The organism is Pseudomonas sp. GW821-FHT02C04 (assembly GCF_059421845.1).
This window is the reverse complement of record NZ_JBWKVT010000004.1, coordinates 489,882-547,552: the sequence shown is the minus strand read 5'-3', so window position 1 is coordinate 547,552 and position 57,671 is coordinate 489,882. Positions and strand designations below refer to the sequence as shown.

The following is a 57,671-nucleotide window of genomic DNA, read 5'->3' as shown; positions in this document are numbered from 1 at the left end:
GGCCGGGCAAACCGCATGTGACTGGGTTGCCCCGGCAGTTGCAGACCATCCTCCCAACCCGACGTCAGGCCGATTCGATACTGCAGGCGCACTTCCGCAGGATCGGCGTGACGGCCCATGCTGCGCGCCGCGAGTTTTTCCACCTCACCCAGGCGAAACAGCTGTCGCGACAGATCGAGCAAGGCACGCCCTTTCGCCGCAAGACCTGGCTGCAGGTGTCGCAAGGCGTTGTACTCATACACTTTGACCTCGATTTCGCTGAGCGCCAGAGTTCGCCCGTCGACGCAGGTCGTGTGCGTGGTCGCCATGGAAAACAGCGTATCGCGCAGCTCCTGGCTGCCATCGGCCGCCTCGACGATTTCCCAGACCCGTCGAGTCAGGTCGGCGCGAAACACCCGGAATTCTTCGGTGTCCGGCATCCGCGACAGCAGATGGAAGAAAGCCGCTTTGTCGGGTTCGGCGGCCAACCGTTGCCACATGGCCCGATAACGTGTGGCGTCCTCTGGCGGAATGTTTTCAATCCACGGCGTCGCTTGCTGGTCGAGAACCGTTTCGGCGAGTGGTGGAATGACCTCATCCGACTCGAGATCGCTTTCGGTCCCCACACCCTCGGCATCGCTTTCAGTGGTGCTGTCCAGATCGTCGATCATCCGGTCGATATCCGAATATGTCATGCCCAGCGCATCACGACGCCCATTCGCATCAGCGTATTCGCGCAGCCGAACGAGGCTTTGCTGCGACAGTTCGTAGTTCTCCGAAAGATTGCTGCCGGCAATCAGCGCAGCATGGCTGCCGTCATACAGCTGCTGAGGAATTGACGATATTTCGTTGTTGCTCAAATCGATCGCCTGCAAGTGCGGGGCTTGCAATACCCCTTCCGGCCAGGCCGTGAGCAGGTTGTCGCGCAGATCCAGCCGCTCCAGTCGCCCGAGGCGAGCGACACTGAACGTACGCAGGCTGTTATGGCTCAGATCCAGCCATTGCAACTGGGTCAAACCTTCAAGCGTTTGAGACAGCGCCGAGGAATCCGCAAGGCCGGTAAACGACAGTTCCAGTCGCGCCAGCCGATGCATTTGCCCGACAGGCTCGGGGATAGCCGGCAAGTGGTTGCCGCTGAGATTGAGTCGGCGCACCTGCGTGAATGCCCTGAGGAACGCATTGGAGCCGTCGGTGGAAAGCTTGACCCCCGCCAGGTTCAGGGTGCTCACCGCCGGAAACACGTCCGTCAGTTCAGGCAGATTGCCTACTTGCAGGCCGTCGAGGTTCAGCTCGCGATCAACGACGCCATTCCAGTCGATCGTACCGTCCCGCCAGCATTCGATGATGCGCCGCGCGGCGATCTGGCGAGTGCGCGACGACACGGTCCAATCCATACCACGGGTTTCATGAGTGAACAGCCAATCGTTGAGGCGCCGCGTCAGCGACTCGAATGTCTGTTCCCATGCGTCGATTCGCGTACTGATCTGCACCTCGGTCAGCCCCGCGCCCAGCATCCGTTCGATGGCCTGTTGTGCCCGAGTGTTGTCGTACTGCGAGTGCAGGCGGCGCAAGCGCGCGCCCCATCCGGCCGGGCCTTCAACTGCAGCCACCCGTGGCGGCAATGGCAACAGGCGCCGCGCGATGACCGAACCACTTTCGGTGGGCGGTGTACGGTGCCACGGTTCCTCCAGCGCAAAACGCTGCAACGATCCGGGGGCCAGGCCTCGGGTGCCTTCGATCCTCTGCCGCGCAGTGGCGAGCGCGGCTTTGGCTTGCGGGTTCAACGGGGTGCCGGTCAGGCTGGTATCCAATAACAATGCATCACGCGCCAGCAGCGCATCCGGCAGCGAGGTCAACTGGCTGTCGCTGAGGTCCAGCCAGGTCAGTTCCGGAAGATCCTCGGCACCGGCCGGCCATTCGCGCAGGGCCGTCGAACTCAGGTCCAGCGCCATCAAGCGATTCATGCCGCGCACGTCGACACGCTCCAAAGGATTGTCGTGCAGGTTCAGGGTTTCGAGCGCCGGCAGGTCGCCCGGTTCCAGCGGCAGTTCAGTCAAGCCACAATGGCTCAGGTCGAGGGTATCGACTCCGCGGAAGGTACGAATGAAACCGCGCAACTGCTCGACCGGGGCCTGCAACCCGGCCAGGTGCAGGCTTCTGACGTGGCTGAAACCTTCAGCCGACAAGACCGGCAGACTGTCCACGGGAGAACCCAGAATATCCAGCACCGAGGGATCGGTGGGCAGACTGACATACAGGTTGAAAAACACGCTTTCGGTACGTGCGCCGTATCGCTGGAACAAACCACTGCGCCAATTGTTCCGCAAGGCTTCGGCGACGGCCGAGCGTGCGGCGCCACCATTGGCAATGGTCGGTTCGGAACCGACCCACTCCGCCAGCCGGTTGAGTTCGCTGAACTGTTCACTCAGGGCTTCGATGGCGGCGAGCCGGCTCCCGGCATCTGTCCATTGCGCCTTGAAACCATTGCTCAAGACATCGAACAGACTGGGCTCCATACCGACAAAACGCTTGAGCTCACCGCGACAGTAGTCGGCAACCATTTCGTCCAGATCGATCAGATGCCGAGGCTGACTGCGGACGAATTCGTAGATCGGCTTGAACACCCGGCGCGGGAACTTCGACCAGTCCAGTGACAGGCCGGACAGCAGTCGCTGGTGGCCTTCATAGATTTCCATCGGCAAGGTATTGATCGCAGTCGATCGCAGGTTCAGGCGTTCCAGTCGCGGCAAATCCAGAACGCCGCGCGGCCATTGATGCATTTGCGGGCTACCGATTTCGAGTCTGCGCAGCTGACGCATGCCGCTGACATCAAGCTGCACCGGCACCACTGGGTTGGCGCCGCTGCCGGTACAGTGCAGCTCCAGCTCCTCGAGCCGGGTCAGTTCCCTGATCCTCGACGCCACGGCGCCCGTGAGGGGTGTGGCCAGTTTCAGCCGGGTCATGTGTCGCAGTGTCTTCAAGGTCGAGAAGACCTTGTCGAATTCCGCGATGCCAGTGCTCATCACCAGCTTTTCAACATTGGGGAACGCTGCAAGCGTGTCACCGACCACCGGGGCGCGCAGTGTCAGTTCGCGGACGTGAGAGAAATCCGCCGTCAATGGCGGCAGCGGCGCGTCACTGATCAGCGTCAGGCGGGCCGCTTGCGGATTGTGTTCGGCCAACGGTGCATTGCGCCAACAGTCCTTGATGTTTTGCACCACGCTGACGAATTCGTCTCGGGCAGTGCGCCAATGCAGATTCTGCGACATCAGCCATTGATCGAGTGTCGTTTCCAGCTCCCGCCACTCGCTCAGCCGGTTGTTGAGCAAATGAAAGATCTGCTGGTCGGTCTTGCCCAGACGCCATTGTTCAAGAATGAAGCCGCGTGCCTGGGCATCCGTCAACGCCGGGTAGACGCTCTGGACATGGCCGGTCAACGCCGGATTCGGCCCCGGCCCGTCTCCACTGGCGGGATAGCCGAGCAGTTTGGGGGCAATGCGTTGCGGCGGTCTGAACCAGGTTTTTTCTGCGGCACCTGCACGCAGAATCTGTGCAGACTGACTGCGCTCGGTGAGCGCTCGATCAAAGATCGCACCTTGCAAATCGGCGCTCTGCCAGACACTCGGTAGCCCCAGCGCATGACGAGCCTGATCGGGCAAGGCATGCATCAACGAGGCGAAAAAATTGTCGCCTTTGTGGGGAATGCTGTTGAGCGGTTCGCCACGCTCATTCACCGCTTGATAGGCATCACCGTACTTGACCAGATACTTGTGGGTGGAAGCCGTTTCGCTGCCGATGGCGTCCAGCATTGGCCCACTGATACTGCCTTCGCGGATTTCCAGGCGCACGTCATCGGACCAGCCGGGCAGCCGGCCCAACGTCTGCAACGCGAGATGGCGGCTGTCGGGTGAGGCCATGGTTTCACTGCGTAACCCGGCCAGAGCCCGGGTCAAGCGCCCTGCCTGGCCATACCAGCGAGCCAGTTCCTGCAAATGCAGCGGGACCTTCGCTGCGCTGTCCAGCCGTGCCAGTTCCCCGGCATCGGCTTGTCCCAACGCTGTCGCGGCCGCACGGTCGGTCAGGCCGGGAATGACGCGTTGCAGCTTTGCCACCCGGTGTTCGACGGGGGCGGTTCCCTTGAGCAGGCTGTCGAACAACGCGGGTTGTTGCGTGCTGGCGAAGTCGGCAATCTGTCTGGAGAGCTCCTGTGCCCTCGCGGTTCGGACGCGTGCAGGCTCGCCCCCCAACAGACGAACCGTCTCCGCTTCATCAAGCATCGCGAGTATCCGCGTCGGCAACGCACCGTTCAGCACGTCGGCCCGGCTGATCCGGATCGGCGCCTTGCCGCCGCGTTTCGCGCCGTAGCCGAGTGCGCGTCCCGAGAGGTCAGGGCTGTCGTAGATCTGCAACCTGCGCCCGAACGGCCAGCGTGGCATGTCGGGAAGCATCGGCAACAGGTGCATGAATCGAGTGTCGATCGCCTGCGTGCCTGCGGCCTGTTCGACGATCAATCCGGCCTCCCGCTCGACGTTGAACAGCTGCATGGCGTCCACCAGCTCCGGCGGCGGCAAAGCATTGTCCAGATGCATCTTGCGCAGTGCGTTATCGCTCACACCGGCGACATCGGCCAGCGTCAGCAACTGTGCGTCAGCGAAGGGCACGGTGCTGTGGCCGATGCGCCGCAACAGCGTCAATCGATCCCAGTCCTGCGGGCGTTCCAGGGTATGCCGCCATGCGCCGGCGCCGTTGTGCGCCAGGGGCGGCTGATAGGCCTGCGGATCGCTCGGATGCCGGATGCGCCAGGCCTTGATCGACTCGTCGTAAGTCTGCTGGTAGGTCTTGCCGTCGAGCCGGATGCAGGTTTTTTCTCCGGCCTCGTACTGCCCCAGCGCATTCGGCATCGCGTGCGGATCCAGCGTGACCGGACTCTCGTAGCCACTCAGGTCAGGTTTCCACAAACGGGTCGTGCCGTCGGGCAATTGCACCTGATGCAGGTTCTCGATGACGGGTGTCGATCTGGCAGCGGTCAGCCGAGCAAGCCCCTTGCCGGCCCCCGCCATCAAGGCAATCAACGCGAGGTTTTGCGCGACATCGATCAGATGAGCCTTGGCAGCCTTGCGATCACCTTCGCTCCACTCGATGGCACCTTCAAAGGTTTCTTCGAACAGTTGCCCGGCCATCACCACCATCATCACTTCACCGAGCACCGGCACGAACATCGAGACGCCCATCAGCACCAGCATGCCGATGTTCAACAATGTCGCGAGCTTCTCCGAGCGCACTTTGGCGTCGACGTCCGCTGTGGGCACGGCATGGCTGCGGGTATCGGCGATCAACCGATCACGATGCTGCTCGAATTGGTAATTCCACAGATCGACATTGTCCGACCAGATCCCGCCCCCCTTGCGGGACAGGTCAACCGGGTTCAGATACGGCTCAGCATTCGGCACCTGTTCGATCGGCGGTGCGGGTGGCAATTCGCGGATCCCTGTCAGCGCCGCGTTGATCGGGTTGAGCGCCTTGAAAAACTCGTTGAGCAGCGGCTCGTAGGGCGCCAGCCTTTGTGAGAACGTGCGGTTCGGCGTGTCGTCGGTGAACTCGCCGAAGTAGCGCGGTCGGTCGGCATACGCGACGAACTGGCTGAAAAACCGCTGGTAGCTATTGGGTTCTGCAGGATGAGCCTGAGTAGCATCGGGTGCGGTGAACCGCTGCTTGAACATCGCTGCGATTTCCCGACCCTTGTAGCGTTTGAGCGGATGGTAGGGATCACCCGGGATATACAGGATAGAGTCGTCGCTGTAGCGGTACTTCTCGCAGATCGTGAACATCACGCAACCGGTCATGCGCCGGCCCATCAGGCCCAGCTCGCGAAACCATATCTGCCGGCGGCCCTGACGCGGTGCCAGTTCACCGTTGAGGATCGAGCGAATCGAGGTGTAGTCCTCGCGTCCGATATCACCTTTGACCAACGCCAGTTCGGCTGCCGCACGCAGCGCGGCTTTATGCGCGTCGATGAATTTGTCGCGCAGCACATGTTCGGCCACCGCGTCCTTGGGGCGCAGGAAATCCTTGAGGTAAGCCTGGTATTTCGCCCCGATGTCCAGCGAACGACACAGGCCGGTGAATTGCTCGACCGTCAGGGGCGTGCTCAGCGGCGCAAGCGTGCCGGGTGTCGAGGTTTCCCCGCGAAATCCCGAGGTTTCATGAAAGGCGCCACTTTTGCATTCACGGGCTTCGAAATTGTGCAGGGCCGCTTGCAGCAAAGGCAGCTTCAGGACTTCGAAGAAATCGATGTCGATGGCAAAAATCCCCATCTCCACCGGTTTGTTCAGCAGCAGCCAGGTCTTGTTGACGTCCAGCGTCACGTTGAAGCGGTCCTTGAGGGCCTTGGTCAGCAATGGCGCGGCGAAGCTGTCGATGTCCTGGAAGCCCGACATGACCTTGTCCAGGCGAGCCTGGGCAGCGAGGCTGGCAGTCACGGCGTCGCCCACCGCCTTGCGTTGATCGCGCGAGGCGCGCCTGTACCAGTCGGGTGTGGCGTTATCGGCACTTTTCAGCCCTTCACGCTGCTGAACCGGTGCGTTGATCAACCAGTCGGGGCTGGCCTGCTGAAGGAAACCGGCGTGCAGACTTTGCGTCACGACCGGCACCGGCGACGGTGCAGCATTATCTGGCGAAGGCGAGGTGACAGGGATTTCGGACATGATTTCGCTCCTTGAAATGGAGCGAAAGCAGACCATGGCGAACCTCCGTGGCTGCGGTACATATGTCTCGCAGTACGGCGTCTTGTCAGCGGAAATGTCAGGCTCGAGCGGCGCTATCTTTCCCGCGCAAAGGGACTAATATTCGAACGCCCCGCCTTGAATTTCCAGGAACCCGGACATGCGTTTATCCGAATTCATCAGGCAACACGCGGATCACATCGTCGAGGAGTGGGAGCAGTTCGCCCGGACCATCACCCCGGCAGCCGACACCATGGATCGGGTAGCGCTGCGCGATCATGCCCGAGCGATTCTGCTGGCCGCCGCGCGCGACATGGAAACCGCACAGACCGCGAGCGAGCAGCTCGCCAAGGCCAAGGGTGAAGGCCCGGAGAAAACCCCAAGTCTGGACGAGGCCGGCGCCAGCCATGGCGAGTTGCGCCATACCGTCGGGTTTGACCTGGTGCAGATGACTTCGGAATTCCGGCATTTGCGCGCCTGTGTGATCCGCCTGTGGGTCAATTCGCTGCAATCGCCGGACATGGCGTACTTTCAGGACATGATCCGCTTCAACGAAGCCATCGATGAAGCCCTCGCCGAATCGACGGCGGCCTACGCCGAGCAGGTCAACCGTTCGCGCGACATTTTCCTCGCCATCCTCGGTCACGACCTGCGCGCACCGCTGCAAGCGGTCAGCATGTCGACCGAAGTGCTGATGCGCAAAACCGTCCTGGAAGGCGATGCGCTGACCTGTGCGCTGAACATCAAACACGGGGCGCGGCACATGGCGGCGATGGTCAGCGATCTGCTGGAACTGGTGCGCAGTCGTCTGGGCAAGAGCCTGCCGATCAACCCGGTGGCGATGGATCTGGCCGATGCTGCCCGCGCAGCCATCGCCGAAGCCTGCGCCGGCAATCCGGAATGCGATCCGACCTTGATCGTCAACGGCGATACCCGTGGTTTCTGGGATGTCGGACGGATCGATCAACTGTTGCAGAACCTGATCGGCAACGCCTTGCAGCACGGATCCGATCCCCGCGAGGTGAGCGTTGATCTGCGTGGCGACGCCGACAACGTACACCTGAGCGTGCATAACGACGGCGTGCCGATTCCGGAAGACGCGATTGGCACGATTTTCGATCCGTTGGTGCGCAGCGCCGACGAAGAACTCGGGCAGCCGTCGACCAGCCTTGGCCTGGGGCTGTTCATCATCAAGGAGGTGGTGATCGCCCACGGCGGGACGATCGAAGTCAGCTCAAGCGAAGCCGAAGGAACGCAGTTCAGCGTGGTACTGCCGAAACAGGCCTGAATCGCTACTCGACCACCAGCCGCGCCAGACGCTGGCGGAGCATCTGGTTCTCGGCGCGCAGTTCCTTCACTTCTTCCAGCAGGTCCAGCGCCAGGGCGACGCCTTCCCACTCCAGCTCCAGATCGCGCCGCAGCTTGGCGGCGCGTTTGGCCAGGGCAAGTTCGTAATCGGTGAAACGCCATTCCCGGGGCTGCGCGCCCTGAGGTTCGAGGATGCCGTGTTCGACGATTTCGATCACGTAGACGTCCGACAGGTCGGCCGCCTCACAGAATTCTGCCATGTCCAGTTGAACGATCAGGGGGCTGCTCATGATGGGCTACTCCGTCGCCGGGTTCAGAAGTTCTCTCGCGGGTTGAAGGCGGCTTTCTTCGCCAGTTCCTGCCACAGCGCCTTGACGTCATCGCCCGCAGCCTTCGGCATCACGGCCTTGAGCTGGACGAACAGATAACCGCGCTCGCCGGCCTTGTTCTGCAGACCATGGCCCTTGGCGCGCATGCGCTGGCCGTTCTGGCTGCCGGCCGGCACCTTGAGGTTGATCTTGCCGGTCAGGGTAGGCACGGCCACTTCGGCGCCCAGCGCCAGCTCCCAAGGAGCGAGCGGCAAGGTGATGATCAGGTTTTCGCCTTCAACGTCGAATTTCGGGTGCGGCGCGAAACGGATGGTCAGGTACAGATCGCCATTGGCGCCGCCACCGATGCCCGGTGCACCCTGGCCCTTGAGGCGGATGCGCTCGCCGTCGGTCACGCCCGCCGGGATCTTCACGTTCAGGCTCTTGCTGGTGTTGCTGACGTGCTGGCCGGAACCGTTGTACTGCGGCACCTGGAAGCTGATTTTTTTCGATTCGTTCGAAAGCGTCTCTTCGAGAAAGATCGGCAGTTCCAGTTCCACGTCTTGCCCTCTGCGCCCCGCACTGCGGGATTGCCGGCCTTCGCCGCCACCGAAACCGGGGCCGCGATTGCCGAAGATCGAACTGAAGAAGTCCGAGAAGTCCCCGGTGTCGCCACCACCGCCACCGAAGCCGCCACGGCTCTGCCAGCCCGGTGGGCCCTGGAACGGTTGACCGTGCTGGCCATAGCGGCGCAGGTCGTCGTATTCGGCGCGCTTGTCGGCACTTTTCAGCGCTTCATAGGCTTCCGAGGCGTCCTTGAACTTGGCCTCGGCGTCTTTTTCCTTGCTGACATCGGGGTGGTATTTGCGCGCAAGCTTGCGATAGGCAGCCTTGATTGCCTTGTCGTCAGCCGTCGGCTCCACGCCGAGTATCTTGTAATAGTCTTTGAAGTCCATTGAAGGAGTCACCATCCGTTATCGGTTTCGCGCCGCCGTCAGCATGCGCCGATTCGCGCGTGCCAGGTTGACCGATCTCAAACTTGTGACCGGGTGGCGCAGCAGAAGTTTATCGGCAGTGGACGGCGGTTCTTGCGACCGCCGGTATGTCTGCCGGCCCATGCCAGCAAGTTTGGGGCAAAGCTCGGGCTTTCAAGGCAGTTTAGTAGCGAAATAGCAGATGACCGGCCTTCGAATCTGTCGCGCACTGGCATACACTGCGCGGCCGTTTTTTTGACCGGAACCGAAAGACATGAAAGACGCCTCTCCAGCCCGTGCCTGCGGCATCGACTTTGGCACGTCCAACTCCACCGTCGGCTGGCTGCGCCCCGGCATGGAAACGATGATCGCGCTGGAAGACGACAAGATCACCCTGCCGTCGGTGGTCTTCTTCAACATCGAGGAGCGCCGCCCGGTTTACGGTCGCCTGGCGCTGCACGAATACCTGGAAGGCTACGAAGGCCGGCTGATGCGCTCACTCAAGAGCCTGCTCGGTTCCAAGCTGATCAAGCACGACACCAGCGTCCTCGGCACGGCGATGCCGTTCAAGGACTTGCTCGGGCTGTTCATCGGCCAGCTCAAGAGCCGTGCGGAAACTGCTGCCGGTCGTGAGTTCGAGCAGGTGGTGCTGGGCCGTCCGGTGTTCTTCGTCGACGACGATCCGCTGGCCGACCAGGAAGCCGAAGACACCCTGGTGGAGGTGGCGCGCAAGCTCGGTTTCAAGGATGTGTCGTTCCAGTACGAGCCGATCGCTGCGGCCTTCGACTACGAGTCGACCATCGAAAAGGAAGAGCTGGTACTGATCGTCGACATCGGCGGTGGTACATCGGACTTCTCGCTGGTGCGCCTGTCGCCCGAGCGTCGGGGCATGGATAACCGTCACGACGACATCCTCGCTACCGGCGGCGTGCACATCGGCGGGACCGATTTCGACAAGCAGTTGAGCCTGCAAGGCCTGATGCCGCTGTTCGGCTACGGCAGCCGCATGAAGAGCGGCGCGTTCATGCCGACCAGTCACCACATGAACCTGGCGACCTGGCACACCATCAACTCGGTGTACTCGCAGAAATCGACCCTGGCCCTGGGCAGCATGCGTTATGACATCGAGGACACCGGCGGCATCGACCGTCTGTTCAAGCTGATCGAACAGCGCGCCGGGCACTGGCTGGCGATGGAAGTGGAAGAAACCAAGATCCAGCTGACCCACAACGACAGCCGCCACGTGCCGCTGGATCGCATCGAGTCAGGCCTGAGCGTGGAACTGACCCGGGCGTTGTTCGAGTCGGCCATCGAGTCGCAGCTCGAGCGCGTGCGCGGCAGCGTCACCCAGTTGCTGGCGGACGCCAATGTGGCGGTGGGTCAGGTCGATACGGTGTTCTTCACTGGTGGTTCGAGCGGTATTCCGGCACTGCGCAACAGCGTCTCGGCGATGCTGCCGAACGCGCGGCATGTGGAAGGCAATATCTTCGGCAGCATCGGCAGCGGCCTGGCGATTGAAGCCATGAAACGCTATGGCTCGGTGAACTGACACCGTACTGATCGTTCCCACGCTCGCGCGGGAACGATCAATCTACCCGCTTAAACCATCCCGCCCAGCTTCAACTCACTCTTCAGATACGCGTAATAGATCGGCCCCGCCACCACCCCCGGCAGGCCGAACGCGGCCTCGAACACCAGCATCGCCAGCAGCAACTCCCAGGACTTGGCACTGATCTGCCCGCCGACGATGCGCGCGTTGAGGAAGTATTCGAGCTTGTGGATAAAGATCAGGTAGCCCAGCGCGGCAATCGCCACCCAGATCGACAACGACAGGCCGACGATGGTGATCAGCGTGTTCGACATCAGGTTGCCGATCACCGGCAGCAAGCCGAGCAGGAACGTCAGCACGATCAGGGTCTTGGTCAGCGGCAGCTTGATCCCGAACAGCGGCAGGATCACCGCCAGGAAGATCCCGGTGAAGAAGGTGTTGAGCAGGGAAATCTTGATCTGCGCAAAAACGATATTGCGAAACGCCTGAACCAGCAGGTGCAGACGATCGAACAATGCGGCCGCCAGCGGCTTGCGCTTGGTGACATCCGGTACACGCTGCAGAGCGATGATCGCACCGAGCACCATGCCGATCAGCAAGGTCACGAACATGTGCGCCGCGTCCTTGCCCACCAGTTGCAGGTCGGACAAGTGCTTGCTCAGCCATTCACCGATGGCCACGCGAAACTCCGCGGCACTGGCCGGCAGATAAGCATCGACAAACGGCGGCAGTTGCCCGCGCGCACGATCGACCACGCCCATGAATTTGTCGAGGGAAGCCCCGGGGTTTTCCGCCTCGTGCAGCAGGAAACTGATGGCTCCGGCAAAGATCAGCGCCAGCACACTCACCACCAGCGTGCCCAGCAACGCCACCGCCAGCCAGCGCGCGCGGCGGCCTTCGATCAGCCGTTGCAGTTGTGGGGTGAGCATGTTGACCAGCTCGAACACCAACAAACCGGCCAACAGACTGGGCAACAGACGCAGCGGCAACACCAGCAGCAAACCGCCGAAAATGATGATGCAACTGACCCAGAACACAACATGACGCTCAGAAAACGTTGGCATACAGCCTCAAAACGAACGGCGTAAAAGGATTGGCAGTCTGCCAGCGATCCAGCGCCGAAGCGAGCGGATGCCCTGCCGCTCGCTGCGATCTGTCGATCTTATTTTTTCTTCAGGCAATCACTCATGAAGGTTTTGCGCGCATCGCCGGTCAGGGCCTTGGTCTTGGCGTCGGCATTACAGGTTTTCATCTTTTCCTGCTGCGGGGTCAGGGTCTTGGCGTCGTTGGCCGCCGGCGCTGCCTTGAGGCAAGTGCTCATGAAGGTCTTGCGCTCATCGCCTTTCAGGCTCTTGGCCGTGGCGTCGGCGTTGCAAGTGGTCATCTTGTTCTGTTGCGCCGTGGCGGCAAAACCCTGGGAGCACAGCAGCAGACCGATCATCAACAAAGGGACACGCAACATCTTCATGGAGTTTTCTCCTTGTTGCCGCATCGATGGAGGCGGCCTCCGGCTGAGTGTAGTCAAAGCTTGTTACACCTTCCTAGTCTCCAGATGGCTACGCCGGTATTGTTCCGGCGTACATCCGGCCTGCCGGGCAAACATGGCGATGAACGCCGAGCCGCTGCTGTAGCCGAGATCGAAGGCGATTTCCTGCACACTGCGCGTACTTTCCAGCGCCTCGATGGCCGCCAGATAGCGCAGTCGCTGGCGCCATTCGCCGAAACTCATCCCCAACTCTCGCACGAATTGCCGGGCCAGGGTGCGCTCGCTGACATGCACCTGCGCCGCCCAGTGCGCCAGCGGTTCATTGTTGCCGGGCTCGGCCTGCAGGGTTTCGAGGATGGTCAGCAACCCGGGACTGCTGGCGTATGGCAGATAACACTGATGAACCGGCGCCTGTCGCAGTTGATCCACCAGCACCTGGGCCAGGCGCTGGTCGGCATCGAACGCGGGGATCTTCACATCCCGGGCGGCGAAGTCCTTGAGGATTGCCTTGAGAATGTCGCTGATCGCCAGGGTGCAAGCCTGCGCCGGTAAATCCGCGCACACCTCGGGCGCCAGGCACACCGCCCGATAATTGACCGGCTGATGACTGTAGAAACTGTGCTCGACCTGCGGTGGCACCCACACCGCGTACTGCGGTGGCGACATGAAGCGGCTGCCGTCGACATCCATGTGCAGCACGCCGTGGGCCGCGTATTCCAGCGTGCCCCACGGATGGCGGTGCGGCGCGGCGTATTCGTGGGCGTTGAAGTCGGCATAGCGGAAATACACCGCCGACGGCAGTTCGCTGAAATCCAGCAGATCGATGTGTTTACTGTTCATGCTGTCCGGAATCAGAGGCAGGTTGTCCGGTTCGCAGTATAGGCCTGCATCCAGACAGGGGATAATCACCGTTCATCAACGTACTGGTTTCTCTTCCCATGCAATACGCGTTTCCCCTGCTGGCGATTTTCATCTGGGCCGGCAACACCGTGATCAACAAGCTTGCCGTCGGTGCGATCTTTCCCGCCGAAATCGGCTTCTACCGCTGGCTGCTGGCCGGTTTGCTGTTTACCCCGTTCATGCTCAGGAAGGTAATCGCGCACTGGCCGCAGATCCGCCCGAACCTGGGCAAGATTTTCATCCTTGGCGTGCTCGGCATGGCGGTCTATCAGAGCCTGGCCTACTTCGCCGCGACCATGACCACCGCCACCAACATGGGCATCATCCTGTCGCTGATGCCGTTGATGTCGCTGGCGATGGCAATCATCAGCCTCGGCCAGCGCCTGACCGCCGGTGCGCTGGTCGGTGCGGTGCTGTCGTTCGCCGGTGTGCTGGTGGTGGTGTCGTCCGGCAGCCTCGGCGCATTGCTGCAACACGGGGTGAACCTCGGTGACGCGATGATGCTGATCGCCACCCTCGCCTACGCGATCTACAGCACCCTGCTGAAAAAATGGCAGCTGCGTTTGCCGCCATTGGTGTTGCTGTACTTGCAGGTGCTGGTAGCGGTGGTGGTGCTGTTTCCGTTGTACGCCGCGTCGCCGAAAACCGGCCTGACCCTACAGAACATTCCGCTGGTGCTCTACGCGTGCCTGCTGGCCTCGATGCTCGCGCCACTGGCGTGGATGCAGGCCGTTCAGCGCCTGGGGCCAAGCCGGACCACGTTGTTCTTCAACCTGCTGCCGTTGATCACCGCGCTGATTGCCGCGGTGGTGCTGAAGGAGCAACTGGCGATGTATCACCTGGTGGGCGGTTTGCTGACCTTGGGCGGGGTGATTCTTTCCGAGCGCTGGACGACCGTCCTCGGCCGCTCCCGCACCCCGAGCGCCGCCTAAACCCCGGCGGCTTTCAACCGCGCCGCGTGCTCGACGAACAGCCGCACCGGGTCCGCACCTTTGCCGACCAGTCCCAGTGACTGGTTGACGATGTCGAAGTGATCCATCGGGTAGTCATCACCGATAACCGTGCCCAGGTGCGAGCTGTAGCGTCCGACCATACCGTCACACTGCCCCGGCTCGCGCACGAAGGTCTTGGCAAACAACCGGCAGCTGCGATTGGTGCCGTCGAACAGGTTGCCGCCGCGGTCGGTCTTGCCCGGCTGCAAGGTGCCGGACCACGAGTAATACCGCACCCCGTTGACCTCTTCCGGCCCCTGCCCGCCCCAGGTTTCCGGCAAGCCCTGTGGATAACGCTGGTTGAACAGCGCCACACCTTCGGTGGTCAGGGAATGGTGCGAGGCGTGGATATCCACCGGCAGTTTCGGCCCGTGGTAACCGGTTTCCATGAGTGCCATCAACCAGCCGACAAAACGCAGCAGTGCCTCAAGAATGCGGCCCCGGGCACTGTCTGCCGGATAGTGTTTCGCCAGATAGTCGGCCAGTTCCGAACCGTGATTGGGTCCGGCCACCGACGTCACCGACGCCACCAGATCCGGGCGCTTCGCCGCCGCGTAACGCGCCGTCAGCGAGCCCTGGCTATGGCCAAACAGATTGACCTTGGCCGCGCCGGTCTCACGCAGAATTTCATCGATGCGCGCCAGCAACTGCTCGCCACGCACTTCGGTGGAATTGAGCGGCGACACCTGCACCGCAATCACCGTCGCACCACCCCGACGCAACGCGGCGATGATCCCGTACCAGTACGGGTACAGCACCAGCCGGATAAACCCGAGCATTCCCGGTACCAGCACCAGTGGATAACGTGTGGCCGAATCCTGCGACATGGGCAGACATCCCTGTGGTCGGTGGGTGGATGCATGACGTGCAAAACGCCCGCCAAGCATCCTCCTCGATGATGACAACTCCACGACCAGCCTACTTCAGCCCCACCACCCCCGCCACAATCAGCCCCACCGACAGCAACTTCATCAACGTCAGGCTCTCGCCCAGCAGCGCGAAACCGAGAAACACCGTGCCGAGCGAGCCGATGGCGGTCCAGATCGGGTAGGCGATGCTCACCGGCAACTCGCGCATCGCCAGGGTCAGGAAGTAAATCCCGCCTACCGCAGCGACCACGGTGATCAGCGACGGCCACAGCCGGGTGAAACCCTCGGCGTACTTCATGCCCATGGCGAAGGTGACTTCGAACCCGGCGGCAATCAGCAGAAACAGCCAGGCCACTTAGAACTCCCGGGCCAGGTCGAGCAAACGCTGCTCGGCCTCGGCCACCGACACCGCGAAGGTGCGTTCGGCGGATTCCTCGCCCTCGGCTGCGACCACCGTGACGTCGTTGATGCCGATGAAACCCAGCGCCGTGCGCAACCATGGATCGGCGTGATTCAGCGCCTCCAGCTCGCCACCCGGGCCGAAACCGAAACCGCCGCGACTGGTGACGATCAGCGCTTTCTTGCCGCGCAACAGCGGCGTGTACTGGGCGATGCCATTGTCCAGGGTGTGATCGAACGTCAGGCCCAGGCGCACGATCTGATCGACCCAGGCCTTGAGGCCGCTGGGCACGTTGAAGTTGTACATCGGCGTGGAAATCAGCAGCAGGTCGTGCTCGAACAACTCGCCCACCAGTTGATCGCTGAGCGCCAGATCGGCCTGCATCGACAGCGGCCGCGCTTCGGGCTCCGGGTAAAACGCCGCCGCGACAAACGCTTCGTTGACCGCTGGGATCAGCGCCCGCCCCACCTCACGACGGGTAACCTGAGCCTGCGGATGACGGACTTGCCAGGCGCTGAGAAAACTTTCCGCCAGGCGCCGCGAATGGGAGCGCTCACCACGTGGGCTGGCATGGATCGCAAGAATCTTGCTCATCTGAATCTCCTTGGGACTAGACTTGAGTGGCTGTGTGACGCCAGATTGCTGCCATTAACTCACCGCCTCAAATGAGCAAAAATCAGTCTGGATGAATTGATTTCATCCATGGAGTTTTCATGTTCGCTTCATTGCCGCTGACCGCCCTGCGCGCGTTCGAATCCGCCTCACGGCTATTGAGCTTCAAGGCTGCCGCTGAAGAACTGGCGGTGACGCCGACGGCGATTTCCCATCAGATCCGCTCGCTGGAGGACTGGCTCGGCGTGGCGCTGTTTGAACGCCTGCCGCGTCAGGTGCGCTTGACCGAGGGTGGCGAGCGGCTGTTCCGCAGCCTGCATGGGGCGTTTCTGGAGGTAGCGCAAAGCGTCGACACGCTGCGCCCGCAGCGCAGCGGCAGCAGCCTGACGCTGTCGACCACCGCAGCGTTCGCCGCGCTGTGGCTGGTACCACGACTGGGGCGGTTTTACGCGAAACACCCGAACATCAACGTGCGTCTGGACACCCATTGCGAAGTGATCGATCTGCATCAGGACGCCAGCGTCGATCTGGTGTTGCGCTACAGCCTCGACGACTACCCGAACCTCCACGGGTTGTGCCTGTTCGATGAATCGTTCGGCGTGTACGGCTCGCCGGAACAGGTGGCACTGGCCGCCCGCCGCACCCCGGCGTTGATCAGCGTGCGTTGGCATAACTCGAAGCTCTACGCCCATGGCTGGGAAGCGTGGTGCGCGCAGTCAGGCGAGCACTGGTTGAATCAGCACCCGGCCGTCCGCGAATACGACGAAGAACATTACGCGCTGCAAGCCGCCATTGCCGGGCAAGGGCTGGTGCTGGCGAGCAATATTCTGGTGTCGGAGAGCGTCGCCAGCGGTCTGCTGGTGCCGTACAAGGGCGAGGTGCAAGTCGATGGCGCCGGTTACAGCGCCCTGTGCGTTCCGGGGCGCGAGCGACATCCCCCGGTGAAAGCGTTTTTTGCCTGGCTGCGCGAAGAGGCGCTGTTGTCGGGACTGTCGCCGCGATCGTAGCCTCGGCCCGAAGCTACGATCATTGGGGGTTTATCGGGTGGGTTTGACGGTCACCGGCGCCTTGCCTGCCTTCATCTGCTCCAGCAACGGCGCGCACTGATTCGGCTCGCCGCCGCTCGGCGCCACCAGCGCCAGCAGCCCCGCCGCCGGCGCGGCGATCACGCCCAGCGCCACCATGCCTGCTCCGCGCAGGATCAGCGGCACCGCTTTCACCCCGGCATCCGGCTTGATGAATTTGCCGCGCACGTATAACGGCGAGCGCAGGGAGATCAGACGCCAGCCCTTGGACTCCGGGGTCACGGTCAGGTCCAGTTGCTCGGTGGCCATGTTCGCGGTGCCGTCGATGTAGATGATCGCGTTCTCGGTATCGAAGACGAACAGCCGCGTGGTCGCCAGCCCGGTCTTGATGTCGAAGTCGGCCGCTGCGCAGTTGATCTTCACTTCCTTGTCGCCAAAGACTTTACCGACCACGTAGTTGCCGACGTTGAGGCCCGCCAGCTCCATCAGCTCACGACTGATCGCGCCGTCATTGATCAGCATCTTCAGGTTGCCGTTGGCGCCGCCCAGCAGTTTGGCCACCGAGTTGCCGCGACCGCTGATGTCGGCGTCGCCGTTCAGTTCACCGAAACTGGTTTTCATCGGTTCGAAGGTCGGGAACAGTTGCTTGAGCTTGAACTTGCGCGCGGTCAGTTTCGCCCGGCCTTCCAGCGGTTCGGTGCGGCCATTGAGGCGGATCTGCGCATCAAGGTTGCCGCCGGCCACGCCGAAGCGCAGCGGCTCCAGGCTCAGTTCGCCGTCGTTGAGTTTGAGGTGGGTATAGAGGTCGGTGAACGGCAGTTTCTCGCTGTGGACGATGCGTTTGCCGGTGAATTCGACGTCGGCGTCCATATCGCGCCAGCGCTCGGTCTTGAACTCTTCCACCGGCAACACTTTGTCCGCCGGTTGTTTGCTTTCACCGCCCCGGGCCTTTTGCTTGTCATTGGAGTCGGCACCGATCAACGGTGCGAGGTCGGCGAACAGCAGTTGATTGGACAGCAGCGCGCCACTCAGCTTGGGCCGTGGCTGACTGGCGACGTAGGCCAGGTCGCCGTGAATGTCGCTGCCGCCGATCTTGCCGTTGAACTGTTCATAGCGGAACTGCGCGCCGTCCGGCTCATGCAGTTTGGCGATCAAGTGACCGTCGGTGGAGTATGGCGGTGTGTCCGGCAGGGTGACACCGGTCAGCGGATAGAGATTGCCGAGGCTGGCGCCCGCCAGTTTCAGGCGCAGGTCGAGGGCGCCGAGGTTCAGCGGATCGGTCAGCGTGCCGGCGAGTTCGATGCTGGTGTCGCCGATTTTTGCCTGGGCCTGCAGCGGGAACGGTTTGGCCGCATCCTGCAAGGCCAGCAGGCCGCCGATCTTGCCCTGGCCGGCGAGTTTCTGGCCGTGGTACTGGCCGGTGACTTTCAGTGCGAAAGCATAATCCTGCGGTGCGCCGCCCTTTTCCAGCGCGGTTTTCGCCGCTTTGTCGCCGACGATTTCGCTGAAGGGAATCGGTTTGCCCAGCGGATCGATCAACAGGTCGAGGTTGGTCTTGAGGGTCTGGTCGTCCAGAGTGACGTGGCCCTTGTCGAAACCGATGGCGCCGATGTCCACCACCCAGCTCGAGGGCTCGGCATTCGGGTCCTTGGGATCGAATTTGAATGTCCAGTTGGCGCGACCATCGGCCAGGCGCTGCAATTGCGCATTGGGTTCAGTCAGGTCGATACGCGGGATCGTCACCCGTTGTGCCAGCAGCGCCAGCGGCGAAATGCGCAGTTCAACCCGTTTGAGGGTGACCATCTGCGGCTGCTTCGACCAGTCCGGGTTGCCCAGGGTCAGGTCTTCGGCCACCACATGCGGCCACGGCACCCAGGCGCGCCAACCGCCCTCGTCGAGTTCGCGCCGCCAGACCACCGACAGGTTGCCGTTGATGGCGAACGGTCGGTGCAACTCTTCCGAAACTTTGGCGTTGAGGGGCGGTTTGATCCGGTTCCAGTCGAAGAACACGATGATCAGGACCAGCACCGCCAGCAACAACACGAGGGTGGCGAAGGTCCAGGCGAAGATTTTACGGGTGCGCGTCATGCACAAAGCTCCTGAAAACGACGGCGGATCGACACCGCTGAAACGACGGGCCGTTAACGGCCCTCATGAAGTCTACGACTGACAAACAGCCCGCAGGTTTAATCGAAAGCCCCATCAGGGCCAAAAAACGGTCGCCATTCTGACCGATCGGTCGAGTCGACGTTACCGGCCCCGCACTTTTGCGAGGCGCAAGTGGGTGGAAAATACCCACTGCGGTGCAAAACGGCTCGCCTGAAACGCCCGAGCTAGAGCCTCCCGAGCGAACAATCAATTCTGTTGATTATTACCATTGTGTTTATGAACTTTTATATCGACTTATCGAGAGTAGCATTAGCTTCGTACCCACTTTATCGCCCTCCCAAGGAGCAACCCATCATGAAACGCCAACTTCTGTTCAGTCTTACCCTCTCGATGCTGGCCAGCACCGCTTTCGCTCTGCCAGCCGCCGACCAAGCTACCCCGCAAGTGAAATCCAGCCACTCGGTTTTCAGCCAGACTGTTGCCGCTGACGGTTCGGACCGCACTCCACAAGGCCAGACCCTGGCTGAAAACGGTCGTAACCGCCTGGAAGAAAAAGGTCTGGTTCAAGATGGCTATGACAAGACCCCACAAGGTCAAACCGTAGCTGAAGGCGGCCGTGATCGTCTGGAAGAAAAAGGTCTGGTTCAAGACGGCTCGGATCGCACTCCACAAGGTCAAACCCTTGCAGCCGATGGTTCCGATCGCACCCCTCAAGGCCAGACCCTCGCTGCTGACGGCTACGACAAGACCCCACAAGGTCAAACCCTGGCTGCTGATGGCTACGACAAAACCCCACAAGGTCAAACCCTGGCCGAGGGTGGTGGTGACCGCGTGATCGAACGCAACAGCGCTTTGAGCTAAGCCCGTGGCGGCCTGGAAAAAAAGCCCAATCCCCGGATTGGGCTTTTGACTTTTCAGCAGCCTGTATAAAGAAGTCGCGATTTCCCGCTTCCATCTCCCCCCGCTGCCGTTCGACGCCGACAAAGCCGATTTGCTAGAGTGCGGCGCTTGTCTTGCCTAAGAACACACCCTTGCGATGCTGCCCCGCGCCGAACAGAAACAACAGACCCGCAACGCCCTGATGGACGCTGCCCGCCACTTGATGGAAAGCGGCCGAGGATTCGGCAGCCTGAGCCTGCGTGAAGTGACGAAAACCGCCGGAATCGTGCCCACCGGTTTCTACCGGCATTTCGCCGACATGGACGAACTCGGCCTGGTACTGGTCAGCGAAGTCGGCCAGACCTTCCGCGAAACCATCCGCCTGGTGCGCCACAACGAATTCGTCATGGGCGGGATCATCGATGCGTCGGTGCGGATCTTCCTTGACGTGGTCAGCGCCAACCGTTCGCAGTTCCTGTTTCTGGCCCGTGAGCAGTACGGCGGATCGCTGCCGGTGCGTCAGGCCATTGGCCGTTTGCGTGAAAACATCAGTTCCGACCTGGCGGCGGATCTGGCCTTGATGCCCAAACTCCAGCACCTGAACCGTGAAGGCCTGAGCGTGATGGCCGACCTGATCGTCAAATCGGTGTTCGCCACCCTGCCGGACATCATCGATCCACCGGCCGAAGCCCTGCCCGAGCATCTGACGCCACAGGCGAAGATCACCCAGCAGTTGCGCTTCATCTTTATCGGGTTGAAGCATTGGCAAGGGCTCGGGAGTACCGAGTAAGCAGACCAAAATCGCAGCCTGAAGCTGCGATTTTTTTTGCGCCGTAAATTGGTGCATGTAAAAACCTTCATGCACCAAAACACCTCACAATCCTGCAACATCTTGAAACATCCGCTAGGCTCCGACAGGGTTTTCCTACGTCTCGCCCGATTGGCAAGCCCCTTGCTCTAGCCTGAGCATTGTTCTTAGCAGGAAGCTTTCTGATGCTGGTGATTCATCGCAGAATCGACCCCCAACCCGTCTGGGCCGCCGAGTTGCACCTGACCTTCGAAGCCCGGAGCAAAAGCCGCCTGCGCTGTTTCAGTGCCGAAGGTGAAGACGTCGGATTGTTTCTGGAGCGCGGCCAGCCGCCGCTGCATGACGGCGAATGCCTGCAAGCCGAAGATGGCCGGATCGTCCGGGTCTGCGCCCGCCCCGAACAACTGCTGCACGTCACCTGCGCCAACGCCTTCGAACTGACCCGCGCGGCCTATCACCTGGGCAATCGCCACGTTGCCCTGCAAGTCGGTGACGGCTGGTTGCGTCTGCTCGACGATTACGTGCTCAAGGCCATGCTCGAACAGCTCGGCGCGCAGGTCGAATCGATCGAAGCGCCGTTCCAGCCGGAACACGGCGCCTACGGTGGCGGCCATCATCATTCGCGGCACGGTGACGAGGACTTCAACTACGCGCCGAAACTCCACCAGTTCGGCGTCCGTTTGTGAACCCGGCCTGGGCGCTGCTGCGCCTGGCCAGTCCGCAATTGCCGATTGGCGGCTACAGCTATTCCCAGGGCCTGGAAATGGCGGTGGATAACGGTCGAGTCGATAATCCGGAAAGCGCCCGCCGCTGGATCAGCGATCAATTGCTGCTCAATCTCGCGCGGTTCGAAGCGCCCATGCTGCTTGCCCATTGCCAGGCCGCCGCGGATGAAAACTGGGATGAGCTGCTGCGTATCTGTGAAAGCCACCGTGCCAGCCGCGAAACCCGCGAACTGTACCTGGAGAGCCGGCAGATGGGCTACTCGTTGCAGCAATTGCTCAACGGCTTGCCCGAACTCGATCAGGCCGCGCGGGACTTTCTCGAACACTGCGCGGAACCGCACCTTGCCGTGTGCTGGGCACTGGCCGCGCGCGCCTGGCAGATCAGCCCGCAGGACGCCCTCGCCGCGTGGCTGTGGAGCTGGCTGGAAAACCAGCTCGCGGTACTGATGAAAACCCTGCCGCTGGGCCAGCAAGCCGCCCAGCGCCTGACCAGCGAACTGCTGCCGCTGCTGCAACTGGCGCAGCAGGACGCCACCCGAATCAATCCCGAACACCTCGGCAGCGCCGCGTTCGGTCTGTCCCTGGCGTGCATGGCCCATGAGCGCCAGTACAGCCGCCTGTTCCGTTCCTAGGGCCTTTTATCTGGAGAATCACATGAACACACAACCCCTGCGCGTGGGCATTGGCGGCCCGGTCGGTTCCGGCAAGACCGCGTTGACCCTGGCCCTGTGCCTGGCGCTGCGCGAGCGCTACAACCTGGCCGTGGTCACCAACGACATCTACACCCGCGAAGACGCCGACTTCCTGGTGCGCAACGAAGCGCTGGCGCCGGAACGCATCATCGGTGTGGAAACCGGCGGCTGCCCGCACACGGCGATTCGTGAAGACGCCTCGATCAACCTTGAAGCGGTGGATCAACTGAACCGGCGTTTTCCGGGGCTGGACCTGATTCTGGTGGAGTCCGGGGGCGACAATCTTTCCGCCACCTTCAGCCCGGAACTGTCCGACCTGACCATCTACGTGATCGACGTGTCGGCCGGCGACAAGCTGCCCCGCAAAGGCGGGCCCGGCATTTGCAAATCCGACCTGCTGGTGATCAACAAGATCGACCTCGCGCCGCTGGTCGGCGCCTCGCTGGAGATGATGAACAGCGACACCCAACGCATGCGCAACGGCAAGCCGTTCGTGTTCAGCAACCAGAAAACCGGTCAGGGCCTGGAAGACATCATCGCCTTCATCGAACGCCAGGGCCTGCTGACCGCAGCCTGATTCACTGATCAACAAGGAAGCTTATCCATGACACTCAAACGCATTTTCGGCGCCGTCGCGCTACTGCTGACCCCGGCACTGGCCTTCGCCCACCCCGGCCACGGCGACTCTGGCCTGGTGGCCGGTATCAGCCACCCGATCGGCGGCCTCGACCATTTGCTGGCGATGGTGGCCGTCGGTCTGTGGGCGGCGCAGCAGCAAGGCGCGGCACGCTGGGCGCTGCCGTGCACCTTCGTCGGCACCATGCTGATCGGTGGGATGCTCGGATTTGAAGGGCTGGAGTTGCCGGCGCTGGAAAGCGGGATTGCCGCGTCGGTGCTGGCGCTGGGCCTGGCGGTGGCGCTGGCGGTGCGTCCGCCGCTGGTGATGGCGGTGGCGGCGACGGCGCTGTTTGCGCTGTTCCATGGCGTGGCCCACGGTCTGGAGTTGCCGGATATGTCGAGCCCATGGGCGTATGCCGCCGGTTTCGTGCTCGCGACAGCTGCCCTGCATGCGGCGGGTTATGCGGTCGTGCGTTTTCTGCCTCAGGCGGCCGCGCCGCTGGTTCGACTGGCCGGAGCGGCTTCGGCCGTGACGGGCGCGTGGTTGCTGGCCGGCTGAATGGCACCTCTGATCGCTCCCGCGCATGGCGCGGGAACGATCGATCGCCACTCTCTGCTACCATGTCGCGCAATCGCCCCTGCCGTGACGACGTCCGCCCATGCCCCACGCTTCCCGCTCCACCTCCCTGCCTGAATTGACCACCCTGTTCGGTGAAGTGCAACAGCACTTTCTGGACGTGATCGTGCCCCTCTGGCAAGGACCGGGCTGGAACGCCGACATGGCGTTGCCATACGAAGCGCTGGACGCCGCGCATCAGCCGCTGCCTCCGCAGCGCTATCGGGCCATGGCCTGCGCACGGCAGCTGTATCTGTTTTCCAGCCTGATCGGGGTTGTGGATAACGCCGAAGCTCGGGCGGCCGCACTGTTCCGCTCCCTGCAACGGCACTTCCACGATGCCGAGCACGGCGGCTGGTTCTACAGCATCGATCCCCAGGGCAAACCGCTGGATCAGCGCAAGGATCTCTACACCCACGCCTTCATCCTGTTCGCCTGCGCGCATTACTGGGAGAAATCCCGCGAGCCTTTGGTGGAATCGACCCTGAACGCTGCGCTGGAAGTCATCGGCCGGCGGTTCGCCACCGGTGACGGCCTCTACGAAGCCTGCCTCGACCGCGACTGGATCACGCTGGAAACCGGCCCGCTGCAAAACCCATTGATGCACCTGGCCGAAGCGTTCCTGGCCACGCTGGCCGTGCGCGAAGATGCACAGGTCAAGCAAGCGCTGAGCGAGTTATGCACAGCCATGCACAAGCGTTTCGTCGATCCGCAACATGGCGTGCTGATGGAAAAACCGCTGGGGGCTGTGGATAACTGGTATGAGCCGGGCCATCAGTTCGAGTGGTATTTCCTGCTGGAGTCCTCGCCCGTGCTGCGCGGTTCGAAACTGCATGCCGCCCTGGACAGGGCCTTTGCGTTCACCGAGCAGTTCGGTGTGGTGCAGCCGTCCGGTGCCGTGCGGGCCATGCTCGATCTGAATAGGGACGGACGCCCGAAAGATTCGACCCAGCGCATCTGGGCCCAGGCCGAATACCTGCGCGCGCTGACACTGCGTCCGGACAGCGAAGCCGCCGTGCTGCGCCAGTTGCATGCGTTGCAGCAGCGCTTCCTGCATGCGGGTGGCTGGCATGAATGCCGCGACGAACAGGGCGAGGTCAGCCGCAAGGACATGCCGTCGACCACGCCGTATCACCTGGCGACCTGCTATCGCGGCCTCGCCGACTATCTGAGCTGACAGCCGTGGCGAGGGAGCCGGCTCCCTCGCCACGAAACATCAGGCAATCCACTTCCTGTCGCCAGTGAAGCTGATGGTCAGCCAGCGCGCCGCATCCGGTTTGCCCAGCTTCGCGGAAATCGCCTCACGCAGCACATCCAGCTGGCCGACGCTCTGCAGCCGGTAATCCGCCGGCAACACCACATGAATCTCGATGAACCGCGCCCGCCCGTGCTTCTGCACGTAAGACACGTAGTCGTCGAAACCATGCTCGACCTTGGCCGCGTCCATCACCTGACGCACCTGATCGTCCAGCGTGTCCGGCGCAATGCCGAGCACGTCCCGCAGCGCCGGGCCGAGAATCTTGAAGGCCGGCGGCAGCATGGTCAGGGCCAGCACGATGAGAATCAGCGGGTCGACGAACTTCGCCCATTCGCCATAACCCTGGGACTTGAGCAGCAGCGCCGCGAGGAAACTGATCAACAGGCCCACCGACAGCATCGCGTCCACCAGCCAACTGATGTTGTCGAACTGGATCAGGCTCGACTTGAGCTTGCGATTACGGTGACGCACGTAGAAGAAGTAGGCGAACTCGACAACGGTAAATACCGCCGCGTAGATGATCACCAGACCCAGCTCGATTTCACGACCGCCATTGATGATGCCGAACACGCCGTTGAGAAACGCATAGATGGCGATCAGCAGCAGGAAACTGCCCTCGATCAGCAGCACCATCGGCTCCAGATGCCAGAAACCGAACTGGAAGCGCTGGTTGCTTTGCTTGGCGATCAGCTTCGCCGTGATCAGCATCAGGACTTTGATGAACGTTGCAATCAACGAAAAAAAGCCATCGAACAGGATGGACTGGGAACCCGAAACAAAACCGGTGACGATCCCGGCGATCGCCACGGCGAACATCAGGATGGTCGATTGTTTGAGCAGCGACTGCTCACCTCGGTTACTCACTTGAACTCCTCGAAAAACCTTGAAAACCGCAGAGTGCGGCGGGGTTGTTGAGGAGATAGTCTACCTTACTGCCAGAATCTGGCCGTTTTGCCCTCTTCGCCAGCCCGCTGGCGAAGAGGGCAAAACCGTATCAAGCCTTGTTACGCTCGATGGCAAAACCCGCCCAGGTCTGGCTCACCGGCATCAGTTCCAGGCTGTTGATGTTGATGTGCGCCGGGGCATTCAGTACCCAGAAAATCGTTTCGGCGATGTCCTGCGGCTGGATCGGCTCGGCACCGGCGTAGGTGGCGTCGTAACGCGCCTGATCACCCGCGAAACGCACCAGCGAGAACTCGCTCTCGCACAGCCCCGGCTCGATGTTGCTGACGCGCACGCCAGTACCCTGCAAGTCGCAGCGCAGGTTCAGCGAGAACTGTTTAACGAACGCCTTGGTAGCGCCGTAAACGTGGCTGCCCGGGTACGGGTAGTTACCGGCAATGGAACCGAGGTTGACGATGCCGGCGCCGCGACCGTGGGCGATCAGACGTGGCAGCAACAGGCGAGTGCTGTACATCAGGCCTTTGACGTTGGTGTCGACCATGGTGTCCCAATCGTCGAGGTCGCACTTCGGTGCAGGGTCCACGCCCAGCGCGAGACCTGCGTTGTTGATCAGGCCGCGCAGCTTGGCGAAGGACGGCGGCAGGTTGGCAATCGCCTCCTCCATCGCCTTGCGATCACGCACGTCCAGCACCAGGCCATGCACTTCGGTCTGCTTCGACAGCTCGGCACACAGCGCGTTGAGGCGTTCTTCACGACGACCGGTCAGCACCAGTTTCCAGCCGGCCTCGGCAAAACGACGGGCACAGGCTTCACCAAAACCGGACGTCGCGCCGGTGATAAACAGGGTGTTGGACATCGTGTTCTCCTTGCTTCGGCCACCCGGGGCAGCCATTGGAATAGAAAATCAGCAGGCAGCATGCCCGGCCCCGCATTCACGAGCAACCACCGACTGGCGTGCTTTTCTGTTCATTATTTGATCAATGCTCGCAACGCCTTGAGTGGCGTGGCCTGTAGCCACATGCACGCACGTTATCCACAAGCCCTTCCACAGTTTCCGGGGGCAAGTGGAAATGCGCAAAGCCGCGCCACACAAGGCTTTGCGCCGCAAAAGCAAAGTTTTTCGCTTGACCCTGATCCGCCGATTGTGCCGGGCAAGGCATTTTGCACGACCGACCGGTCACCACCGTGATTGCGCAGGGCCAGTAATCACGGCCCTTAGCGCAGTCTTTCCAGAGTTTAATCACAGACTTATCCACAGGCCTGCCCACATGCATTCGCCTGTTTTGCCGTGGCCATAAAAAGGTTGACAAACGAGCCTCCAGCAACTGGGAAAAGGCCTGATCAAAAAACAACCACAGGCCTGCAAGCCACGGTTTGAAAGGCTCTCAGCCAGCTACTCCCACGTTATTCACAGCCGGCTCCACAGCAAACGGGGACAAGTCAAAACTGTGGAAAAACAGCGATTTGCAGCGTCTATATGTCGCGCTTTGGCAGGTTGGGGATTTTGTTTTCCACAATTTCGGGAATGGCGTGGATCGTGATGGATTCTGGATACAAAAAAGCCCCGGGACTGGCGTCTCGGGGCTCTGTATCGCTGTGGAAAACCTGAAAACTCAGTGCCCGCCGAGATAGGCGTTTCGCACCTCCTCGTTCACCAGCAACTCCTTGCCGGTACCCGTCAGGCGGATCTCGCCGTTGACCATCACGTACGCCCGGTCGGACAGTTTCAACGCATGGTTGGCGTTCTGTTCGACGAGGAAAATGGTCATGCCGGTTTTCGCAAGTTCCCGCAGGGTGGCGAAGATCTGTTTCACCACGATCGGCGCCAGCCCCAGGCTCGGCTCATCCAGCAGCAACAGCTTGGGACGGCTCATCAGCGCCCGAGCAATGGCGAGCATCTGTTGTTCGCCGCCGGACATGGTCATTGCGCGCTGCGTGCGGCGCTCTTCGAGCCGCGGGAACAGCTCGAACATGCGCTGCATGTCTTCCTTGGCGTACTTGTCGCCAATCGGGATGGTGCCCATCAGCAGGTTTTCCTCGACGGTCATGTCGGGGAACACCCGCCGCCCTTCCGGCGACTGCGCGATGCCGTTGGAGGCGATGTAGTGCGATGACTTGTGGGTGATGTCCACGCCTTGATAAACGATCTGTCCGCCTGCCGCCCGTGGCTGGCCGAAGATCGACATCAGCAGCGTCGACTTGCCCGCGCCGTTGGAGCCGATCAGGCTGACGGTTTCCCCTTCGTTGATCTGCAGCGAGACGCCTTTGAGGGCCTGGATCGGGCCGTAGAACACGTCCAGATCCTTGAGTTCGAGGATGGGTTGCGTCATACGACTTCCTCTTCGTCGGCGCCCAGATAAGCCGCAATCACCTTCGGATCGTGACGGATAGCCTCTGGACCGCCCTCGGCGATGACAATGCCGTGGTCCAGCACCACGATGTGATCGGAAATGCTCATTACCATGCCCATGTCGTGTTCGATCAGCACCACGGTCAGATCGTGCTCGTCACGCAGCAGCCGGATCATCGCGCTCAGCGCTTCGGTTTCCTGAGGGTTGAGGCCGGCGGCCGGTTCGTCGAGGCAGATGATCTGCGGCCGCGTGCACATGGCCCGGGCAATCTCCAGACGGCGTTGCTGACCGTAGGACAGTTCACCGGCCAGACGGTTGGCGCAGTCCACCAGATCCACCACTTCCAGCCAGTAGAACGCGCAGTCCAGCGCATCGCTTTCGGCCTTGCGATAACCCTTGGTGTTGAGGATGCCGGCCAGCATATTGCGGTTGACCCACATGTGCTGGGCCACCAGCAGGTTTTCCAGCACCGACATTTCCTTGAACAGGCGAATGTTCTGGAACGTCCGGGCCAGGCCCGCGCGGTTCACCAGGTGGGTGCCGCCGAACATCTTGTAGTACAGACGACTGGCAAAGTTTTTCGGCGAGACGAAGTCGGTCGGTTTGAACGACTCGCCCAGCAGTTTGATGACGTTGGTCTGCTGGCCGCGCACGTTGAGTTCGATCTTGCCGCCGGAGGCTTTATAGAACCCGGTCAGACAGTTGAACACCGTGGTCTTGCCGGCACCGTTGGGGCCGATCAGGGCGAAGATCGAGTTGCGTTTGACCTTCAGGCTGACGTCGCTCAAGGCCTTGATGCCACCGAAGTGCATCATCAGTTTTTCAACAGAGAGTACGACCTCACTCATGGCGCAGTCCTCTCATAGTGAATGGCACCTTTGCGTGGAGTGACCCCGGTACGGCTGATGCGGATCAGCCCGCGAGGTCGCCAGATCATCATCAACACCATCAGGATCCCGAACAGCAGCACGCGGTACTCGGCGAAGCCGCGCAGCAGTTCCGGGGCGACGGTCAGCACGAACGCTGCGATCACCACACCGATGGTCGAGCCCATGCCGCCGAGCACGACGATGGCGAGGATCAGCGCCGACTCGAAGAAGGTGAACGAGGTCGGGTTGACGAAGCCTTGGTAGGTGGCGAAGAACACGCCCGCCAGACCGGCCGTGGACGCACCGATGGTGAACGCCGAGAGCTTGACCAGCACGTGGTTGAGACCCATCGAGCGGCAGGCGATCTCGTCTTCACGCAGGGCTTCCCAGGCGCGGCCAACCGGCATCTTGACCAGACGATGCTTGATGTACAGCACGGCCAGCACCACCAGGAACAACACCGCATAGATGAAGTAATACTTCACGTCCGGGTTGTAGGCGATGCCGAAGAACTCGTGGAACGGCACCCCGCCATCCTTCGCCCGCTTGCCGAATTCCAGGCCGAAGAAGGTCGGCAGTGGCGCCGGCATGCCGTTCGGACCGCCGGTCAGGGACAGCCAGTTGTTGAGAATCAGACGGATGATTTCACCGAAACCGAGGGTCACGATCGCCAGGTAGTCGCCGTGCAGTCGCAACACCGGGAAACCGAGGATGCAACCGGCCAGCCCGGCGGTGATCGCCGCCAGCGGCAGCACGGTCCAGAAGCCCAGGCCGAGGTACTGATAACCGAGCGCCAGACCGTAGGCACCAATGGCGTAGAACGCCACGTAGCCGAGGTCGAGCAGGCCGGCCAGACCAACCACGATGTTCAGCCCCAACCCCAGCAGCACGTAGATCAACCCGAGGATGACCACGCCCAGCAGGTAGGAGTTGGAAACGAACGGCACGGCCACGGCCAGCACAATCAGCAGCGGGATGATCCAGCGCAGCCTGGATTTGTGATCGGCGGGCAGCACATGCACGCCGGAACCGGTGCTCTCGAATCCTTCGAGGATTTTCAGGCCCTTGGGGGTTTGCAGGAACAGGCTGAGGGCAAACCGGCCGGCCATGACGATGGCAATGATCCACGCCACGCGGGTCGGTTCGAGGTTGAAGCTGTAGCCGTCGAGAACGACGCCGACAATCGGCCCGAACACGATCAGGGCAATCAGACCGGCGAGAATCGCCTCAACCAGGCTTTTTTTGACATCGATGGATTTTGCAGTGGTTGAAGACATCGCTTACACCTTCGACACAAGAGGACGGCCCAGCAGGCCCTGAGGCCGGAAGACCAGAACAAGTACGAGCAGCGAGAAGCTGAACACGTCTTTGTAGTCGGAGTTGACCAGGCCCGAGAACAACGACTCGGAGATCCCGAGGATGATCCCGCCGAGCATGGCGCCAGGCAGCGAGCCGATCCCGCCGAGCACCGCGGCAGTGAACGCCTTGATGCCGATGACGAAGCCTGCGTAGAAGTCGAACGTGCCGTAGTTCATGGTGATCAGCACGCCGGCCAGGGCCGCCATTGCTGCACCGATGATGAACACGTAGGAAATCACGCGGTCGGTGTTGATCCCCAGGATCGAGGCCATCTTGCGGTCTTGCTGGGTCGCGCGGCACATGCGGCCGAGCTTGGTGTACTTGATCACGTAGGTCAGCAGGCCCATGCCGACGAAGGCGGCAACGAGAATGAAGATCTTGGTGTAGGTCAGCTGGACGAAGCCCGAGCCGACGTCGATGCGCCAGGCGCCGGTGAGCAGCGTCGGTACACCCTGTTGACGGGCGCCCTGGCTGATCTGGGCATAGTTTTGCAGAATCAGGGAGATACCGATGGCGCTGATCAGCGGTGCCAGTCGGGTGGAGTTGCGCAGTGGTTTGTAGGCGATGCGTTCGATGACCCAGCCATACACCCCCGTGACGACGATGGTGAAGACCAGTGTGCCGAGCATCAGCAGCGGGAAGGATTCGATACCGAAGTAAGCCAGCAGAGCCAGACTGATTGCCGCGAGGTAAGCGGAAATCATGTAAACCTCGCCGTGGGCGAAGTTGATCATGCCGATGATGCCGTAGACCATTGTGTAGCCGATGGCGATCAGGCCATAGACCGACCCGAGGGTCAGGCCGTTGACCAGTTGCTGCAGGAAAATACCATCCATAACGCAATCTCACGCAGTGAGAACCTGCACACCCTGAGGCGCGCGGTTCTTCTAGGAAAAATACAGATTTACGTCGGAGCAATGTCAGCCACGACCGGGCTGGCCCCCACAGAAGATCTGCAGAGGTCAGCCGATCGCGTCAGCCCTTACTTCTGTTTTTCCAGCTGGTGATATTTGCCGGTCGCGTCCCACTGATAGACCACGTAGTCGGACACTTTCAGGTCGCCCTTGGAATCCCAGGTCTTCTCGCCCATCACGGTCTTGACCGGGTTGGCTTTCAGCCATTTGGCAGCGTCTTCGCCCTTGTTGGACTTGGCGCCGTTGAAGCCGGCAGCCAGTGCCTGAACCGAAGCGTAGGCGTACAGGGTGTAGCCTTCAGGCTCGGTGCCGGCCTTGCGGAAGGCATCCACTACAGTCTTGCTTTCCGGCAGCAGGCGCGGGTCGGCGCCGAAGGTCATCAGCACACCATCGACGTATTGCGGGCCGCCAGCAGTGGTCACCAGTTCGTCGGTCACGATGCCGTCGTCAGACATGAACTTCACGTCTTTCAGGCCTTCGGTACGCAGTTGCTTGACCAGTGGACCGGCTTCCGGGTGCAGGCCGCCGAAGTAGACCACGTCGGCACCGGCCGCGCGGATCTTGGTGACCACGGCGCTGAAGTCTTTCTCGCCGCGGGTCAGGCCTTCGTACAGCACCGGCGTCACGCCGCGCTTGGTCAACTGTGCCTTGGTCGCATCGGCCAGGCCCTGACCGTAGGTGTCCTTGTCGTGCAGCACGGCCACTTTCTTGCCCTTGAGCACGTCGACGATGTAGTCGCCGGCGACGATGCCTTGCTGGTCGTCACGCCCGCACATACGGAACATGGCGCTCAGGCCGCGCTCGGTCACTTGCGGGTTGGTGGAACCCGGGGTGATCGCGATGATGCCGGCCTCGTCGTAGATCTCCGACGCAGGAATGGTGGAGGACGAGCAGAAGTGGCCGACCACACCGGCGACTTTCTGGTTGGTGAGGTCCTTGGCGACCGTCACCGCCTGTTTCGGTTCGCAGGCGTCATCGCCTTTGACCAGGACGATTTTCTCCCCGTTGACGCCGCCCGCCGCGTTGACCGCATCGGCCGCCGCTTGTGCCCCCTTCATGTACTGCTCGCCAAATGCCGCGTTGGCGCCAGTCATAGGGCCCGCCACACCGATTTTCACATCAGCTTGTGCAAACGCAGAAACACCCAGCGCAGTAGCCACTGCGAGGGCCAGAAAGCCTTTCTTGTAAAACGTCTGGGACATGAGGTGGTGCTCCAAGGTTTTTTTTAGTTGGCACTGCGACTTCACTGGATTGCTCAGAGCAAGGGCCGTGCCATCGGTTTTTTATTCTTCAAAAAGTCGCTGCTTTCTTGTTATTTCGACTGTTTCGTTCCCATTTTCATTGGGCGTGCAACCGTCTAAACCGCGGAAGGTGAAACCATTTATTTTTTCAGGCGCAACCCGCACGCGCCATCATTGCAACCGCGGCGCCAAACGACGTGCAACCAGCCTGTAACAGCCCGCGTCACCGAACTGCACACTGCTGGTGCGGGACTGCTACAACCCGCACCATTACAGGCTAGTCGCTACGCCGAAAAGCGCCGCGTTACGCAACATATTTCAACACTCAAATGACAATGCGCAGGCACTGGCCCGCGTGATACAGCGAGAACCCGGCCTCGTACAGGCAACTGCGCAAACCCACGCCCGCCAGGGGCTGCATCGGTGCAAAGGGAATCGGCAACGCCTGAGGATTTCCGTTACACAGGTAGTCGGCGAAGGCTTTGCCGACCACGGTGCCGGTGGTCACGCCACGGCCGTTGTAACCGGTGACGGCCACCAGTCCCGGCGCGGGCTCGAACAGGCGCATCAAATGATCGGGAGTAAAAGCGATGCGCCCGGTCCAGGTGCATTCCCATTCCACGGGTTTGAGATTGGGGAAGTAATGCTGCTGCACCCGGTCGGCCCAGGCCTTGAGGAACCAGGTCGGTTTCTGATTGCCGTTGCCAAGGCTGCCCAGCAACAGTCGCCCGTCCTTGTCGCGGCGGATGCTGCTCAGCACCTGACGGGTATCCCACGAGCCCTGCCCGCCCGGCAGGATTTCCTGGGCGGCATCTTCGGTGAGCGGCACCGAAGCGACCTGATAGTAGTAACCGGGGAAGAAATTGCGTTTGAGTTCGGTCCAGTCGCCTTCGGTGTAGGCGTTGGAGGCGATCACCACTTGTTCGGCTTGCACCGAACCCTGCTCGGTCTGCACCGACCATTGCTGGCCCTGACGTTCAAGACGCGTGACCGGGGAATGATCGAACATCTGCCCGCCGAGCCCCGCCACGGCTTTCGCCAGCCCGGTGACATACGCCATCGGATTGAGAGTGCCGGCACGCCGGTCGAGCAACGCGGCGGCAATCTTCTGCGTACCGGTCGCCTGTTCACAGGCCTTGCCGGTCAGCAGTTCGACCGGCGCACCGCGGCGTTTCCACTGTTCTTCGCGACTGCGCAGATCCGCCTCACCTTTGGCGTTGTGCGCCATGTGCAGGGTGCCTTCACGGCGCAACTGGCAATCGATGTTGTACTTATCCACAAGGCTGAACACCAGCGCCGGCGCCGCACCGAGCATGCGGTTGAGCTGACTGCCGACCGCCTCGCCGAAGCCGGCCTCGATCTCGTCCGGCGGAATCCACATCCCGGCGTTGACCAGGCCGACGTTGCGCCCGGACCCGCCATGCCCGGCGCGATGGGCTTCGAGCACGCAGACGCTTTTGCCCTTTTCCAACAGATGCAGCGCCGCCGACAGCCCGGTAAACCCGGCGCCGATCACGCAGACATCGACTTTGACTTCGCCCCTGAGCGCCGTGTTATCCGGTCGTTGCGGCGTGAGTTTTTCCCACAGACATTCTTCGCGTAACGGCATTGCCAGACTCCAACAGAAACCTGCCAAACACACCAAAATGATCGTTCCCACGCAGAACGCGGGAACGATCGATAGCATTGAGAAAACTGTCAGTCGAATGTAATGCCCTGCGCCAGCGGCAACTCCAGCGAGTAGTTCACGGTGTTGGTCTGGCGGCGCATATACGCGCGCCATGCATCCGAGCCCGACTCACGACCGCCGCCCGTCTCTTTCTCGCCGCCGAACGCGCCGCCGATTTCCGCGCCGCTCGGGCCGATGTTGACGTTGGCGATGCCGCAGTCACTGCCGACTGCCGACATGAATTTCTCGGCCTCGCGCACATCGGTGGTGAAGATGCACGAGGACAGGCCTTGTGGCACAGCGTTGTTCAGGCGCAGCGCCTCTTCGAAGTCGCTGTAACCAACCACGTACAGGATCGGCGCGAAGGTCTCGCTGCACACCACGTCGCTCTGCTCCGGCATTTCAACGATGGCCGGCGACACGTAGTAGGCATTCGGGAATTGATCTTCCAGTTGGCGCTTGCCGCCGAACACCCGGCCGCCCTCGCTCAGTGCCTGCTCCAGCGCGTCCTGCATGTTTTCGAAGCTGTGCTTGTCTATCAGCGGGCCGATCAGGTTGCCTTCCAGCGGGTGACCGATGCGGACCTTGGAGTACGCGGCTTTGAGGCGGGTGACGATTTCTTCTTTCACCGATTCATGGGCGATCAGGCGACGCAACGTGGTGCAACGCTGACCAGCGGTGCCGACGGCGCTGAACAGAATGGCGCGTACGGCCATGTCCAGATCGGCACTCGGGCCGAGGATCATCGCGTTGTTGCCGCCCAGCTCAAGAATGCTGCGGGCGAAGCGTGCGGCGACTTTCGGCGCCACTTCGCGGCCCATGCGGGTGCTGCCGGTGGCGCTGATCAGCGCCACGCGCGGGTCATCCACCAGCGCTTCGCCGGCATCGCGGCCGCCGATGATGACCTGGCACAGATTGGCCGGCGCATCGCTGAAGTTCTTCACCACACGATCAAACAGCGCCTGACAGGCCAGCGCGGTCAGCGGGGTTTTCTCCGACGGTTTCCACACCACCGGGTTGCCGCAGACCAGCGCCAGCGTGGTGTTCCACGCCCACACCGCGACCGGGAAGTTGAACGCACTGATCACGCCGACCACGCCCAGCGGATGCCAGGTTTCACGCATGTGGTGGCCCGGGCGCTCGGAAGCGATGGTCAAACCATACAACTGGCGCGACAGGCCGACGGCGAAGTCGCAGATGTCGATCATCTCCTGCACTTCACCGAGGCCTTCCTGAGTGATCTTGCCGGCCTCCCAGGAAACCAGTTCGCCGAGATCATTCTTGTACTCGCGCAGGACTTCGCCGAACTGACGCACCAGCTCGCCGCGACGCGGGGCCGGCACCTTGCGCCATTGTTCGAACGCATGATCTGCGCGACTGATGTGCTGCTCGACTTCGGCCGGGCCTTCCCAGTTCACGGCGGCGATGCGGCTGCCATCGATGGGCGAATGCACCGGCACTTTGCCGTTCTGGTACAGGGCCGGGTTCACACCAAGACGATCAAGCAATGCGGCAACCATGGGTCACTCCTCAAGCAAAAAACTGAATGTGTGCGGGCGCGTTTTCACGACCGGGCAGACCTTTAGTTGTAGCGTCAGGAAGGCTGTGCAACAAACGACCTTTACGCGAGATATCATTCCGTTTATTCATGCTGCGCAGAAAGACAAGAAAAGGAACGCCCATGCTGAACAAACGCCACTTGCCGTCGATCACCGCGTTGCAGTGCTTCGAGGCCGTGACCCGGCACCTGAGTTTCACCCGGGCCGCCGAGGAACTGAACCTGACCCAGAGCGCCGTCAGCAAGCAGGTGGCGCAACTTGAGGAATTGTTACAGCACTTGTTGTTCCGCCGTGTTCGCCGCCGTTTGCAGATGACCCCGGCCGGTGATTTGTACCTGGTGGAAGTCAGAAAAATCCTGACCCAGGTCGAGATGTCGACCCATTACCTGCGTTCCTACGGCGGCGAGACCGAAGTCCTGCGCGTCTCCACGCCCTCGACCTTCGGCGCACGCTGGCTGGTGCCGCGCCTCAAGGGCTGGCGCCTGCGCCATCCGTCGATTCATCTGGACCTGTGCAACGAGCAGGAGGCCGATGACTTGCTGCAAGGGCGCAGCGACCTGGCGTTCTATTTCGGCCAGGGTTCACGCCCTGGCACCGAATGCCTGAAGCTCTTCGGCGAAGAACTTGTGCCGGTCTGCGCACCAAGTAGCCTGCCGGACACTCCGTTGACTGATCCAACGCAACTCACCGATCTGGTCCTGCTGCAGAATGCTTCGCGCCCGCAGGCTTGGCACGACTGGTTCGACAGCCAGGGCTACCAGACCGAGCACAGCTACCACGGCCCGCGTTTCGAAACCTTTTATATGTGCATCCGCGCCGCGCAGGTCGGCTGCGGCGTCGCCCTGTTGCCAAGGTTTCTGGTGGAAGAGGAATTGGCCGACGGCAAACTGGTCATTCCCTGGCAGCATGCAATGCCCAGCACCGACGCCTACTACCTGGCCTATCCGGAACACGCGGCGGAAGTGCCCAAGGTGCGGGATTTCGTGAAGTGGATGCTGGAACAGATCGACAGTCCTGATGCGGTCTGAGGCTCAAGGCCGGGATAAAAATCGCTGGCAATCCACACCCCGGATATGAGCCACTAGCGCCATTGATTGATACCGCGCCAACGCGCGGTCCGCCTGGAGACCCCGTTATGAGCGAGAGTGTGTTTGCCGATCGCATCGTGCAGAACCTGCTCGACACCGACTTCTACAAACTGACGATGATGCAGGCGGTGCTGCACAACTACCCCAACGTCGAAGTCGAATGGGAGTTCCGTTGCCGTAACAGTGAAGATCTGCGCCCGTATCTGGCGGAGATCCGCTTCCAGGTCGAGCGTCTGGCCGAGTTGAGCCTGAGCGCCGATCAGTTGAGTTTCCTGGAACGCATCAGCTTCCTCAAACCTGACTTTCTGCGATTCCTCGGCCTGTTCCGCTTCAACCTGCGCTACCTGCACACCGGAATCGAGAACGGCGAACTATTCATCCGCCTGCGCGGGCCGTGGCTGCATGTGATTCTGTTCGAAGTGCCGCTGCTGGCGATCGTCAGCGAAGTGCGCAACCGCTATCGCTACCGCGAAACGGTTCTGGAACAAGCCCGCGAGCAGCTTTACCGCAAGTTCGACTGGCTGACGGCCAATGCTTCGAGCGACGAGCTATCGGAATTGCAGGTCGCCGATTTCGGCACACGTCGCCGTTTTTCCTACCGCGTGCAAGAAGAAGTGGTGAACGTGCTCAAGCACGATTTCCCCGGTCGTTTCGTCGGCACCAGCAACGTGCACCTGTCCCGCGAGCTGGACATGAAACCGCTGGGCACCATGGCCCACGAGTGGATCATGGCCCACCAGCAACTCGGCCCGCGACTGATCGACAGCCAGATCGCCGCCCTCGACTGCTGGGTTCGCGAGTACCGCGGCTTGCTGGGGATCGCGCTGACCGACTGCATCACCACCGATGCCTTCCTCAACGATTTCGACCTGTATTTCGCCAAGCTCTTCGACGGTCTGCGCCACGACTCCGGGGACCCGGTGATCTGGGCCGAAAAATGCATCGCCCGCTACCACAAGCTCGGCATCGACCCGATGAGCAAGACGCTGGTGTTCTCCGACAGCCTGACGCTGCCCAAGTCGCTGGAGATCTTCCGCGCGCTGCGCGGTCGGATCAATGTCAGCTTCGGCATCGGTACCAACCTGACCTGTGACATTCCGGGTGTCGAACCGATGAGCATCGTGCTTAAAATGACCGCCTGCAACGGCCAACCGGTGGCAAAGATCTCCGACGAGCCGGGCAAGACTCACTGCAAAGACCCGAATTTCGTCGCCTATTTGCGACACGTTTTCCAGGTTCCTGCCGTTTCCAGCCTATCTAGCAAGGAGTGAATTCATGCAAGCCGTACAGCGTGAGATTGCTGAACAGCTCAAGGTCCAGCCGCCGTTTGCCGACTACCAGGCCCTCCAGGCCGAAGTCGCCCGGCGCATCACCTTTATCCAGGATTGCCTGGTCAACTCCGGCCTCAAGACCCTGGTGCTGGGCATCAGCGGTGGTGTCGACTCGCTGACCGCAGGCCTGCTGGCCCAGCGCGCCATGCGTGAACTGCGCGAGCGCACCGGCGACAACGGCTACAAGTTCATCGCCGTGCGCCTGCCGTACGACGTGCAGTTCGATGAACACGACGCCCAGGCTTCGGTGGACTTCATCGCCCCGGACGAGCGCCACACCGTCAACATCGGCCCGGCGGTGAAATCCCTGGCCGGCGAAGTCGCAGCCTTCGAAGGCAAACACGCGGTGTCGGTGGATTTCGTGCTCGGCAACACCAAGGCGCGGATGCGCATGGTCGCCCAGTACACCATCGCCGGCGCAGCCCATGGCCTGGTGATCGGCACCGATCACGCGGCGGAAGCGGTGATGGGTTTCTTCACCAAGTTCGGTGACGGCGCCTGCGATCTGGCCCCGCTCAGCGGTCTGGTGAAAAACCAGGTCCGGGCCATCGCCCGCAGCTTCGGCGCGCCAGAATCGCTGGTGGAAAAAGTGCCGACGGCGGATCTGGAAGACCTGTCGCCGGGCAAACCGGACGAGGCCTCCCACGGCGTCACCTACACCGAGATCGACGCCTTCCTGCACGGCCAGCCGGTGCGTCAGGAAGCGTTCGACATCATCGTCAACACCTACAAAAAGACTCATCACAAACGCGTCATGCCGTTTGCGCCGTAATCGGTGAGTGAATGAAAAAGCCCGCTGAGGAGTGATCCTCAGCGGGCTTTTCTTTGCCGGAACATCTATCGATGCCGATGGCCCTGCTTACTTGACAGCAATGGTGCCTTTCATCATCGAGATGTGGCCCGGGAACGAGCAGAAGAAACCGTAATCGGTGCCGGCTGCCAGTTTCGATACGTCGATGGTCAGCGAATCTTTCTCACCGGCGCCAATGATCTTGGTGTGAGCGATGACGCGCTCGTCACCGTCCTTCAGGTAGTTCTTGTCGATGCCCGCGGCCAGGCCGTCAGTGGCGATCGGCTGCATGTCAGCGGTCTTGCTGACCACAAGGTTGTGGCCCATGACGTTCTTCGGCAGGCTGCCGGAATGGGTCAGTTCGACGGTGAAAGTCTTGCAGCTCTTGTCGATCACGATCTCCTTGGTGGTGAAGGACATCTGGTCGGTGGAGTCAACGGTGGTTTTGCACTCGGCAGCCATCAATTGGCTGCTGGCCAGCGCCAGCAGGGATACCGCAACAACTTTGGAAAACATGGTGAATCTCCAAGGCAGGGTTAACAAAAACACGAATGGGGGAAAGACTGCCTGAAATCTTCGCAAGTTCCTATGACTTGAGTCAAAAATTGTATACAACTTTCAGGCTATGACACTCATCGAAACAATCTAACAGCCAGACGATTGGCCGGGCCGTATCTTCAGGGCTCAACTCTCATCTGGAGCATCAGTCATGTCCTTCAACAGTCTGTTGTGCAGCCTGCTCGCCGCCTACGCCTGTGGCGCCAGCGGCACCTACGAAACCCCGAAACGCGAAGTCTAGCCCTTGGATCAAGGCGTGCCAGCCATTACCCTGTGACGGATTGACCCAGGAGGAAGGCATGTCTCTCACATCCGTTTGTGTATTTTGCGGTGCCAACGCCGGCACCACCCCGGCGTACACCGAAGCCGCCATCGCCCTCGGCACAGCCATTGCCGAGCGCAAACTGACGCTGGTCTACGGCGGTGGCGCTGTCGGCCTGATGGGGATTGTCGCGGATGCCGCACTGGCGGCCGGCGGTGAAGTGATCGGCATCATTCCGCAGAGCCTGATGGACAAGGAAATCGGTCACAAGAGCCTGTCGCGCCTGGAAGTGGTCGACGGCATGCACGCCCGCAAGGCGCGGATGGCCGAACTCAGCGATGCGTTCATCGCCCTGCCGGGTGGCCTTGGCACCCTGGAGGAGTTGTTCGAAGTCTGGACCTGGGGCCAGCTCGGCTACCACGGCAAGCCGCTGGGCCTGCTGGAAGTGAACGGTTTCTACAGCAAACTCACCGCATTTCTCGATCACATCGTCGGCGAAGGCTTCGTTCGCGCACCGCACCGTGACATGCTGCAAGTGAGCGAATCGCCGCAATCGCTGCTCGATGCTCTCGACCAGTGGAAGCCGACCGTCACGCCAAAGTGGGTCGACCAGAAACCCGGTTAACCCCCGGGCACCGATACAGGGCAGAATACGCGCCGCTCAACCTCACCTTCGACCCAAGAGGATCGCCCATGGCCAAACCCAATTACTCCTTCGCCAAGCGTCAACGTGACCTGGCCAAGGAACAGAAGAAAGAGGAAAAGCTTCAGCGCAAGAAGCAGATGGCTGAAGAAGCGGCACTGAACCCTGACGGTGAAGTGGCGACCGATGATGATGTTGATGCACCGAAAGACCCGGCGCCCGACGCCTGAGCAACACCGCAGGACCACTGAACGCAAAACCTGCAGGATCGGGCTTGCCCGCTCCTGCAGTGTGCTTGTTCACTCATTCAGTGGCATCACCGTGACCCGGACCTCGGGATCATGGCTCCCCCCTCCCAGAATCACCCCCCGCAACGGCGACACATCGGAGAAATCCCGGCCCCAGGCCAGGGTGATGTGCTCCAGTGCCGGTTGCACATTGTTGGTCGGATCGAAATCCACCCAGCCCAGCACCGGGCAAAATACCGACACCCAGGCATGGGACGCATCGGCGCCGATCAATCGCGGCTGCCCCGGTGGCGGTCGTGTCAGCAGATAGCCGCTGATGTAGCGCGCCGCCAATCCTCGGGAACGCACGCAGGCCAGCATCAGGTGGGCAAAGTCCTGACAGACTCCGCGCCGCCGCTCCAGCACCTCGACCAGCGGAGTCGCGACTTGCGTCGCCTCGGCATCGAAGGTGAACTCGTCGAAAATCTTTTCCATCAACGCCTGCACGCCCAGCAGCAACGGTCGCCCGGGTGGAAAACAGCTTTCGGAGAACTCGACGAAACTGCGTTTCAAGTGAACGTAGGGTGACTGAAACCGATAACGGCAAGCCTCCAGCAATTCGGCAGACAACGGCTGGCTGCTGTAGGTCAGCGCATTACGGGTCAATTCCCAAGCCGGGGACAGATTGAAATCCAGCGCCGGCCGTGCCAGCACCTCGACCGTCAGCCGGGCGTTGACCTGCAACTCATCGTGAGGCCGCTCGAACGCCAGGCGCGTCAGCGGATTGCCGAACACATCCTGTTCGTCACGACGCGCAGTCGGCTCCGGACTGATCAGCAATTGCTGCTCAGTGCAGCGCTGCCAGGCGCACTCGCGGGGCCACAGATGCGCGAGCTGCTGTGCCAGCGAGACCGGGCTGTCGTAGTGATAACAAGTGTCGTGAAGGATCTGGTAGTGGGCGTTCATCAGACGGACACCGTACGCTGGCTGACATCATCGACATGGGCGAAATGGCGCAGGGCCAGACGATCGGACACCTGGCCGCTGGCGTCGGCGATGTCTTGCAGCAGATCCGCCAGCCCGTCGAGGGCCGCACGTACGCTGGATTCGCCGAATAGGGGATTTTCCAGACACCCCAGATCGAAGCGCGCCAGACGCTCGACCAGTTCTGGCAACCCGGCCTCCCTCGGCACACCAAAATCATCATTCAGACGCTTGAGCGTGCGCGTCACCAGTTTCAACTGGAACAACACCGCATGGGGGTTCTGCTCGTCCAGCAGCAACAGGTCGAGCACCGGAATCAACTGCGCCACTGCCAGATAACGCGAGCGATAGGTGATGCTGCTGTTGCCCAGTTCCAGCAACCACTCAAGCCCCGCTTGTTCGAACGCCCCGGCGCCGCGCAGGAAACCCGCGAGACTACTGCTGAGAAATTGCAGGCGCTCGATCCGCCGGCCGATCATCAGGAAGCGCCAGCCTTCGTCCCGGGTCATGTCGTCGAGAGCAAACCCGGACAGCGCCGCCAGCGACATCACCAGCCGGTTGAGAAAATCCAGCAACTCGCCGAAGTCCGGCTCGTCGGTGTCCAGCTCCGTCGCCTCGCGCTGCAACTCCACCAGCGCCTGCCAGTTCTCCCGCGATAGCTTGCCCCGCACTTGCGACGCCGCCCACTGCAAGCGCTGCAGGTTGGAACGCAGGCTGAACGACCAGTCCTCGCCGAGCAAAGCCGCGAGCAGGCGCTCCGGCAGCTCGCCTTCGTCCGGCAGCAGCATCAGCCGCTCACCGAGCTCTACGGCAGCCTGCAAAGCTTGTGGATCGTCACCGTCGACGTAGCGCGCCAGCATGATCCGCAACAGTCGCGCGCTGTCGTCGCAGCGCTCGCAGTAACGGCCGAACCAGAACAGGTTTTCCACCACCCGCGACGGCAGATACGGATCACGCCGCACCAGATCAGGCACACCGATGTTGCGCTGGGCCTTCCATTGTTCACCGCTCGGCGGCCGGTCACCCAGCACCCAGGTGTCCTTGCTCGCACCGCCGCGCTGCATCGACACCACTTCGGCATCGGCTTCGGCCGCCACCCGGGTCAGGCCACCGGGCAGCACTCGATAGCCGTCGCGACTGGCCACCGCATACATGCGCATGCCGATGGCTCGCGGTTGCAACTGGCCGTCCTCGGGCTGCCAGATCGGCGCGTGGGACAGTTGCGCGAGTTCTTGCGCCACATAGGCATAAGGCCGGGCCTGCATGCGCTCGGCGAGACTCTGGCGCTGTTTTTCGCTCAAATCACGCCCGAAAACGGGCGAAAAGCTCTGGGACGGAAAGGCCGGTTTGATCAGAAGCTCCGGCAGTTTCTCCAATGCCTGGGCCAGCACGGGCGCCTCGCCGCACCACCAGGTGGCGATGGAGGGCAGAATCAGTTCTTCGCCGAACAGGTATTGATTGATCTTCGGCAAGAAACCCAGCAGCCCCGGCGACTCCAGCACGCCGCTGCCCAGCGCGTTGGCCACCAGCACCCGGCCCTGACGCACGGCCTCAAGCAGCCCGGGAACGCCGAGCGCCGAATCCGTGCGCAGCTCCAGCGGATCGCAGAAGTCATCGTCGAGCCGACGCATGATCGCGTGAACCCGACGCAGACCGCTGAGGGTTTTCAGGTAGACCGTGGCATCGCGCACCGTCAGGTCACCGCCCTCCACCAGCGGATAACCGAGCTGGCGCGCCAGATAGAGATGTTCGAAATAGCTTTCATTGAAACGCCCCGGGGTCAGCAACACCACCAGCGGCGCGTCATCGTCGCAGGGGGCCTGACGGGCCAGGGTTTCCTGCAAGGTGCGGAAGAATCCGGCCAGGTGCTGCACCTTCAGGTCCCGGTACAACTCGGGGAAGGCCCGGGACACGATGGTGCGGTTCTCCAGCGCGTAACCGGCACCGGATGGCGCCTGGGTTCGATCCGCCGTCACCCACCAGCGCCCGTCCGGCGTGCGCGCCAGATCCACGGCATACAGATGCAGAAAGGCCCCGTCCGGAGGCGCGATGCCCTGACAGGGCCAGAGGAAGTTGTTGTGACCGAACACCAGCTCCGCCGGCAAAAGCCCTTCACTGATAAGCCGCTGCGGCCCGTACAGATCCGCCAGCACCGCATTGAGCAGGCGCGCGCGCTGGGCAATTCCGGCCGACAGTTGTTGCCACTCATCAGCGGCGATCACATGGGGCAGCAGATCCAGCTCCCAAGGACGATCCGCGCCCTTGGGGTCGGCATAGACGTTGTAGGTGACGCCGTTTTCCTGAATCTGCCGAGTCAGCAATGCCTGACGCTGCACCAGTTGCGCCGGGGTGCTGCGCTGCAATTGGTCGAACAGCCGCTGCCAGTGCGGACGCACCGCACCGCTGTCGTCGAGCAGTTCGTGATAGGTGCCCGCCGTCAGCGGGTAGCGGTCAAGCAGGTCAGGCATGGAAAGCTCGGCAGCCAGCAAGGAACGGTCAGACTAACGCAGGCACATGACGCCCGGATATACGAAAAATCCGGGCGTCGCGTACGATCTAAAAGCGTCGCAAATCGAGAGTCATCGGCAGTTCGTCGGAGATTGTCAGGTTCGGTATCGGAAGTTTCCCCGGCGTGTGCCCGACACGGAAGAAACGCGCCATGCGCCGGCTCTCCGCTTCGTTGGCGTTGACCGGCAACGTCTCGTAATTGCGCCCGCCCGGATGGGCGACGTGGTACTGACAACCGCCCAGCGAGCGCTGCATCCAGGTGTCGAGCAAGTCGAACACCAGCGGCGCGTGCACCGGGATCGTCGGTTGCAGGCAGTTGGCCGGTTGCCAGGCGCGGAAACGCACACCGGCGACAAACTCGCCGACCCGCCCGGTCGGTTGCAGCGGCACCGGGATGCCGTTGCAGGTCAGCAGGTAACGCTGCGGCGGCAGCCCCGTGAGCTTGACCTGCAGACGCTCCAGCGATGAATCGACGTAACGCACCGTACCGCCTGCCGCGCCCTCCTCGCCCAGCACATGCCAGGGTTCAAGGGCCTGACGCAACTCCAGCTCGATGCCGTTGACGGCGTAATCGCCGACCTTGGGAAAGCGAAACTCCAGATGCGCCGCGAACCATTCGGCGCGCAGCGGATAACCGGCATTGTTGAGTTCGACGATGACGTCGGCAAAGTCCTGCTCGATGAAATGCGGCAGCAAGAACCGGTCATGCAACTCGGTGCCCCAGCGCGCCAGTTTCGGCGGCGCATAAGGCTCGCGCCAGAACCGCGCCACCAGTGCCCGCAACAACAACTGCTGAGCCAGGCTCATCCGCGCATGGGGCGGCATTTCGAACGCACGCAACTCCAACAGACCGAGACGCCCGGTGGCGCCGTCCGGTGAATACAGTTTGTCGATACAGAACTCGGCGCGGTGGGTGTTGCCGGTGACGTCGATCAGCAGGTTGCGCAGCAAGCGATCCACCAACCATGGCGCGCACGCTTCTCCCGGCGCCGGCATCTGCGCGAAGGCGATTTCCAGCTCGTACAGCGCATCGTTGCGCGCTTCATCGACTCGCGGTGCCTGAGAAGTCGGGCCGATAAACAGTCCGGAAAACAGGTAGGACAGCGACGGATGGTTGTGCCAATAGCTGATCAGGCTGCGCAGCAGATCCGGGCGTCGCAGGAACGGGGAGTCCGCCGGCGTTGCTCCGCCGAGTACGAAATGGTTACCGCCACCGGTGCCGGTGTGTCGCCCGTCGATCATGAATTTCTCGGTGGACAGTCGGGTCTGGCGCGCCTCCTCGTACAGGAACTCGGTGCGCTCGACCAACTCATCCCACGTCGCGGACGGCTGGACGTTGACCTCGATCACGCCGGGATCCGGCGTAATGCGGAAGTTGCTCAGGCGCGGATCGCTCGGCGGCTCGTAGCCTTCCAGCAACACCGGACAGTGCAGTTCCTCGGCGGTGGCTTCGATGGCGGCCACCAGCTCCAGATAATCTTCGACCCGCTCCAGCGGCGGCATGAACAGATACAACCTTCCTTCTCGTGCCTCGGCGCAGAAGGCAGTGCGGGTCAGCCAGTCGGCGGACTCGTCGATCTTTGGCACCCGTTCGTCCGCCGTGGCCGGCGCATCGTGTCGATTGAGTTGCGCAGTGTCGGGCAGTTCGGGGAAGTCCTGATTCGGGTCGTTCGGATGAATGAACGGATACTCCGCCGCCTTCACCCAAGGCTGCGAACCCAACGGCAGGCGATAGCCGAGCGGTGAATCCCCCGGCACCAGCCGGCAATGCTCATCGCGCAGATACCAGCGCCCGCTCTGCCATTGATCGCCTTTGGCGGTGCGCGCCAGTGGCAGCACCTGACCGATGACTTTATCCAGCCCCTGACTGAACACCTTGCGCAGCCGCGCACGTTCCAAGGGTTCCTCCAGACGCGAGTCTTCGGCGCTGACGTTGCTTGGCAATGCGCCCTCGCGCCAGAGGTAGTAGAAATTGTCTTCATAGGCCGGGAACACAAAGCGTGTCGGCAGTTTCAGGCGTTCAGCGACACTCGCCAGAAAGCGCCCGGCCAATGCGCCATCGGCGCCGTAATCCTGTTGCTCATCGGCGATCAACGCGGTGTTGTGCCAGATCGGCACACCGTCGCGGCGCCAGTAGCAATTCAGCGACCAGCGCGGCAGTTGCTCGCCCGGATACCACTTGCCCTGGCCGAAATGCACCAATCCCCTGGGCGCGTAGTGTTTACGCATGCGCTGAAACAGTTCGGCGGAGAGCCGGCGCTTATCCGGGCCCAGCGCAGCGGTGTTCCACTCGGCGCCGTCCGGGTCGTCGATGGACACAAAAGTCGGTTCGCCGCCCATGGTCAGGCGCACATCGCCTTCCAGCAGATCGGCATCGATCTGCCGGCCCAGCGCCTGGATCTCCAGCCATTGCTCATCGGTGTAGGGCTTGGTGACTCGAGGCGCTTCCCAGATCCGCTCCACGGACATTTCGTGGCTGAACTCGCACTCGCAAGGCTCCACCAGACCACTGATCGGCGCCGCCGAGGACGGATCGGGACTACAGGCCAACGGGATATGCCCTTCCCCGGCGAACAGCCCGGAGGTGGCATCAAGGCCGATCCAGCCGGCGCCGGGCAAGTACACCTCGCACCAGGCATGCAGATCGGTGAAGTCCACTTCGGTGCCGGAGGGGCCGTCGAGGCTTTTCACGTCGGCGGTCAGTTGAATCAGGTAACCGGAGACGAAACGCGCCGCCAGTCCAAGGTTGCGCAGCAATTGCACCAGCAACCACGCCGAATCGCGGCAGGAGCCGGAGGCGTGCTCCAGGGTGTGCTCCGGGGTTTGCACGCCCGGTTCCATGCGGATCAGGTAATTGATGTCTTCACTCAGGCGCTGGTTGAGCGCCACGAGGAAATCCACCGCCGGCAGCGGCGTGCGGTCGATGGCGTCCAGGTAGGCCTTGAGTTTTGGCGTCAGCGGCAGGGTTTCGAGGTACGGCGCCAGTTCCTTGCGTTCATCGGCGGCGTAGGCAAAGGGGATTTTCTCGGCGTAGGGCTCGAGGAAAAAGTCGAACGGGTTGAACACCGCCATCTCGGCCAGCAGATCGACCTCGATCCGCAGTTCGGCGGTTTTCTCGGGGAACACCAGCCGTGCGAGGTAGTTCCCCTGAGGGTCCTGCTGCCAGTTGATGAAGTGCTGCTCGGGCGAGACTTTCAGCGCATACGACAGAATCCGCGTGCGGCTGTGGGCAGCCGGGCGCAGACGCACGATCTGCGGGCCGAGTTCGACAGCGCGGTCGTAGCGGTAATGCGTGACGTGATGCAATGCGACATGAATCGACACGGCGTGCCTCCTGCGAGCCTAAGCGTATTCGAAAGCGCGCAAGACTTATGCCATACAGAGGCTTGGGCGCTTTCCCGGAATGCTCAGGGCAGTACAGCACCAAAATCGGGCGATGCGGTGAAATGGTTTGCCACAGTTGCACGCAAATGTTGCGAAAGCGGACTGAAGCCTGATAGCCGTGACGCTCCGCGTCACTGGACGCGGAGCGTCCCCGGAGGCATTCCCACGCAGAGCGTGGGAACGATCAGCAAAACGCCAACCCGAAGGTTGGCGTTCTGTTCACATCAACAACGATTCAGCGTGGCACTACAGGCTTCTTCGTCGGCTTCGGCCCCTTGCCTTTCGCCGCGTCCTTGCGCTCCTTGGCAGCCTGCTGGTTACGGGCGAACGCCGCAGCCTTGGCCTGCTCACGCTTGTCCCACGGGTTGCCGCCGTCGCTGGCGCGAGGTGGCAGACCGGTGTGCTGGGTGAGGATCTTGGTGGTCTTCTCTTTCACGTCCTTCGCCACTTTATGGCTGCCGGACGGCGTCGAGTTCTTGCGACGGGCACTCTGGTAGCTGTCGGTGGCCGGCTGATGCGTCGGGATCAACTGGTTCTTGCCCGGCCCGATCAGGTCGGCGCGGCCCATGCGGATCAGCGCTTCACGCAGCATCGGCCAGCCTTTCGGATCGTGATAACGCAGGAACGCCTTGTGCAGACGACGCTGCTCCTCGCTCTTGACGATGGTCACGCCGTCGCTCTTGTAGGTGACCTTGCGCAGCGGGTTCTTGCCCGAGTGGTACATCGCGGTGGCGGTGGCCATCGGCGACGGATAGAACGCCTGCACCTGGTCGGCACGGAAACCGTTGCCCTTGAGCCACAGGGCCAGGTTCATCATGTCTTCGTCGGTGGTGCCCGGGTGCGCGGCGATGAAGTACGGAATCAGGTACTGCTCTTTCCCGGCTTCCTTGGTGTACTTCTCGAACATGCGCTTGAAGCGATCGTACGTGCCGATCCCCGGCTTCATCATCTGGTTGAGCGGACCTTCCTCGGTGTGTTCCGGGGCGATCTTCAGGTAACCGCCAACGTGGTGGGTCACCAGCTCCTTGACGTACTCCGGCGACTCGACCGCGAGGTCGTAACGCAGGCCGGAGGCGATCAGGATCTTCTTCACACCCGGCAACGCACGGGCGCTGCGATACAGCTGAATCAGCGACGAGTGGTCGGTGTTCAGGTTCGGGCAGATGCCCGGGAACACGCAGGACGGCTTGCGGCACGCGGATTCGATTTCCGGGCTCTTGCAGGCAATGCGGTACATGTTCGCGGTCGGACCGCCGAGGTCGGAGATGACGCCGGTGAAACCCGGCACCTTGTCGCGGATCTCTTCGATTTCGCGAATGATCGACTCTTCGGAACGGTTCTGGATAATCCGGCCTTCGTGCTCAGTGATCGAGCAGAAGGTGCAGCCACCGAAGCAGCCACGCATGATGTTCACCGAGAAGCGGATCATGTCGTAGGCCGGGATCTTTTCCTTGCCGTACGCAGGATGCGGGATACGTGCGTAAGGCATGCCGAACACGTAGTCCATTTCTTCGGTGGTCATCGGAATCGGTGGCGGGTTGAACCAGACGTCGACTTCGCCGTGTTTCTGCACCAAGGCACGGGCGTTGCCCGGGTTGGTTTCCAGGTGCAGCACGCGGTTGGCGTGGGCGTACAGGACCGCATCACCACGTACTTTTTCCATCGACGGCAGGCGGATCACGGTCTTGTCGCGAGTCATCTTCGGGCTGGCCAGGATCTGCACGACCTTGGCTTCTTCCGGATCTTCAACCGGCCCCTTCTCTTGCTCGATGGCACAAGCCTGAGTGTCCTGGGTGTTGACGTACGGGTTGATGATCTTGTCGATCTTGCCTGGACGGTCGATACGCGTGGAGTCGACTTCGTACCAGCCCGCAGGGGTGTCACGACGGATGAACGCGGTGCCGCGCACATCAGTGATGTCTTCGATCTTGTGACCGTAGGACAGACGCTGGGCGACTTCGACGATCGCTCGCTCGGCGTTGCCGTACAGCAGGATGTCGGCGCAGGCGTCAATCAGGATCGAGTTGCGCACTCGATCCTGCCAGTAATCGTAATGTGCGATACGGCGCAGGGAGGCTTCGATGCCACCGAGCACGATTGGTACGTTTTTGTAGGCTTCCTTGCAGCGCTGGCTGTAGACCAGGCTCGCGCGATCCGGACGTTTGCCGGCCATGCCACCCGGGGTGTAGGCGTCGTCGGAGCGGATTTTCTTGTCCGCGGTGTAGCGGTTGATCATCGAGTCCATGTTGCCGGCCGCGACGCCGAAGAACAGATTCGGCTCGCCGAGCTTCATGAAGTCGTCTTTGGACTGCCAGTTCGGCTGGGCAATGATCCCGACGCGGAAGCCTTGCGACTCCAGCAGCCGGCCGATGATCGCCATGCCGAACGACGGGTGATCGACGTAGGCATCTCCCGTCACAATGATGATGTCGCAGGAGTCCCAGCCGAGCTGATCCATCTCCTCCCTGCTCATCGGCAGGAATGGTGCCGGCCCGAAACATTCGGCCCAGTATTTTGGATAGTCAAATAACGGCTTGGCTGCTTGCATGTCGATGACCGGTGTTGAGGTGAAAAATCGCGGGCGCGGAATATAGCACAAAAAATGACCAATTCCGACGGCTGTGGTCGGAAATATCAGGGGCGGTCAGACGAGGACGGACTTACTCGTCGTCGTCGAAGTTATAGCTGCCCGGCGCAAGGTTTTCGAAGCGTGTGTATTTGCCGATGAAGGCCAGGCGGATGAAGCCGATCGGGCCGTTCCGCTGTTTGCCGATGATGATTTCGGCGATGCCCTTGTGTTCGGTTTCCGGGTGATAAACCTCGTCCCGGTACACGAACATGATGACGTCGGCGTCCTGCTCGATCGCTCCGGATTCCCGCAAGTCGGAGTTCACCGGACGCTTGTTGGGACGTTGTTCCAGGGAACGGTTGAGCTGCGACAGCGCAACCACCGGGCAGTTGAATTCCTTGGCCAGGGCTTTCAGGGATCGGGAGATCTCGGAAATCTCGTTGGTCCGGTTGTCACCGCTGGAGCCGGGAATCTGCATCAGCTGCAGGTAGTCGATCATGATCAGGCCGACATCGCCGTGCTCACGCACCAGACGCCGGGTCCGGGCGCGCATCTCCGACGGGCTGATACCGGCGGTGTCATCGATGAACAGCTTGCGGTCGTTGAGCAGGTTGACCGCCGAGGTCAGGCGTGGCCAGTCGTCATCTTCCAACTGACCGGAACGCACCTTGGTCTGGTCGATACGACCGAGGGACGAAAGCATACGCATGATCAGCGATTCGCCTGGCATCTCGAGGGAGTACACCAGAACCGCCTTTTCACTGCGTAGAACGGCGTTTTCCACCAGGTTCATCGCGAAGGTGGTCTTACCCATCGACGGACGGCCGGCGACGATGATCAGGTCGGACGGTTGCAGGCCGCTGGTCTTCTCGTCGAGGTCGGTGTAGCCGGTGGACAGGCCGGTGATCGCGTCGGCGGTGTTGAACAGAGTGTCGATGCGGTCGATGGCTTTGGTCAGCAGATCGTTGACGCCCACCGGGCCGCCGGTTTTTGGCCGGGCCTCGGCAATTGCGAAGATCTGCCGCTCGGCTTCGTCGAGGATCTCTTCGGCGGTACGGCCTTCAGGGTTGAAGGCGGCGTCGGCGATGTCGTTGCTGATGCCGATCAACTGGCGCAACGTCGCACGCTGGCGGACGATTTGCGCATAGGCCTTGATGTTGGCGACGGACGGCGTGTTTTTCGCCAGTTCGACTAGATAACCAAGGCCACCGACCTGCGAAGTCTGACCTTCCTTGTCCAATTGCTCGGAAAGAGTCACGACGTCGATCGGGGAGTTCTGATCGGCGAGTTTGGCGATCGCACGGAAGATCAGACGGTGGTCATGCCGGTAGAAATCGCCGTCGGAGACTTGATCAAGCACGCGTTCCCAGGCGTTGTTGTCCAGCATCAGACCACCGAGTACAGCCTGTTCGGCCTCGATGGAATGCGGCGGCACCTTCAGGGATGCGGTTTGCAGATCGTATTGCTCGGGAGCGGAGATTTCGTTCATGGCCACTTTTTTATTCAGGAAAAGCAGGGATTACAGAAAGACAAAGGGCACGACCTGTAAACAGGATCGTGCCCGATGTTAACCGTCTGACGGACAAGCCGCCAGCCGATCAGGTGTTGCTTAAGCTGCTACCACGACAACGCGTACGGTGGCTTCAACTTCGGCGTGCAGGTGCACAGCCACGTCGAATTCACCCACGTTGCGGATGGTGCCGTTCGGCAGACGAACTTCGCTTTTCGCAACTTCAACGCCGGAGGCGGTCAGTGCGTCAGCGATGTCGTGAGTACCGATCGAACCGAACAGCTTGCCTTCGTCGCCAGCGGTGGCAGTGATGGTCACTTCCAGCTCGGCCAGTTGGGCAGCACGGCTTTCAGCCGATGCTTTACGGTCTGCAGCAGCTTTTTCCAGCTCGGCACGACGCTCTTCGAACGCAGCAATGTTTGCTGGGGTCGCGGCGGTAGCCTTGCCGTAAGGCAGCAGGTAGTTACGACCGTAACCGGCCTTAACGTTCACTTTGTCACCCAGGTTGCCCAGGTTGGTGACTTTTTCCAGAAGGATCAGTTGCATGTGAAAATCCTCTTAACTTTTAACCTTCACCGTTCGCGCTATCGGTGTCTTTCGACACGTGACGACCGCGAAAATCAATCAGGCTGTCGACGATGGCCAAGACCACCAGTAACGGACCGAGCAAGTGCATGAAAGGCACGAGCGTCACGTATATCCCCACCAGCCAGAAACCGGCCAACCGCTTCTGCGCCACCAGCCCGTGAACCAAGGCCAGACCTGCGAAGAACAGCGGTACGCTGCACAACGGCAACAGGACCAAGGCATGCAGACCGAAGAACGGTGCCACACACATGACGGCCAGAAGCGACAGCGCAACGCTTTTCGGCAGTCGGATGGCGCGAAACTCGCGACCGAAACCGCCGGGGTTATACAACAACGCCTGCCAGTAGCGCCCAAGAATCAGGCACAGCACGCTAAAAACCTGCAACGACACCGCTGTCGAAATGATCGACAGTGGGACCGCCAATGCAGTGAGAATCGCTTTCTGGTCTGCCGAGAATTTCTCGTAGACCTCACCCATCGCCAGCGGCAAGACTTGTTCAAACGTCTGCACCAGAGTCTCGGTGAAGGAACTGAATACAGTCCCCAGGCTCACGGCAATCAACAATCCCACGGCCACGCTGACCAGCAGCGCGCGATTCCAGGTGTGGCCGGCGCGTAAAACCAGCGCCAGACCGCAGGTCCCGAGCAGCACAATCAGTGCTGTCGGATCTTTCAGGTAGTGCCAGCTCACTAACGCTGACAACACTCCCACACCCAGGACGCTCAAGGCGTCCGAACCGCGCCGCAGGAGCACAAGGCAACCTGCAGCGGCACTCAACCAGAACAACAGCGGCAATGCCGCAGATCCGGCCACGACCAGCGTGGCCTGCATACGCCCCCGCATGATGAATTCAGCTAAGGCACGCATGCATTCGATCCCTTACTTACTTGTCGACTACCCGGTCTCAGCGGCCGTGGCTGTCGGTGTAGGCCAGCAGGGCCAGGAAGCGGGCGCGCTTGATAGCGGTGGCCAGCTGACGCTGATAACGAGCTTTGGTACCGGTGATGCGGCTTGGAACGATTTTGCCGGTCTCGGATACGTAGGCTTTCAGAGTGTTGAGATCTTTGTAATCGATCTCCTTCACGTCTTCAGCGGTGAAGCGGCAGAATTTACGACGACGGAAGAAACGTGCCATTTGATAGGCTCCTTAAAAGGTCCGTGGATTACTCGTCAGCGTTATCGCTGTTGTCGCTGTCGCTATCGCTGTCATCGCCATCGGCGCTGCCATCGTGCTCAGGACGTTCGCGACGCTCACGGCGCTCACTGCGGTTTTCTTCAGCCTTGAGCATCTCGGACTGGCCGGTAACGGCTTCGTCGCGACGGATGACCAGGTTACGGATCACTGCATCGTTGTAGCGGAAGTTGTCTTCCAGCTCGGCCAGAGCCTTGCCGGTGCACTCAACGTTCAGCATCACGTAGTGAGCCTTGTGAACATTGTTGATTGCGTAGGCCAGTTGACGACGGCCCCAGTCTTCCAGACGGTGGATTTTGCCGCCGTCTTCTTCGATCAGCTTGGTGTAACGCTCAACCATGCCGCCGACTTGCTCGCTCTGGTCAGGGTGGACCAGAAAGATGATTTCGTAATGACGCATGAATGCTCCTTACGGGTTGTAGCCTGCCGCTCAAAAACGGTCAGACAAGGAGTGAATGACACTTATGGACTTGCCGGCGCGGGGCACATGCGTGCCTGCCGTCACAGCAAGGGGCGCAATTGTAGAGAAGGGATAGAAGAGGTGCAAGGCAATTGGTGATTATTTGAACAGCCACCAAAACTTCGCTCTGCCATAAAACGCTGCGGGAGCGCAGCCTGCTCGCGATAGGGCGAAACACTCAACAATGATGCTGAATGTAACTCCGCTTTCGCGAGCAGGCTCGCTCCCACATTTGGACTGCGTGAGGCTTAAGCCTTTTTGGCAGCTGCCTTGGCCTTGGCCCCGCGCTGGCGCTGGGCTTCGAACAGGCACACGCCCGTCGCAACCGACACGTTGAGACTGCTGACGCTACCGGCCATCGGCAGGTTCACCAGGTAGTCGCAATGTTCACGGGTCAGGCGACGCATGCCCTTGCCTTCGGCACCCATGATCAGGATGGTCGGGCCGGTCAGGTCCTGGTCGTAGATGCTGACCTCGGCCTCACCCGCCGTGCCGACAACCCACAGCCCGCGCTGCTGGAGCTTTTCCAGGGTGCGCGCAAGGTTGGTCACGGCCACCAGCGGAATCACTTCCGCCGCACCGCAGGCCACTTTACGCACGACAGGCGTCAGAGTGGCCGACTTGTCTTTCGGCACGATGACCGCCAGCGCACCGGCAGCGTCCGCCGAACGCAGGCAGGCGCCGAGGTTGTGCGGATCGGTCACACCGTCGAGCACCAGCAACAGCGGCGCGCCTTCGGTACGATCGAGCAACTCGTCGAGCATCGCTTCGCCCCAGACCTGGCTCGGACTGACGTCCGCCACCACACCCTGGTGCACGCCCTCGACCCAGGCGTCCATTTCACGGCGCTCGGCCTGACCGATCTGAACCCGGTTTTCGTTGGCCAGTTCGATCAGTGTCTGCACCCGCGGATCGTTGCGGCTTTCAGCCAGCCAGATCTGCTTGACGCGTTTAGGGTGGTGACGCAGCAACGCTTCTACCGCGTGAACGCCGTAGATTTTTTCCAACTGACTCATGACTTCGCCTTCGGTTTACGTGCCCCGCCGCTTTTGGCTGGAGCGGAACCCGCTTTTGGCGGGCCCTTGCGGTGTTTGCTCGGTTTGGCTGGCTTGCCGCCGGAGGCCTTTTCAGGCGCCGACCGCCCGGTCTTTCCCCCGGACGCCGCTTTACCACCGTTTTTGGCGTCGGCCAGCAAGGCCTTCTTCATTTCACGGCTTTTGCGCAGCTCGGCGTTTTTCGCCACGGCATCGCTCGGGCGATAAGCCTCGGCCACCTTTTCCTTGGCCGGACGACGGCTGGCGGTTTTTGCCGGAGCCTTTTCTTCCACAGCCTTGGCCGCTGGAGCAGCAGTTTCGGTGCCACGCTTCTTGCGGCCGATTGGCGCGCTGATGGTTTTTTCGGCCATCTCGAAGTCGATCTTGCGCTCGTCGAGATCGACGCGCATGACCCGCACTTCAACGGTATCGCCAAGACGGAAGCTGCGACCGGTGCGCTCGCCCGCCAGGCGGTGATGCACAGGGTCGAAGTGGTAGTAATCGCCCGGCAGCGCCGTAACGTGCACCAGACCTTCGACGTAGATATCGGTCAGCTCGACGAACAGGCCGAAACCGGTCACGGCAGTGATCACGCCCGGGAACGACTCGCCCACGCGATCTTTCATGAACTCGCACTTGAGCCAGTTCACCACGTCGCGGGTTGCTTCGTCGGCACGGCGCTCGCTCATCGAGCACTGCTCGCCGAGCTGCTCCAGGGCCGCCTCATCGTACGGATAGATGCGCGCCTTCGGAATGGTCATCGCGCCGGCACGGCGAACGTGCGGGGTGTCCTGTTTCGAATGGATCACGCTGCGGATCGCCCGGTGCGTGAGCAGGTCCGGGTAACGGCGGATCGGCGAGGTGAAGTGGGTATAGGCTTCGTAATTCAGGCCGAAGTGACCGTCGTTCTCGGCGCTGTACACCGCCTGGCTCAGAGAGCGCAGCATCACGGTCTGGATCAGATGGAAATCCGGACGGTCCTTGATGCTGGCCAACAGGGCCTGATAGTCCTTCGGCGACGGGCCGTCCTTGCCTTTGTGCAGGGACAGGCCGAGCTCGCCGAGGAACGCGCGCAGTTTTTCCAGTCGCTCCGGTGGCGGACCGTCATGGACACGGTACAACGCAGGGATTTCGTGCTTTTTCAGGAATTCGGCGGTGGCCACGTTGGCCGCCAGCATGCATTCCTCGATCAGCTTGTGCGCGTCGTTACGAGTGGTCGGGCGGATTTCGGCAATCTTGCGCTCGGAACCGAAGATGATCCGGGTTTCCTGCGTTTCGAAATCGATCGCGCCACGTACGTGACGGGCAGCCAGCAATACCTTGTACAGCGCGTAGAGCTGTTTCAGGTGCGGCAGGACGTCGGTGTATTCGCCGCGAAGCTTGCGACCTTCAGTCGCTTTCGGCGTTTCCAGCATCGCGCTGACCTTGTTGTAGGTCAGGCGGGCGTGGGAGTGGATCACCGCCTCATAGAAGCAGTAGTCGGTCATTTCGCCGGATTTGGAGATGGTCATCTCGCAAACCATGGCCAGACGATCGACGTGCGGGTTCAGCGAGCACAGGCCGTTGGACAGCTGCTCCGGCAGCATCGGCACCACGCGCTCGGGGAAGTACACCGAGTTGCCGCGCACCTGGGCTTCATTGTCCAGGGCCGAACCGATCTTCACGTAGCTGGAAACGTCGGCAATCGCCACGTACAACTTCCAGCCGCCGGAGAACAGGCGCAGCTTGCCTGGCTTGGATTCGCAGTAGACCGCGTCGTCGAAGTCGCGGGCATCTTCGCCGTCGATGGTGACGAACGGCAGATGGCGCAGGTCGACGCGTTTCTCTTTGTCTTTTTCTTCGACTTCCGGCTTGAGCTTGGCCGCTTCTTTCAGAACGGCTTCAGGCCAGACGTGCGGAATGTCGTAGGTGCGCAGAGCGACATCGATTTCCATGCCCGGCGCCATGTAGTTGCCGACGACTTCGACCACGTCACCTTGCGGCTGGAAGCGCGGAGTCGGCCAGTGGGTGATTTTCACCTCGACGAACTGACCGATCTGGGCGTTGGCGTTGCGACCCGGGGTCACCAGCACTTCCTGCTGGATCTTCGGATTGTCCGCGACAACAAAGCCAATACCGCCTTCTTCGAAATAGCGGCCGACGATGCTTTCGTGGGCACGGGACACCACTTCGACGATCACGCCTTCGCGGCGACCGCGACGGTCCAGACCGGAAACACGGGCCAGGGCACGGTCGCCATCGAACACCAGACGCATTTGCGCCGGGCTCATGAACAGGTCATCGGAACCGTCATCCGGTACCAGAAAGCCGAAACCGTCGCGGTGACCGCTGATGCGGCCGAGGATCAGGTCGAGCTTGTCCACCGGCGCGTACGTGCCACGGCGGGTGTAGATCAGTTGAGCGTCGCGCTCCATGGCGCGCAGGCGGCGGCGCAGGGCTTCGACCTGGTCTTCTGTGGTCAGACCAAATTCTTCGACCAGTTGCTCGCGGGCAGCAGGCGAACCCCGATCAGCAAGGTGCTGAAGGATCAGTTCGCGGCTGGGAATAGGGTTTTCATATTTTTCCGCTTCACGAGCGGCCTCGGGATCGAGGGACTGCCAATCGGCCATTAGAGAGTTTTCACCTTGTCTATATGCGGGTTAGTTTGGCATAGGCGCCATCAAACGGGAAATTTCCGACTCTATAAGGCGCGTCTTGAGCCTTGTATCGACGTCTGAAAGGCGTTTTGAACACCGCTGGTAAAAAAAACCATTTTTTTTGCTGGCAGGGGTTTACAGTTAAAAAGACGCTCCGTATAGTGCGCGCCATCGACGACGTACACACGTTGCCGAGATGCCCAGATGGTGAA

The 57,671-nt window shown here is 61.4% G+C and carries 47 protein-coding genes (1 of these 47 only partly in view); 16 read left to right on the top strand and 31 right to left on the bottom strand.

The window, feature by feature from the left end:
- A protein-coding gene (locus tag AC07VV_RS18080) for an NEL-type E3 ubiquitin ligase domain-containing protein (protein ID WP_495036991.1) crosses the window boundary here: on the bottom strand, positions 1 to 6,683 show its 5' portion. Its footprint begins 370 nt before the window's first position; only the first 6,683 of its 7,053 coding nucleotides appear in the window; it begins with the start codon at positions 6,681 to 6,683; its stop codon lies off the left edge, out of view.
- A 178-nt stretch (positions 6,684 to 6,861) separates the two neighbouring features.
- Between AC07VV_RS18080 and AC07VV_RS18075 the strand changes: the two genes are divergently transcribed.
- The gene (locus AC07VV_RS18075) at positions 6,862 to 7,989 is read left to right on the top strand and encodes a sensor histidine kinase (RefSeq protein WP_495036990.1); all 1,128 of its coding nucleotides are present in this window, start codon (positions 6,862 to 6,864) and stop codon (positions 7,987 to 7,989) included.
- A gap of 4 nt (positions 7,990 to 7,993) precedes the next feature.
- Here AC07VV_RS18075 and AC07VV_RS18070 read toward each other — a convergent pair whose 3' ends face one another.
- Both AC07VV_RS18070 and AC07VV_RS18065 read right to left on the bottom strand, forming a co-directional pair.
- Entirely contained in the window at positions 7,994 to 8,299 is a 306-nt protein-coding gene (locus tag AC07VV_RS18070) for a chaperone modulator CbpM (protein WP_495036989.1), read from the bottom strand.
- Between the two features lie 23 nt (positions 8,300 to 8,322).
- The gene (locus tag AC07VV_RS18065) at positions 8,323 to 9,273 is read right to left on the bottom strand and encodes a DnaJ C-terminal domain-containing protein (protein ID WP_096819779.1); all 951 of its coding nucleotides are present in this window, start codon (positions 9,271 to 9,273) and stop codon (positions 8,323 to 8,325) included.
- Positions 9,274 to 9,565: 292 nt separating this feature from the next.
- On the opposite strand from AC07VV_RS18065, the gene AC07VV_RS18060 reads away from it, so the two are divergent.
- Positions 9,566 to 10,840 (top strand): Hsp70 family protein, encoded by a 1,275-nt coding sequence (locus AC07VV_RS18060; protein WP_495036988.1) that lies wholly within the window; start codon positions 9,566 to 9,568, stop codon positions 10,838 to 10,840.
- A 50-nt stretch (positions 10,841 to 10,890) separates the two neighbouring features.
- Here the strand turns inward: AC07VV_RS18060 and AC07VV_RS18055 are convergent, their stop codons facing one another.
- From AC07VV_RS18055 to AC07VV_RS18045, 3 genes are all read right to left on the bottom strand, one after another.
- On the bottom strand, positions 10,891 to 11,904 hold the full coding sequence (locus AC07VV_RS18055) for an AI-2E family transporter (protein WP_096819781.1): 1,014 nt from the start codon (positions 11,902 to 11,904) through the stop codon (positions 10,891 to 10,893).
- Between the two features lie 98 nt (positions 11,905 to 12,002).
- Positions 12,003 to 12,308 (bottom strand): PsiF family protein, encoded by a 306-nt coding sequence (locus AC07VV_RS18050; RefSeq protein WP_025111807.1) that lies wholly within the window; start codon positions 12,306 to 12,308, stop codon positions 12,003 to 12,005.
- 63 nt (positions 12,309 to 12,371) lie between these two features.
- The gene (locus AC07VV_RS18045; RefSeq protein WP_096819782.1) at positions 12,372 to 13,166 is read right to left on the bottom strand and encodes an AraC family transcriptional regulator; all 795 of its coding nucleotides are present in this window, start codon (positions 13,164 to 13,166) and stop codon (positions 12,372 to 12,374) included.
- 98 nt (positions 13,167 to 13,264) lie between these two features.
- On the opposite strand from AC07VV_RS18045, the gene AC07VV_RS18040 reads away from it, so the two are divergent.
- A complete protein-coding gene (locus tag AC07VV_RS18040; protein WP_495036987.1) occupies positions 13,265 to 14,158 on the top strand; it encodes a DMT family transporter in 894 nt (297 codons plus the stop codon).
- Here the strand turns inward: AC07VV_RS18040 and AC07VV_RS18035 are convergent.
- The 3 genes from AC07VV_RS18035 to AC07VV_RS18025 all read right to left on the bottom strand — a co-directional run bounded on the left by AC07VV_RS18035 (position 14,155) and on the right by AC07VV_RS18025 (position 16,081).
- Positions 14,155 to 15,045, bottom strand: coding sequence for an alpha/beta fold hydrolase (locus tag AC07VV_RS18035; protein WP_493065798.1), 891 nt, complete (start codon positions 15,043 to 15,045; stop codon positions 14,155 to 14,157). The genes AC07VV_RS18040 and AC07VV_RS18035 overlap by 4 nt on opposite strands.
- 91 nt (positions 15,046 to 15,136) lie before the next feature.
- Positions 15,137 to 15,442 (bottom strand): DMT family transporter, encoded by a 306-nt coding sequence (locus AC07VV_RS18030; RefSeq protein WP_119429422.1) that lies wholly within the window; start codon positions 15,440 to 15,442, stop codon positions 15,137 to 15,139.
- Positions 15,443 to 16,081 carry an FMN-dependent NADH-azoreductase gene (locus AC07VV_RS18025; protein WP_102620114.1) on the bottom strand — a complete coding sequence of 213 codons (639 nt, stop codon included), beginning with the start codon at positions 16,079 to 16,081 and terminating at the stop codon, positions 15,443 to 15,445.
- Positions 16,082 to 16,200: 119 nt separating this feature from the next.
- On the opposite strand from AC07VV_RS18025, the gene AC07VV_RS18020 reads away from it, so the two are divergent.
- Entirely contained in the window at positions 16,201 to 17,106 is a 906-nt protein-coding gene (locus AC07VV_RS18020) for a LysR substrate-binding domain-containing protein (RefSeq protein ID WP_495036986.1), read from the top strand.
- A gap of 30 nt (positions 17,107 to 17,136) precedes the next feature.
- Here the strand turns inward: AC07VV_RS18020 and AC07VV_RS18015 are convergent, their stop codons facing one another.
- Complete coding sequence (locus AC07VV_RS18015) at positions 17,137 to 19,212, bottom strand: AsmA family protein (RefSeq protein WP_495036985.1); 2,076 nt, start codon at positions 19,210 to 19,212, stop codon at positions 17,137 to 17,139.
- A gap of 375 nt (positions 19,213 to 19,587) precedes the next feature.
- Between AC07VV_RS18015 and AC07VV_RS18010 the strand changes: the two genes are divergently transcribed.
- The 7 genes from AC07VV_RS18010 to AC07VV_RS17980 all read left to right on the top strand — a co-directional run bounded on the left by AC07VV_RS18010 (position 19,588) and on the right by AC07VV_RS17980 (position 24,748).
- Positions 19,588 to 20,094 carry a hypothetical protein gene (locus tag AC07VV_RS18010; RefSeq protein ID WP_457383106.1) on the top strand — a complete coding sequence of 169 codons (507 nt, stop codon included), beginning with the start codon at positions 19,588 to 19,590 and terminating at the stop codon, positions 20,092 to 20,094.
- A gap of 175 nt (positions 20,095 to 20,269) precedes the next feature.
- Positions 20,270 to 20,902, top strand: a complete 633-nt coding sequence (locus AC07VV_RS18005; RefSeq protein ID WP_096819790.1) for a TetR family transcriptional regulator — start codon at positions 20,270 to 20,272, stop codon at positions 20,900 to 20,902.
- Between the two features lie 203 nt (positions 20,903 to 21,105).
- The gene (gene ureE, locus AC07VV_RS18000) at positions 21,106 to 21,606 is read left to right on the top strand and encodes an urease accessory protein UreE (RefSeq protein ID WP_096819791.1); all 501 of its coding nucleotides are present in this window, start codon (positions 21,106 to 21,108) and stop codon (positions 21,604 to 21,606) included.
- Positions 21,603 to 22,277, top strand: a complete 675-nt coding sequence (locus AC07VV_RS17995; RefSeq protein ID WP_495036984.1) for an urease accessory protein UreF — start codon at positions 21,603 to 21,605, stop codon at positions 22,275 to 22,277. The genes ureE and AC07VV_RS17995 overlap by 4 nt, the downstream gene beginning before the upstream one ends.
- 22 nt (positions 22,278 to 22,299) lie before the next feature.
- Complete coding sequence (gene ureG / locus AC07VV_RS17990; RefSeq protein WP_007950645.1) at positions 22,300 to 22,914, top strand: urease accessory protein UreG; 615 nt, start codon at positions 22,300 to 22,302, stop codon at positions 22,912 to 22,914.
- A gap of 27 nt (positions 22,915 to 22,941) precedes the next feature.
- Positions 22,942 to 23,514 (top strand): HupE/UreJ family protein, encoded by a 573-nt coding sequence (locus AC07VV_RS17985; protein WP_495036983.1) that lies wholly within the window; start codon positions 22,942 to 22,944, stop codon positions 23,512 to 23,514.
- Between the two features lie 100 nt (positions 23,515 to 23,614).
- Positions 23,615 to 24,748, top strand: coding sequence for an AGE family epimerase/isomerase (locus tag AC07VV_RS17980; protein WP_495036982.1), 1,134 nt, complete (start codon positions 23,615 to 23,617; stop codon positions 24,746 to 24,748).
- 39 nt (positions 24,749 to 24,787) lie between these two features.
- Here the strand turns inward: AC07VV_RS17980 and AC07VV_RS17975 are convergent, their stop codons facing one another.
- From AC07VV_RS17975 to amaB, 9 genes are all read right to left on the bottom strand, one after another.
- Positions 24,788 to 25,693 (bottom strand): cation diffusion facilitator family transporter, encoded by a 906-nt coding sequence (locus AC07VV_RS17975; protein ID WP_102620120.1) that lies wholly within the window; start codon positions 25,691 to 25,693, stop codon positions 24,788 to 24,790.
- 130 nt (positions 25,694 to 25,823) lie between these two features.
- The gene (locus AC07VV_RS17970) at positions 25,824 to 26,588 is read right to left on the bottom strand and encodes an SDR family oxidoreductase (RefSeq protein ID WP_007950653.1); all 765 of its coding nucleotides are present in this window, start codon (positions 26,586 to 26,588) and stop codon (positions 25,824 to 25,826) included.
- Between the two features lie 757 nt (positions 26,589 to 27,345).
- On the bottom strand, positions 27,346 to 28,062 hold the full coding sequence (locus AC07VV_RS17965) for an ABC transporter ATP-binding protein (protein WP_096819796.1): 717 nt from the start codon (positions 28,060 to 28,062) through the stop codon (positions 27,346 to 27,348).
- Positions 28,059 to 28,931, bottom strand: a complete 873-nt coding sequence (locus AC07VV_RS17960; RefSeq protein ID WP_096819797.1) for an ATP-binding cassette domain-containing protein — start codon at positions 28,929 to 28,931, stop codon at positions 28,059 to 28,061. Before AC07VV_RS17960 ends, AC07VV_RS17965 begins: the two co-directional genes overlap by 4 nt.
- Positions 28,928 to 30,229 carry a high-affinity branched-chain amino acid ABC transporter permease LivM gene (gene livM, locus AC07VV_RS17955; RefSeq protein ID WP_495036981.1) on the bottom strand — a complete coding sequence of 434 codons (1,302 nt, stop codon included), beginning with the start codon at positions 30,227 to 30,229 and terminating at the stop codon, positions 28,928 to 28,930. The genes AC07VV_RS17960 and livM overlap by 4 nt, the downstream gene beginning before the upstream one ends.
- 3 nt (positions 30,230 to 30,232) lie before the next feature.
- Complete coding sequence (locus tag AC07VV_RS17950) at positions 30,233 to 31,147, bottom strand: ABC transporter permease subunit (RefSeq protein ID WP_007950661.1); 915 nt, start codon at positions 31,145 to 31,147, stop codon at positions 30,233 to 30,235.
- A gap of 146 nt (positions 31,148 to 31,293) precedes the next feature.
- Entirely contained in the window at positions 31,294 to 32,427 is a 1,134-nt protein-coding gene (locus tag AC07VV_RS17945; RefSeq protein WP_495036980.1) for a branched-chain amino acid ABC transporter substrate-binding protein, read from the bottom strand.
- A gap of 364 nt (positions 32,428 to 32,791) precedes the next feature.
- A complete protein-coding gene (gene amaA / locus AC07VV_RS17940; RefSeq protein WP_495036979.1) occupies positions 32,792 to 34,075 on the bottom strand; it encodes an L-pipecolate oxidase in 1,284 nt (427 codons plus the stop codon).
- 89 nt (positions 34,076 to 34,164) lie between these two features.
- Complete coding sequence (gene amaB / locus AC07VV_RS17935; RefSeq protein WP_096819801.1) at positions 34,165 to 35,655, bottom strand: L-piperidine-6-carboxylate dehydrogenase; 1,491 nt, start codon at positions 35,653 to 35,655, stop codon at positions 34,165 to 34,167.
- A gap of 161 nt (positions 35,656 to 35,816) precedes the next feature.
- On the opposite strand from amaB, the gene AC07VV_RS17930 reads away from it, so the two are divergent.
- From AC07VV_RS17930 to nadE, 3 genes are all read left to right on the top strand, one after another.
- Positions 35,817 to 36,722, top strand: coding sequence for a LysR family transcriptional regulator (locus tag AC07VV_RS17930; protein WP_007950669.1), 906 nt, complete (start codon positions 35,817 to 35,819; stop codon positions 36,720 to 36,722).
- A gap of 107 nt (positions 36,723 to 36,829) precedes the next feature.
- On the top strand, positions 36,830 to 38,053 hold the full coding sequence (gene pncB, locus AC07VV_RS17925; RefSeq protein ID WP_495036978.1) for a nicotinate phosphoribosyltransferase: 1,224 nt from the start codon (positions 36,830 to 36,832) through the stop codon (positions 38,051 to 38,053).
- 4 nt (positions 38,054 to 38,057) lie between these two features.
- On the top strand, positions 38,058 to 38,885 hold the full coding sequence (gene nadE, locus AC07VV_RS17920; protein WP_495036977.1) for an NAD(+) synthase: 828 nt from the start codon (positions 38,058 to 38,060) through the stop codon (positions 38,883 to 38,885).
- Positions 38,886 to 38,972: 87 nt separating this feature from the next.
- On the opposite strand, the gene azu is transcribed toward nadE, so the two are convergent.
- Positions 38,973 to 39,419 (bottom strand): azurin, encoded by a 447-nt coding sequence (azu, locus tag AC07VV_RS17915; protein WP_495036976.1) that lies wholly within the window; start codon positions 39,417 to 39,419, stop codon positions 38,973 to 38,975.
- A gap of 341 nt (positions 39,420 to 39,760) precedes the next feature.
- On the opposite strand from azu, the gene AC07VV_RS17910 reads away from it, so the two are divergent.
- Together AC07VV_RS17910 and AC07VV_RS17905 are read left to right on the top strand one after the other, a co-directional pair.
- Complete coding sequence (locus AC07VV_RS17910; protein WP_495036975.1) at positions 39,761 to 40,348, top strand: cytokinin riboside 5'-monophosphate phosphoribohydrolase; 588 nt, start codon at positions 39,761 to 39,763, stop codon at positions 40,346 to 40,348.
- A 68-nt stretch (positions 40,349 to 40,416) separates the two neighbouring features.
- Entirely contained in the window at positions 40,417 to 40,596 is a 180-nt protein-coding gene (locus AC07VV_RS17905) for a hypothetical protein (protein WP_085732676.1), read from the top strand.
- Between the two features lie 69 nt (positions 40,597 to 40,665).
- Here the strand turns inward: AC07VV_RS17905 and AC07VV_RS17900 are convergent, their stop codons facing one another.
- From AC07VV_RS17900 to rnr, 11 genes are all read right to left on the bottom strand, one after another.
- Entirely contained in the window at positions 40,666 to 41,559 is an 894-nt protein-coding gene (locus AC07VV_RS17900; protein WP_096819806.1) for a transglutaminase family protein, read from the bottom strand.
- Positions 41,559 to 44,045 (bottom strand): circularly permuted type 2 ATP-grasp protein, encoded by a 2,487-nt coding sequence (locus AC07VV_RS17895; RefSeq protein ID WP_495036974.1) that lies wholly within the window; start codon positions 44,043 to 44,045, stop codon positions 41,559 to 41,561. The genes AC07VV_RS17900 and AC07VV_RS17895 overlap by 1 nt, the downstream gene beginning before the upstream one ends.
- Before the next feature lie 88 nt (positions 44,046 to 44,133).
- Positions 44,134 to 47,409 carry a transglutaminase family protein gene (locus AC07VV_RS17890; RefSeq protein WP_495036973.1) on the bottom strand — a complete coding sequence of 1,092 codons (3,276 nt, stop codon included), beginning with the start codon at positions 47,407 to 47,409 and terminating at the stop codon, positions 44,134 to 44,136.
- Positions 47,410 to 47,704: 295 nt separating this feature from the next.
- Positions 47,705 to 50,017, bottom strand: coding sequence for a YgiQ family radical SAM protein (locus AC07VV_RS17885; protein ID WP_495036972.1), 2,313 nt, complete (start codon positions 50,015 to 50,017; stop codon positions 47,705 to 47,707).
- A gap of 112 nt (positions 50,018 to 50,129) precedes the next feature.
- The gene (gene dnaB / locus AC07VV_RS17880; protein WP_495036971.1) at positions 50,130 to 51,527 is read right to left on the bottom strand and encodes a replicative DNA helicase; all 1,398 of its coding nucleotides are present in this window, start codon (positions 51,525 to 51,527) and stop codon (positions 50,130 to 50,132) included.
- Positions 51,528 to 51,647: 120 nt separating this feature from the next.
- A complete protein-coding gene (gene rplI / locus AC07VV_RS17875) occupies positions 51,648 to 52,094 on the bottom strand; it encodes a 50S ribosomal protein L9 (protein ID WP_008078307.1) in 447 nt (148 codons plus the stop codon).
- 19 nt (positions 52,095 to 52,113) lie between these two features.
- On the bottom strand, positions 52,114 to 53,004 hold the full coding sequence (locus AC07VV_RS17870; RefSeq protein WP_495036970.1) for a YybS family protein: 891 nt from the start codon (positions 53,002 to 53,004) through the stop codon (positions 52,114 to 52,116).
- A 37-nt stretch (positions 53,005 to 53,041) separates the two neighbouring features.
- Positions 53,042 to 53,272, bottom strand: coding sequence for a 30S ribosomal protein S18 (gene rpsR / locus AC07VV_RS17865; protein WP_002551829.1), 231 nt, complete (start codon positions 53,270 to 53,272; stop codon positions 53,042 to 53,044).
- A 28-nt stretch (positions 53,273 to 53,300) separates the two neighbouring features.
- Entirely contained in the window at positions 53,301 to 53,729 is a 429-nt protein-coding gene (gene rpsF, locus AC07VV_RS17860; RefSeq protein WP_007950702.1) for a 30S ribosomal protein S6, read from the bottom strand.
- 308 nt (positions 53,730 to 54,037) lie between these two features.
- A complete protein-coding gene (gene rlmB, locus AC07VV_RS17855; RefSeq protein ID WP_007967448.1) occupies positions 54,038 to 54,805 on the bottom strand; it encodes a 23S rRNA (guanosine(2251)-2'-O)-methyltransferase RlmB in 768 nt (255 codons plus the stop codon).
- Positions 54,802 to 57,432: a ribonuclease R gene (gene rnr, locus AC07VV_RS17850; protein WP_495036969.1), complete on the bottom strand. Its 2,631-nt coding sequence runs from the start codon at positions 57,430 to 57,432 to the stop codon at positions 54,802 to 54,804. Before rnr ends, rlmB begins: the two co-directional genes overlap by 4 nt.
- Between the last annotated feature and the right edge of the window lie 239 nt (positions 57,433 to 57,671).

Bases quoted from the DNA above. Each gene is read 5' to 3' on its own strand.
- AC07VV_RS18075 (WP_495036990.1), top strand. From the start codon at position 6,862: ATGCGTTTATCCGAATTCATCAGGCAACACGCGGATCACATCGTCGAG.
- AC07VV_RS18070 (WP_495036989.1), bottom strand. From the start codon at position 8,299: ATGAGCAGCCCCCTGATCGTTCAACTGGACATGGCAGAATTCTGTGAG.
- AC07VV_RS18065 (WP_096819779.1), bottom strand. From the start codon at position 9,273: ATGGACTTCAAAGACTATTACAAGATACTCGGCGTGGAGCCGACGGCT.
- AC07VV_RS18060 (WP_495036988.1), top strand. From the start codon at position 9,566: ATGAAAGACGCCTCTCCAGCCCGTGCCTGCGGCATCGACTTTGGCACG.
- AC07VV_RS18055 (WP_096819781.1), bottom strand. From the start codon at position 11,904: ATGCCAACGTTTTCTGAGCGTCATGTTGTGTTCTGGGTCAGTTGCATC.
- AC07VV_RS18050 (WP_025111807.1), bottom strand. From the start codon at position 12,308: ATGAAGATGTTGCGTGTCCCTTTGTTGATGATCGGTCTGCTGCTGTGC.
- AC07VV_RS18045 (WP_096819782.1), bottom strand. From the start codon at position 13,166: ATGAACAGTAAACACATCGATCTGCTGGATTTCAGCGAACTGCCGTCG.
- AC07VV_RS18040 (WP_495036987.1), top strand. From the start codon at position 13,265: ATGCAATACGCGTTTCCCCTGCTGGCGATTTTCATCTGGGCCGGCAAC.
- AC07VV_RS18035 (WP_493065798.1), bottom strand. From the start codon at position 15,045: ATGTCGCAGGATTCGGCCACACGTTATCCACTGGTGCTGGTACCGGGA.
- AC07VV_RS18025 (WP_102620114.1), bottom strand. From the start codon at position 16,081: ATGAGCAAGATTCTTGCGATCCATGCCAGCCCACGTGGTGAGCGCTCC.
- AC07VV_RS18020 (WP_495036986.1), top strand. From the start codon at position 16,201: ATGTTCGCTTCATTGCCGCTGACCGCCCTGCGCGCGTTCGAATCCGCC.
- AC07VV_RS18015 (WP_495036985.1), bottom strand. From the start codon at position 19,212: ATGACGCGCACCCGTAAAATCTTCGCCTGGACCTTCGCCACCCTCGTG.
- AC07VV_RS18010 (WP_457383106.1), top strand. From the start codon at position 19,588: ATGAAACGCCAACTTCTGTTCAGTCTTACCCTCTCGATGCTGGCCAGC.
- AC07VV_RS18005 (WP_096819790.1), top strand. From the start codon at position 20,270: ATGCTGCCCCGCGCCGAACAGAAACAACAGACCCGCAACGCCCTGATG.
- ureE (WP_096819791.1), top strand. From the start codon at position 21,106: ATGCTGGTGATTCATCGCAGAATCGACCCCCAACCCGTCTGGGCCGCC.
- ureG (WP_007950645.1), top strand. From the start codon at position 22,300: ATGAACACACAACCCCTGCGCGTGGGCATTGGCGGCCCGGTCGGTTCC.
- AC07VV_RS17985 (WP_495036983.1), top strand. From the start codon at position 22,942: ATGACACTCAAACGCATTTTCGGCGCCGTCGCGCTACTGCTGACCCCG.
- AC07VV_RS17980 (WP_495036982.1), top strand. From the start codon at position 23,615: ATGCCCCACGCTTCCCGCTCCACCTCCCTGCCTGAATTGACCACCCTG.
- AC07VV_RS17970 (WP_007950653.1), bottom strand. From the start codon at position 26,588: ATGTCCAACACCCTGTTTATCACCGGCGCGACGTCCGGTTTTGGTGAA.
- AC07VV_RS17965 (WP_096819796.1), bottom strand. From the start codon at position 28,062: ATGACGCAACCCATCCTCGAACTCAAGGATCTGGACGTGTTCTACGGC.
- AC07VV_RS17960 (WP_096819797.1), bottom strand. From the start codon at position 28,931: ATGAGTGAGGTCGTACTCTCTGTTGAAAAACTGATGATGCACTTCGGT.
- livM (WP_495036981.1), bottom strand. From the start codon at position 30,229: ATGTCTTCAACCACTGCAAAATCCATCGATGTCAAAAAAAGCCTGGTT.
- AC07VV_RS17950 (WP_007950661.1), bottom strand. From the start codon at position 31,147: ATGGATGGTATTTTCCTGCAGCAACTGGTCAACGGCCTGACCCTCGGG.
- AC07VV_RS17945 (WP_495036980.1), bottom strand. From the start codon at position 32,427: ATGTCCCAGACGTTTTACAAGAAAGGCTTTCTGGCCCTCGCAGTGGCT.
- amaA (WP_495036979.1), bottom strand. From the start codon at position 34,075: ATGCCGTTACGCGAAGAATGTCTGTGGGAAAAACTCACGCCGCAACGA.
- amaB (WP_096819801.1), bottom strand. From the start codon at position 35,655: ATGGTTGCCGCATTGCTTGATCGTCTTGGTGTGAACCCGGCCCTGTAC.
- AC07VV_RS17930 (WP_007950669.1), top strand. From the start codon at position 35,817: ATGCTGAACAAACGCCACTTGCCGTCGATCACCGCGTTGCAGTGCTTC.
- pncB (WP_495036978.1), top strand. From the start codon at position 36,830: ATGAGCGAGAGTGTGTTTGCCGATCGCATCGTGCAGAACCTGCTCGAC.
- nadE (WP_495036977.1), top strand. From the start codon at position 38,058: ATGCAAGCCGTACAGCGTGAGATTGCTGAACAGCTCAAGGTCCAGCCG.
- azu (WP_495036976.1), bottom strand. From the start codon at position 39,419: ATGTTTTCCAAAGTTGTTGCGGTATCCCTGCTGGCGCTGGCCAGCAGC.
- AC07VV_RS17910 (WP_495036975.1), top strand. From the start codon at position 39,761: ATGTCTCTCACATCCGTTTGTGTATTTTGCGGTGCCAACGCCGGCACC.
- AC07VV_RS17905 (WP_085732676.1), top strand. From the start codon at position 40,417: ATGGCCAAACCCAATTACTCCTTCGCCAAGCGTCAACGTGACCTGGCC.
- AC07VV_RS17900 (WP_096819806.1), bottom strand. From the start codon at position 41,559: ATGAACGCCCACTACCAGATCCTTCACGACACTTGTTATCACTACGAC.
- AC07VV_RS17895 (WP_495036974.1), bottom strand. From the start codon at position 44,045: ATGCCTGACCTGCTTGACCGCTACCCGCTGACGGCGGGCACCTATCAC.
- AC07VV_RS17885 (WP_495036972.1), bottom strand. From the start codon at position 50,017: ATGCAAGCAGCCAAGCCGTTATTTGACTATCCAAAATACTGGGCCGAA.
- dnaB (WP_495036971.1), bottom strand. From the start codon at position 51,527: ATGAACGAAATCTCCGCTCCCGAGCAATACGATCTGCAAACCGCATCC.
- rplI (WP_008078307.1), bottom strand. From the start codon at position 52,094: ATGCAACTGATCCTTCTGGAAAAAGTCACCAACCTGGGCAACCTGGGT.
- AC07VV_RS17870 (WP_495036970.1), bottom strand. From the start codon at position 53,004: ATGCGTGCCTTAGCTGAATTCATCATGCGGGGGCGTATGCAGGCCACG.
- rpsR (WP_002551829.1), bottom strand. From the start codon at position 53,272: ATGGCACGTTTCTTCCGTCGTCGTAAATTCTGCCGCTTCACCGCTGAA.
- rpsF (WP_007950702.1), bottom strand. From the start codon at position 53,729: ATGCGTCATTACGAAATCATCTTTCTGGTCCACCCTGACCAGAGCGAG.
- rlmB (WP_007967448.1), bottom strand. From the start codon at position 54,805: ATGAGTCAGTTGGAAAAAATCTACGGCGTTCACGCGGTAGAAGCGTTG.
- rnr (WP_495036969.1), bottom strand. From the start codon at position 57,432: ATGGCCGATTGGCAGTCCCTCGATCCCGAGGCCGCTCGTGAAGCGGAA.